Source organism: Variovorax sp. Soil_C_26 (genome assembly GCF_057657075.1).
Map to the genome: position 1 here is coordinate 471,320 of NZ_JBDGJC010000003.1, position 55,184 is coordinate 526,503.

The following is a 55,184-nucleotide window of genomic DNA, read 5'->3' on the forward strand; positions in this document are numbered from 1 at the left end:
GCGAGCCGTAGCCGATGATGGCGACCGTCTTGCCCTTGATGAGGCTGAGGTCGGCGTCCTTGTCGTAGTAAACCTTCATGATGTTCTCCAGATAGATGTGCGGGTTGCAGTGTGTTGTTGTGCCGTTCGTCCTGAGCCTGTCGAAGGGCTCAATGCAGTCCCCGCTCGCGCGGGGGCTTCGACAAGCTCAGCCCGAACGGGCAGCGACCGAGCTCCGTTTTGCCATGGGTCAGACCCGCAGGATGCGCTCGCCGCGCCCGATGCCGCTCGCGCCGGTGCGAACGGTCTCGAGGATAGCGCTGCGGTCGATCGCCTCCAGGAAGGCGTCGTTCTTGCCGTGGTCGCCGGTGAGCTCGATCGTGTAGCTCTTGTCGGTCACGTCGATGATGCGGCCGCGGAAGATCTCGGCCATGCGCATCATCTCCTCGCGCTCCTTGCCGACCGCACGCACCTTCACCATCATGAGCTCGCGCTCGGTGTAGGCGCCTTCGGTCAGGTCGACAACCTTGACCACTTCGATCAGGCGGTTGAGGTGCTTGGTGATCTGCTCGATCACGTCGTCGGAGCCGGCGGTGACGATGGTCATGCGCGACAGGCTCGCATCCTCGGTGGGTGCGACGGTCAGCGATTCGATGTTGTAGCCACGGGCCGAGAACAGGCCCACCACGCGGGAAAGAGCACCGGGCTCGTTTTCCAGCAGCACTGCAATGATGTGTTTCATGTTTGCGTGACTCCTCTTCTCGCCGCCCTCCCCCGCGCACGGTAATGCGCGGGCTCGACGGACAATAGATTCGTCAGTAAAAAGTTAAGCGAATGCGCCGAGGATCAGAGATCTTCGGAGCCCAACAGCATCTCGGTGATGCCCATGCCGGCCTTGACCATCGGGAACACGTTCTCGGTGGGGTCGGTGCGGAAATCCATGAACACCGTGCGGTCCTTGAGCTTGCGCGCCTCGCGCAGCGCCGGCTCCACGTCTTGTGGACGCTCGATCAGCATGCCGACGTGGCCATAGGCCTCGGCGAGCTTCACGAAATTGGGCAGCGCATCCATGTAGCTGTGGCTGTAGCGGCCGGAGTATTCGATCTCCTGCCACTGGCGCACCATGCCCAGGTAGCGGTTGTTGAGCGAGCAGATCTTGATCGGCGTGTTGTACTGCAGGCAGGTGGAAAGCTCCTGGATGCACATCTGCACCGAGCCCTCCCCGGTGATGGTGAACACTTCCGAATCGGGCTTCGCGAGCTTGATGCCCATGGCGTACGGAATGCCCACACCCATCGTGCCCAGGCCGCCCGAATTGATCCAGCGGCGCGGCTCGTCGAAGCGGTAGTACTGTGCGGCCCACATCTGGTGCTGGCCCACGTCGGACGTGATGTAGGTGTCCGCGTCCTTGGTCATGTTCCACAGCGTCTCGACGACGAACTGCGGCTTGATCACGTCCTTGTTGTTGCGGTCGTACTTGAGGCAGTCGCGGTCGCGCCAGGCCTCGATGGTCTTCCACCAGTCGGCCAGCGCGCCGGCATCGGGTTTGGTGGTGCTTTCGCGGATCATCGAGATCAGCTCGGTGAGCACGTCCTTCACGTCGCCGACGATCGGGATGTCGACCTTCACGCGCTTGGAGATGCTCGACGGATCGATGTCGACGTGGATGATCTTGCGCTCGTTCTGCGCGAAGTGCTTCGGGTTGCCGATCACGCGGTCGTCGAAGCGCGCGCCCACGGCGAGCAGCACGTCGCAGTTCTGCATCGCGTTGTTGGCTTCGATGGTGCCGTGCATGCCCAGCATGCCCAGGAACTTGCGGTCGCTCGCGGGATAGGCGCCCAGGCCCATCAGCGTGTTGGTAACCGGGTAGCCGAGCATGTCGACCAGCGTACGAAGCTCGTTGCAGGCGTTGCCCAGCAGCACGCCGCCACCCGTGTAGATATACGGGCGTTTGGCGTTCAAGAGCAGCTGTAGCGCCTTGCGGATCTGGCCGCCGTGGCCCTTGCGCACGGGGTTGTACGAACGCATCTCGACCTTGTCGGGATAGCCGGTGTAGACCACTTTCTTGAAGGAAACGTCCTTCGGCACGTCCACCACCACCGGGCCGGGCCGGCCGCTGCGTGCGATATGGAAGGCCTTCTTCATCGTCAGCGCGAGGTCCTTCGGGTCCTTGACGAGGAAGTTGTGCTTCACGATCGGCCGCGTGATGCCCACGGTGTCGCATTCCTGGAAGGCGTCGAGGCCGATGGCCGCGGTCGGCACCTGCCCCGAGATGATCACCATCGGGATCGAGTCCATGTAGGCGGTGGCGATGCCGGTGACCGCATTGGTCAGGCCCGGGCCCGAGGTGACCAGCGCCACGCCCACGTCGCCCGTGGCGCGCGCATAGCCGTCGGCGGCATGGACGGCGGCCTGCTCGTGGCGCACCAGCACGTGCTGGATCGTGTCCTGCTTGTAGAACGCGTCGTAGATGTAGAGAACGGCGCCGCCGGGGTAACCCCAGACGTACTGAACGCCTTCGGCCTGCAGTGCCTTGACCAGCACTTCAGCGCCCATGAGTTCTTGCGGTGCGTTGCCGGCGCCGGAGGACGCGGCGGCTGCGGAGAGAATTTCCGCCTTGGAGATTTCCATGATGAACCTTTGTCTATTTCGGGAACGAAATACCTTGGGTGCCCCTTGCCAGCCCTTGTGAGGCCGCGCCAGGACTTGAGGCCAAAGCCATGGGCGGACTGATTTTCCGCCGGACCGTGACCCGTTTGCCGTTTGAATTGCAATGCGGATTATGACATCGATGCTGCCGCCCTCGCCGGAGCCGGCGGACGAAAAACATGCGAAGGCATAATTCGCGCAGAAAAAACACAAGCGCTTCCAGACACCCCATTCCCCATGCGGCGCCTGCGGCGTCCCCTCTCGCTTGGCCACTGAACAAGAACTTTCCGACTTCCTGAAGAGCGTCGAACGACGTGCTTTCAAGCGCTCGGTCTATCACGTGCGGGACGAGGAGGCGGCACTCGACATCGTGCAGGACAGCATGATGAAACTGGCGCATCACTACGGCGACAAGCCGCCGCAGGAGCTGCCGATGCTGTTCCAGCGGATTCTTTCCAATTGCACGCTCGACTGGTTCCGCCGGCAGAAGACCCGCCGCGCGCTGTTCTCCAACCTCGGCGACTTCGAGGCCGCCGGCGAGGACGGCGATTTCGACCTGCTGGAGAACTTCGTCTCCCCGACCGACTCCAGAGAGACGGAAAGTGCCGAGGACACGACCCGGCGCGCGCAGATCTTCCGCGAGATCGAGCAGGAGATCGCGGCTTTGCCGGGCCGTCAACGAGAGGCTTTCCTGATGCGTTACTGGGAAGAAATGGACGTGGCGGAAACGGCGGCTGCAATGGGCTGCTCCGAGGGCAGCGTCAAGACCCACTGTTCGCGCGCCGTGCACGCCTTGAGCAAAGCGCTCAAAGCCAAGGGAATTTCGCTATGAACACCAAAGTTCCAAACTCTTCCGTCGCCGCCGAAGACAGCTTCGGCCGGCTTGTGGCTGCACGCCTGTCCGAGGGCAACCACGAACTGCCGCACGACATCGGCGAGCGACTGCGCGTGGCGCGGGCGCAAGCCGTCGCGGCGCGCAAGCAGGCGCCGCAGTTGCGCACCTCTCCCGCAGTCATGCAGTCGGCCCATGTGGCCACGATGGGCGGCGGCTGGTGGACCCGCATCGGCTCGGTGGTGCCTCTGGTCGCGCTCGTCGCGGGCCTGATCGCCATCAGTGCGATGCAGGACGAGGACCGTGCGAGCGAACTCGCGGAGGTCGATTCCGCCCTGCTGACCGACGACCTTCCGCCGGCGGCCTACACGGACCCCGGCTTTGCCCAGTTCCTCAAGTCAGGTGGCGGCTCCGACTGACGACCTCCCCGAAACCCGCATGCGACGTCCCCTTGCCTTCCGCGCCCCTGCGCCCAGCACCCTGCGCCCGCACAAAACGGGCGCGGGCGTTTGGGTGGGCGTGCTCGCCATCGCTGTCTTCGGGCTGACGTCGGCTGGCGCCCAGTCGTTGGACGGATCGTCCAGCCGGGGACGGGACACCACGCAGGCCGCGTCGGTAGCCACCGCAAAAACGGCGCAGACCACCCGCCCCGCCTGGAGCGAGCTCACGGCCGAACAGCAGGAGGCCCTTCAGCCGCTTGCCTCGCATTGGCACGCACTGAATGCCGGGCACAAGCGCAAGTGGCTCGCTTTGTCACGCAATTACGCGAAGATGTCGGCCGATGACCAGACCACGCTGCACAGCCGCATGATCGAATGGACCGCGTTGAGCAACCGGCAGCGCGCCCAGGCGCGACTCAACTTCGCCGAAGTGAAGCGCGTGCCGGCCGACGAGCGCAAGGCCAAGTGGGAGCAGTACCAGGCGCTGAGCGAAGACGAGAAACGCCGGCTCGCCGAACGCGCGCCGGCCAGGCCGCGTGGTGCCGCGATCCCGGTGCGGCCGGTTCCGGCCCAGAAGCTCGTCGTGGTGCCGGCCGTCACGCCCACGGGACAGCACACGCCGCGCATCCTGCTGGCGCCGCCGTCTTCGCCCGCGCCGGTCGCAATGCCGGCGGCGGCCGTCCTGGCCCCACCCTCTTCCGAAGGCCGCAGCGCGGCCTCCCAACCCATCCCGGCCGAGGCGCAAGTGCTCGTGCCTTCATCGTCAACTCCCGCAGGCCCCGCCGTCGAGCAGCCTTCGCCTCCCTGAATCCCAAGGCTTCGATGGCTCCAAATTCTTCCGAAACTTCGGAATCGAATCCCTCCTCATCCTCCGCAGATCCTTCGTCCAGCGCTCCTCTTTCGAAAGTGCCCGGCCTGTGGCGGCGAATGGCATGCTGGCTCTATGAGGGCATGCTGCTGTTCGCTGTGGCGATGATGGCTGGTTGGCTTTTCAGCGCGCTGAGCCAGATGCGCAACGCCATGGATGAGACGCGCCGCCCGCTGCTGCTGGCCTATCTTTTCGTGGTCTTTGGCGTCTATTTCGTCTGGTTCTGGTCCAAGGGGCAGACGCTTGGCATGAAGACGTGGAACATTCGGATCGTCGACAAGCAAGGCCGCTCGGTGACGCAGTTGCGCGCCTTCGTACGCTACCTGCTGAGCTGGATCTGGCTGCTACCGCCACTGACCTTGCATCCGCTCCTGGGCGTCCCTGCGGCCGAGACGATGGTCCTGCTCTTCGGATGGGTCGCCGTCTGGGCCCTGCTGGCGCGCTTCCATCCCGAACGCCAGTTCTGGCACGACGCCTGGGCCGGCACGCGGCTCGTCACTTCCAAGCCCCTCCCCCGCCGATGAGTGCCTTGCCCGAATCCAAGCTTCCCGACCCCGCCGTCAACCCGCAGAAGGCCCGCAAAGGCTTCGAACGCGTGTGGCATGCGACGCTGATCTCGCTGCACGGGCTGCGGGCGGGCTGGAGCGAGCCGGCCTTCCGGCAAGAGGCCATCATGGCGATCGTCATGATTCCCGCCTCTTTCTGGCTCGGCCGCAGCTGGGTCGAGGTGGCGCTGCTCGCGGGCAGCGCCATCCTGGTGATGATCGTCGAGCTGCTCAACACCGCGGTCGAGGCCGCGATCGACCGCATCGGACCCGAATGGCACGACCTCTCCAAGCGCGCCAAGGACATGGGCAGCGCCGCGGTGCTGCTGTCGCTCACGCTCTGCGGGGCGATCTGGCTGGCCGCGCTGTGGCAGCGCTTCGCGTCATGAAAGCGCCCGCTGTCCGAGGCATGATGGTGCGATGACGACCCCTGAATTTTCGATCTGTGTGTATTGCGGCTCGCGCCCCGGCGAGCGGCCCGAGTTCTCGAAAGCGGCGCAAGCCGTCGGCCAATGGATCGGCCGCCACGGCGGCCAACTGGTCTACGGCGGCGGACGAACCGGCCTCATGGGCACCGTGGCCGAAGCCACCCGCGATGCCGGCGGCCGCGTCGTCGGCATCATCCCCAAGGCGCTGGTCGACAGGGAACTGGCCAACACGCTCTGCGACGAACTGCATGTGGTCGACACCATGCATGAGCGCAAGGCGATGATGGGCGAACGCGCCGACGCTTTCATCGCGCTGCCCGGCGGCATCGGCACCTTCGAGGAACTGTTCGAGATCTGGACCTGGCGCCAGCTCGGCTACCACGACAAGCCCACGGGCATTCTCAACACCGCGGGCTACTACGACGGCCTGCTGGGCTTTCTGGCGCACAGCGTGCGCGAAGGCTTCATGGGCGAATGGCAGATGGAACTCATCCGCACCGGCACCGACGCCGCCCAACTGCTGACGGCGCTGCGCGCCGAAGTGCCGCTGCACCCGCGCGACGACCGCCTGGCTGAAAACCTCTGAGCGAGGCGCCGGCCAGCGGGCAGGCGGTCAGACCGCGTTTTCGTTTTCTTCGCCGGTACGGATGCGCACGATGCGCTCCACGTCCGTGACGAAGATCTTGCCGTCGCCGATCTTGCCGGTGCGCGCCGAGCTGACGATGGCTTCGATGCAGCGCTCCACGTCGCCTTCGTTCACGACGACCTCGACCTTCATCTTGGGCAGGAAATCGACCACATACTCCGCACCGCGGTAGAGCTCGGTGTGGCCTTTCTGGCGGCCGAAACCCTTCACCTCGGTCACCGTGAGGCCGGTGACACCGACTTCGGCCAAAGCCTCGCGCACGTCCTCCAGCTTGAAGGGTTTGACGATGGCGGTGATCTGCTTCATGGTTTCTGCGCTCCGGCGGTTTCGTTGAACTGGCTGGTGATAGGGTAACGCGTCATACGCAAGGAAGAAAAAACGCTTGAACGATTATGTCATTCGGGTGCTGGGGACGCCGTCGGACCTGAGCCCGACCGAGTGGAACGCACTGCTCGCCAGCCAGGACGATCCGTCGCCCTTCATGCGCCACGAATACCTCGCAGCCCTCCACGAGAGCGACAGCGCCTCGCCCCAAAGCGGCTGGTCGCCGCGCTTCGTGACCCTCTGGCGCGGCAAGGCGCTGATGGCGGCCTGCCCGGTCTACGTCAAGGCGCATTCCTACGGCGAATACGTGTTCGACTGGGCCTGGGCCAACGCCTACGAGCAGCATGGGCTGGCCTACTATCCCAAGGCGGTGGTGGCGGTACCGTTCACGCCGGTGCCCGGCGCCCGCCTCCTCGCGCGCGATGCGCCGAGCCGTGCCTTGCTGGTGCAGGCGCTCGTCGCATGGTGCAAGCAGGAGGGGCTCTCGTCGCTGCACCTGCTGTTCGGTGCCGCCGCCGACATTGCCGCGTGCACCGAGGCGGGCCTGATGCTGCGCAACACGGTGCAGTTCCACTGGACCAACGCGGCCTATGCGGGCTTCGATGCTTTTCTCGCGAGCCTGTCGCATGACAAGCGCAAGAAGATCCGCCAGGAGCGGCGCAAGGTCGCAGACGCGGGCGTGACCTTCCGCTGGTCACGCGGCGCCGACATCGCGCCGGCCGATTGGGATTTCTTCTACCGCTGCTACGCGCGCACCTACCGCGAGCACGGCAATCCGCCCTACCTGACGCGCGACTTCTTCCAGCGCATGGCCGACACCATGCCCGGCGCCTGGCTGCTGTTCGTGGCCGAACGCGAGGGACGGCCGATCGCGTCGAGCCTGATCGCGCTGGCCACACAGTCGGATGGCGCGGCCACGGTGGCCTACGGCCGTTACTGGGGTGCGCTCGAACGCGTCGACTGTCTGCACTTCGAGGCGTGCTACTACCAGCCGCTGCAGTGGTGCATCGAACACGGCGTGCGCCGTTTCGAGGGCGGTGCCCAGGGCGAGCACAAGATGGCCCGCGCCCTCATGCCCGTGAAGACCACCAGCGCGCACTGGCTCGCCCATCCGTCGTTTGCCGATGCGGTCGAGCGCTTTCTCGAGCGCGAAGGCGAAGGCATCGACAACTACATGGACCACCTGGGCGAGCGCAGTCCGTTCAAGGCCGCCTGAAACGGCGCGGCCTCGCGGGAGCGCCTGCGGCTACTTCTTGTAGCTGGCGATGCCGTCGACGATTTCCTTGCGGGCGGCGTCGATGCCTTCCCATCCGATCACCTTGACCCACTTGCCCACTTCGAGGTCCTTGTAGTGCTCGAAGAAGTGGCTGATGGCCTTCAGGCGCATCGGGTTCACGTCGTCGACCGACTTCCAGTGGCTGTAGATCGGCAGCACCTTGTCGGTCGGCACGGCAAGCACCTTGCCGTCGACGCCGGCCTCGTCCTCCATGAGGAGGATGCCGAGCGGGCGGCACGGCACGACCACGCCGGGCAGTAGCGGGTATGGCGCGATCACCAGCACGTCGACCGGGTCGCCGTCGCCCGACAGCGTCTGCGGCACGTAGCCGTAGTTGGCCGGGTAGTACATGGCGGTCGTCATGAAACGGTCGACGAAGATCGCGCCCGACTCCTTGTCGACCTCGTACTTGATCGGGTCGGCGTTCATGGGGATCTCGATCACGACGTTGAAGTCATCGGGAACATTCTTGCCGGGGGAAACTTTGTCGAAGGCCATGTCGTTGTCGAGTAGTTGGAAAGTATCTGAGGGATGGGGACAAACCCGAAGTTTACTTTCCGCGTCACGGACCGGTCGCACACGTTTGCGCTTTTGCCTGTAAATTGCCGTCGTTGGCCAATCGGCTCCGCACCCAGGTGCAGCGAGCTTCGAGGAAGCAACGCGGCGGAAAACTCAGTCCCGTACGCGTTGCACGCACGCCCGGGCCTGCGCTTTCCGTCTCCACAAGTCACAACGAACGAATGGAGAAGCTAAGCATGATCGGCAACGCCCCCCTCATCCTCGCCATCGTCTGCGGCCTCGTGGCCGTGGGCTACGGTTTCTGGGCCCGAAGTTGGATCCTCGCCAAGGACCCGGGCAATGCCCGAATGCAGGAGATCGCGGCCGCCATCCAGGCCGGCGCCTCGGCCTACCTCGCCAAGCAGTACACCGCCATCTCGGTGGTCGGCGTGGTGCTGGCCATCCTCATCGGCCTGTTCCTCGACGTGACCACGGCCGTTGGCTTCGTGGTCGGCGCCGTGCTCTCGGGCGCCTGCGGCTTCATCGGCATGAACGTCTCGGTGCGCGCCAACGTGCGCACCGCGCAGGCGGCCACCCAGGGCATCGGCCCGGCGCTCGACGTCGCGTTCCGCGGCGGCGCGATCACCGGCATGCTGGTGGTCGGGCTGGGGCTCTTGGGCGTCTCGGTCTTCTACTGGTTCCTGGCCGGCAACGGCAACCTCACGCCCGACCGCAACCTCTCGGTCCTGTTGAACCCGCTGATCGGCTTCGCCTTCGGCTCCTCGCTGATCTCGATCTTCGCGCGGCTCGGCGGCGGCATCTTCACCAAGGGCGCCGACGTCGGCGCCGATCTGGTGGGCAAGGTCGAGGCGGGCATCCCCGAGGACGATCCGCGCAACCCGGCCGTGATCGCCGACAACGTGGGCGACAACGTGGGCGACTGCGCCGGCATGGCGGCCGACCTGTTCGAGACCTATGCGGTCACGCTCATCGCCACCATGGTGCTGGGTTCGCTGATGATCGTCGCCGCGCCGGTCAACGCAGTGCTCTATCCGCTGGCGCTGGGCGGCGTGTCGATCATCGCCTCGATCATCGGCTGCTTCTTCGTCAAGGCCTCGCCGGGCATGACGAACGTGATGCCGGCGCTCTACAAGGGCCTGGCGGTCGCGGGCATCCTGTCGCTGATCGCGTTCTGGTTCGTCACGGCCTGGCTGATTCCCGACAATGCCGTGGCTCCGACCGGCAGCCAACTCAAGCTGTTCGGCGCCTGCTTCGTGGGCCTGGCGCTCACGGCCGCGCTGGTATGGATCACCGAGTACTACACCGGCACCCAGTACAAGCCGGTGCGGCACATCGCGCAGGCCTCCACCACCGGGCACGGCACCAACATCATCGCGGGCCTCGGTGTCTCGATGCGCTCGACCGCGTGGCCGGTGATCTGCGTCTGCGTGGCCATCATGGCCTCGTACTGGCTCGCCGGCCTGTACGGCATCGCAGTGGCCGCGACCGCCATGCTGAGCATGGCCGGCATCGTGGTCGCGCTCGACGCCTACGGCCCGATCACCGACAACGCCGGCGGGATCGCCGAGATGAGCGACCTGCCCGACAGCGTGCGCGCCGTGACCGATCCCCTTGATGCCGTCGGCAACACCACCAAGGCGGTGACCAAGGGCTATGCGATCGGCTCGGCGGGCCTCGCCTCGCTGGTGCTCTTTGCCGACTACACGCACAAGCTCGAGAGCTTCGGGCTCAACATCAGCTTCAACCTGAGCGACCCGATGGTGATCGTCGGCCTCTTCATCGGCGGCCTGATCCCGTACCTGTTCGGCGCCATGGCGATGGAAGCGGTCGGCCGTGCAGCCGGCGCAGTGGTCGAAGAGGTGCGGCGCCAGTTCCGCGACATCCCCGGCATCATGGAAGGCACCGGCAAGCCCGAATACGGCAAGGCCGTGAGCATGCTGACCGGCGCGGCGATCAAGGAGATGATGATCCCCTCGCTGCTGCCGGTGGTGGTGCCGATCCTGGTCGGCCTGCTGCTCGGACCGAAGGCGCTGGGCGGCCTGCTGATGGGCACCATCGTCACGGGCCTCTTCGTCGCGATCTCGATGTGCACGGGCGGCGGCGCATGGGACAACGCCAAGAAGTACATCGAGGACGGCCACCACGGCGGCAAGGGCTCCGAGGCACACAAGGCGGCGGTCACCGGCGACACCGTGGGCGACCCCTACAAGGACACCGCCGGCCCCGCGGTGAACCCGCTGATCAAGATCATCAACATCGTCGCGCTGCTGATCGTGCCGCTGGTGGTCAAGTTCCACAGCTGATGCCTACGCCAGAACGGCTCGAGTCCTTCATCGCCGCTGTGCAGGGCGGCGCCCATGCACAGGCGATAGAGGACTACTACACCGAAGACGCGACCATGCGCGAGAACCAGGCCGAGCCCCGGCGCGGCCGCGGCACGCTCGTCGCCCACGAGCAGGCGGTGCTCGACCGCACCGCGTCGGTGGCCTCGACCTGCGTGCGGCCCGTGTTCGTGAATGGCGACCACGTGGTGATCCGCTGGGTGTTCGAGTTCCACTTCAAGAACGGCAAGACCATGCGCATGGAAGAGCTCGCCTGGCAGCGCTGGGACGGCGAGCGCATCGCCGAGGAGCAGTTCTTCTACGACCCGGCGCAGCGCCAGCCGACCTGAGCCTGCCGCCGCGCCGCGCCGTTCAGCGCGCGCTCTCCGCCGCCACCGCCCGCACCAGGCGCGTGGCCGGCTGCACCAGTCGCTCGAGGTCGCCCACGCGGTCCTCTTCGATCGCCTGGAGCACCAGTTCATTGATGCCGCCGACGACCGTCATGGCCATCTCGCCCGTCAGGTGCGCGGCCGGCCCGCCTTTGGCGCCACCGCTGCCGTTGATCGCGTCCTGGATGAAGCGCGCGATCTCGGCATTGACGCGACGCCTGGCTGCCAGGCCGGGCATGCCGAGGCCCAGGATCTCGACGAACAGCGTGCGCAGCAGCAGTGGGTCCTGCGCGAGGTATTGGAAATACGCCGTGATCGCGCGCTCCACCTGCGCGTGCCAGGGCTGCGCCGGATCGAAGGCTTCGCTGACCGCCCGCAGAGCGAGCTTGCTCGCCGCCTCGTAGAGCGCCACCAGGCATTCGGCCTTGGTCGTGAAGTGCTCGTAGAAGGTGCGCCGGGAAACCGCAGCCTCCCGGACGATGTCGGCGATGGTCGTGTCCGCATAGCCCTTGGCCGCCACTGCGCGCGCCATGCCTTCGAGCAAGCGGCCATAGTGCCCCGACTCACTGTCTGGGACCGCCGGAGACGCTTCTTCAAATGCGATGCTGCTCATGGATTGCACATTTTCCTACGCATTGGTACTTGACGGTACCAGCTATCGCCGGCACCATAGACTATTGGTACGCACATGTACCAACTTATTTTCCAAGGATGGTTTCATGACCGCACTCGTCGTTCGCCGCCTCCTGATCGACCTGCAGACGCCGTTCGGCCGCAACTGGTGCGGCGGCGATGCATTCTCCACCGCCTTCTTCAACGCGCTGTCGATGAGCTTCCCCTTCGGCGAGCAGTTCTTCATCGATGCGGTACGGGACGCTGTCGCAGCACTGCCACCCGATCTGCAGGACAAGCACCGCGAAGAAGTGCGCGGCTTCATCGGGCAGGAGGCCACGCACCGGCGCATCCACGCGCTTTTCAACGGGCACCTGCAGAACCAGGGCCTGGTGGACCGCTGGACCGAGCGTGCCAACCGGCGGCTGGCGCTGATGGAAGGTGCCGATCCCCGCCACGCACTGGCCGTGACCGCCGCGACCGAGCATTTCACGGCCATGTTCGCCGAATGGCTGCTGGTCCATCCCGAGGTGCTGGACGGCGCCGAGCCCCGCCTGCGCACCATGTGGCTGTGGCACAGCGCCGAAGAGCTCGAGCACAAGACGGTCGCCTTCGACATCTACCAGGCCGCGGCCGGCTCCGATGCCTGGCGCACGCGCTGGTTCCGCCGCGTGACGGTGATGTTTCTCGGCGACCTGCTGCGCCAGACGGTCGACAACCTGCGCCATGAGGGGCAACTCTGGAAATGGGCGACCTGGAAGAGCGCGGCGCGCGTGCTGCTCGGCCGGGGCGGGCTGCTGCGCAGCAACTGGCGCGCCTGGCGCAGCTACTTCCGCCCTGATTTCCACCCGGCGCAGCAGGACAGCAGCCTCGCGGCGCGCTGGCTCGAGGACAACCGCGCGCAGTACACGCCAGTCGGCGCTGCCGCCGGCGCGGCGGCTGTAGTTCAGTAGAAGATGGCGCCGCGCGTGGGGGTGTCCGCGCTCTGCTCGGGGCGCAGGCCCAGGTCGTGCAACGTGTCGAAGTCCGAAGGGGCATCCGGCACCCGCATCACAGCTTCGAGTTCGTGCAGCGACGCCACCCAGCCCCCCGCGGCCGATTCGGCCGGCTCGTCGTTCGCGAAGGTTCCGTCGCGGATGTAGAGCGTTTCGCCCTCAGGACGCTCGGCATGCAATTCGATCAAACGCGAAATCGAGAAGTTGTAGGTCACGAGCTTTTCGCGCGTCTGGCGGTCCTTGCCACCGCAATTGAACGCGCCTTCGGACGAAATGACGATGCAGGAGCCCTCGACCCCCTGGTCGATCTCGCGCCCGCTGCGCCACACCGCGTTGGGCAGCCGCACCCGCACCTTGTCGATCACCAGGTCACGCTGCCTGTTGAGGCTGCCCAGCGGCGGAACGAGCGAACGCAATTGCCGCAGGCGCTCGGCGAAGATGTCGTCCATGGCGAATTCGACATGGTGCGTTGCGCTGCCCGACGAACGTCGGACGACCTGCATGACCACATGGCGCGATTTATTCATTGCAGGTCCTTTGCGCGTCGGATGGCGCAATGCGCCCTCGACTCGATTCCAGAATCATGACCGTCGTTGAGTTAGAACTTTTGATGGATGCAATGAAATGCATCAATTGTGTCTAACTGTATATCCAACACGTTCGATTTGGAAGAAGAACCGCAATGCTCGCGCGGGGCATGTCGCGGCAGTGCCGCCGCGGCTGCTAGGAGGCAGTCAACCCAAGGATTCGTCGAGCGCCTTGCATGACGGCGCGCAGACGGTCTGCGACTTGCCGAGCACCTGGCGCGTGCGCAACTGCGAGCGCACGCGATGCTTGCCGCACATGAAGCAGGACATCGTGGCGCCGCTGAACGACGCCGACGCGCGAAACGGCGATCCAGGTGTCTTGGACTTGTAACGCAGGCCGTCTTCGACGACGGCGGTCTTGACCTCAGCTTTGGCCATTGGCTTCGTCTTTCCTGGGTTCGATGGCGAGACGCTTGGCGCGCTCGATGGCCTTGCTGGCGATGACTTCGGCGGCGAGCGCCGCGTCGAGGCCCGAGCGGCAGAGGCCGGCATGCTGGTAGTTGAGGTTCTCGTACACCTCGGCGGCGGCCGGATAAGCGTCGAGCAGGCGGCCGAGTTCGGCGCCGGGCTCGATGTCGCTGAATTCCTGCACCAGGTGCTCGACGACCGAGCGGTACTGCTCGGCGCCAACGGGAACGGCGCTGTGCTCGAGTCGCTCCAGCAGTTGAGCCAGCACGTGGGTCACTGCCAGATCGGTCTTGGGAGACGGATTTTGGGTCGTGTTCATGGTTTGCATCTGGGGGCAGCATACGCCTATGCAAGTGCCTGCCCCGCCGGTGGGGCTGCTGGCTACAGCAGCATTTCGGGCACCAGGGGCGCGATGAGCATGTTGTAGAACCGCTGCAAAAAGCCCGATTCCGGCTCAGCGGTCAGGACGATTTCCTTCTCGCCGTCGGTCGTGAGCCATTGCAGCGTACCGGTGTCCTTGGCAAGACGCAGACGGTAGGCGCTCTGCAGCTTGCTGATGTTGATGACCCGGAGCATCTCGCCTGCAAGCTGCGGGCTGTCGACCACCACCCCCATCTCGGTGTTCTGGCTCGCCGAGCGCGGATCGAGGTTCATCGAGCCGACGAAGATGCGCGTCCCGTCGATCGCGGCGGTCTTCGAATGCAGCCGCCCGAGCGACTTGCCGAACATGCCGGAGCGATCGCCCGCCAGCCTGCGCTGCGGGCTCAGCTCGTACAGGTCGGCGCCGCTTCGGAGCAGCCGCTCACGGTAGCGCACGTAACCCGTGTGAACCAGGGGCTCGTCGTTGGCGGCCAGCGAATTGGTGAGGAGCGTGAGCTTGACCTTGCGCCGCGCAAGGTCCTCGAAGGCCGCCATGCCGCCTTCGCCGGGCACCAGGTAAGGCGAGGTAAGGTCGACCTGGACCTTGGCATTCATCAGCAGCGTCCACACCTGCATCGTCACGCTGGTGGCAATGGCTTCCTTGGCCGTCATGGTCGTCGGCTTGGTCGGCGGATCGGCGATCGCGCGTGCCTCGCCCCACAACAGCCCCATGCGCCCGACGTCCAGCTCTGTGGAGATCGGTCCATAGCCCAGCACGTCGGCCGACGGCAACACGATCCGAGGCGGCGGCGCCGCCATGCCGATCGCGGCGTCGAAGTCGGCGCCGGTCGGCGTGCGGCCGCCCTCCCCGCGCACGATCTCCGCCACGGGCCAGACCTGCTGGCTGTTCCAGTAGGCGTCGAAGATCGATTCGAGTTGCGCAACCACCTTGCCGACCGCGAGCGCGTCCATGTCGATGAAGTTCTGTGCCTCGCTGAGCATGAAATAGGCGTCGGCGATGTTGCGCCCGCCCACCACCGCCATTGCACCGTCGGCGATGAACAGCTTGTTGTGCATGCGATGGTTGAGCCGCACGATCTCGTGCGGCGACGCCGCGAAGCGCGACAGCAGCCCGCCGCGGCCGCAGCAGAACGGATTGAAAAGCCGCACCTCCACGTTGGGCGCGTCCGACAGCGCCAGCAGTAATTGCTGGCTCTTGGCGGTGTAGAGATCGTCGACCAGCAGGCGCACCTTGACCCCGCGCGCGCCGGCCTCGCGCAGGGCGCGCATCAGCAGGCGTCCCGTGGCGTCGTTCTCCAGCTGGTAGTACTGCACCACCAGCGAGCGCTGGGCGCGCTGCGCCAGCTGCACACGCGCATCGAGCGAATACACGCCGAGCGGCATCAGCCGGAAGCCCGAGTGCCCGCCCGGCGGCGTCGAGGCCGCGGCGATCCTTGCCAGCACGGTGCCCGGGTCGGGCGCAGTCGCATGTTCCGCCGGCCGCTCGCGAACCGGCGGAAGCGAGCCGCAGGCGGCCAGCAGCGCGGGCAGCAGCCCCGCGAGCGCCGCGCGCCAAAGTCGATTCCAGCCTGTCGTCATGAAGATCCCGCTCGTTCTGTTTTGTATGTGCGTCGTTGTACAGGTACGCACGCGAGGCCGCGCCGGTTTCATGCTGTCGCGCGAGATGACGCCCGCGCCCGGCGGCGCCGCGCCGCTTCGCGCAAAATCCCGCCCCATGCAACTCAACTTCATCGCCAACGCCAACGTTCCGTCCGCTTCGGGCCGCACCCTGCCGGTGCTCGATCCTTCCGACGGCCAGCCTTTTGACGAAATCCAGCGCAGCAACGCAGACGACATCGACACCGCGGTCCGCGCTGCCCGCGCCTGTTTCGAGGGGGTCTGGCACAAGGTAAGCGCCGCCGACCGCGGCCGGCTGCTCCACAAGCTCTCGCAGAAGATCGCCGAGCATGTCGACGAGCTTGCCTATATCGAGCAGCGCGACTGCGGCAAGCCCGTGAAGCAGGCGCGCGCCGACGCGGTGGCGCTGGTGCGCTATTTCGAGTTCTATGCGGGCGCCTGCGACAAACTGCACGGCGAAACCATTCCCTACCAAGAGGGCTACAGCGTGTTCACCTGGCGCGAGCCGCACGGCGTGACCGGTCACGTAATTCCCTGGAACTACCCGATGCAGATCTTCGGGCGCAGCGTGGGCGGCGCGCTGGCGGCGGGCAACGTCTGCGTGGTCAAGCCCGCCGAAGACGCTTGCTTGTCGCTGATCCGCGTGGCCCAACTCGCGGCCGAGGTCGGGTTTCCGGCGGGCGCGATCAACATCGTCACCGGCTACGGCCACGAAGTGGGCGATGCGCTCGCGCGACACGCCGGCATCGACCACATCAGCTTCACCGGCAGCCCGAAGATCGGCACGCTGATCCAGCAGGTGGCGGCCGAGCGGCACTGCCCCGTCACGCTCGAACTCGGCGGCAAGAGCCCGCAGATCGTCTTTGCCGATGCCGACCTCGACGCGGCCATTCCGGTGCTCATCAATGCCATCGTGCAGAACGCAGGCCAGACCTGCTCGGCCGGTTCGCGCGTGCTGATCGAGCGCGGCATCTACGAGCCGCTGCTCGAGCGCCTCGGCCATGCCTTCGAGGCGCTGCGCGTCGGCCCCGCCGCCATGGACCTCGACGTCGGCCCGCTGATCCGCCAGACCCAGCAGCAGCGCGTGTGGGACTTCCTGAGCGACGCCCAGGTGGCCGGCATTCCGATGGTGGCGCAGGGCGTCGTGGTCGACGAGGCGCCTGAAACCGGCTTCTACCAGGCCCCCACCCTGCTGCGCGACGTGCCGGTGAACCACCGGCTGGCGCAGGAAGAGGTGTTCGGCCCGGTGCTCGCCGCGATGCAGTTCGCCGACGAGGACGAAGCGGTCGCACTGGCCAATGCCACCCAGTTCGGGCTGGTGGCGGGCGTGTGGACCGCCGACGGCGCGCGCCAGTTCCGCATGGCCAAGCGCGTGCGCAGCGGCCAGGTGTTCATCAACAACTACGGCGCAGGCGGCGGCGTCGAGCTGCCCTTCGGCGGCGTGAAGTCGTCGGGCTACGGCCGCGAAAAAGGCTTCGAGGCGCTCTACGGCTTCACTACGCTCAAGACGGTGGCCATCAAGCACGGCTGAAGCCAGCCGCTGCCGGACACTCAGCCCAGCGCCGTGTCCAGCAGCATCATCAGCACGAAGCCGAGCATCAGCCCGCTGGTCGCGAAGCTTTCGTGCCCCTTGCGGTGCGATTCGGGAATGATCTCGTGGCTGATGACGAACAGCATCGCACCGGCCGCGAAGCCCAGGCCCCAGGGCAGCAGCGCGGCCGAATGGCCGACGGCGGCGGCGCCGAGCACCGCACCCACGGGTTCGACCAGCCCCGAAGCCATGCCGATGGCCACCGCAAAGCCGCGCCGGTAGCCGGCCGTGAGCAGCGCCACGGCGACAACCAGCCCCTCGGGCACGTCCTGGATCGCGATGCCGGTGGCCAGCGCGTCCGCCTGCACGCCGTTGCCGGCCGCGTAACCCACGCCGATAGCCAGGCCCTCGGGCAGGTTGTGCAGCGCGATCGCGAACACGAACAGCCAGGTGCGCCGCAGCCGGTGCGCGCCCTGCCCTTCGAGGCCCTTGATGAAGTGCTCGTGCGGCAGCACGCGGTCGAGCAGCATCAGCGCCGCGCCGCCGAGCAGGATCGCCGCGCCGATCACGCCGCCCGCGGCCCACGCGCCGCCGCCGAAGACCTGCGCCGCCTTCGCCGCCTCCAGCCCCGGGATGATCAGCGAGAACGCGCAGGCCGCGAGCATCACGCCCGCGCCGAAGCCGAACAGCGTGTCCTGCAGGCGGTCGGGGAGCTTCTGCGAGAACAGCACCGGCAGCGTGCCGAGCGCGGTGGCCAGTGCGGCGACCAGGCCGCCCGCGAGCGCGCTCGATGCGATGGGATCGCCCGCGACGAACTGCCAGAAGCGCACGGTCAGCGCGAGCACACCCGCGGCAACGATCGCCAGGCCGATCCGTTGGCGCAACGAGAGATCGCCAAGCGGCAACATGGGGAAAAACACGGTTCGCAAGCCCTTCTGCCTTGAAAAGAGCCCTTTGCGTCGATGCGGATTGCTGCGTAGTCAGGCAGGAGAATGATAGTAATTCTCATCAAGCTCGTCCAGCCGCTGCGCCGATACACTGCCCCGCGGCAAAGAACATCCAGGAGACAACGACGATGAAGTTCCTCTTCGCATGCGGCCTGCGCACGGCCCTCGTGGGCCTGAGCCTCGCGGCCGGCCAGCTGACCTCGGCGCAGTCGCTGCCCACCGCGCGGCCCGAGCAGGTCGGCCTTTCCACTGAGCGCCTGCAGATGGCCACCGACCGGCTCAAGGCCGATGTGGCCGCCGGAAAGATCCCGGGCGCCGTGCTGCTGGTGGCGCGCCAGGGCAAGGTGGCGTGGTTCGAGCCGGTCGGCGCGCTCGATCCGGCGGCTGGCACGCCGATGCCGCGCGACGGCATCTTCCGCATCTATTCGATGAGCAAGCCCATCACCACGGTGGCGGCAATGATGCTGGTCGAAGACGGGCGCCTGAAGCTCGACGATCCGATCTCGATGTACCTGCCCGAGTTCGCCCGCATGACCGTCGGCGTGGAAAAGCCCGGTGCCGACGGCAAACCCGTGCTCGAGACCGTGCCCGCCCGCCGGCCGATCACGGTGCAGGACCTGATGCGCCACACCTCGGGCCTGACCTACGGCTTCTTCGGTCCGGGCCTCGTCAAGCGCGCCTACAACGAGGCCGGCCTCGGCGCGGGCGATCCCGACAATGCCGAGTTCTCCCAGCGGCTCGCGAAGCTGCCGCTGGCCTACCAGCCCGGCACAACCTGGGACTACAGCTATTCGACCGACATCCTCGGCCGGCTCGTCGAGGTGGTCTCGGGCCAGTCGCTCTACCAGTTCGAGAAGGCGCGCCTGTTCGACCCGCTCGGCATGAAGGACACGAGCTACTACGTGCCCGAAGCGGCACGCCAGCCCCGCATCGCCGAGCCGCTGCCGACCGACCGCAGCTTCGGCGTAGGAGCCGAACTCAACGACCCGCGCATGGTGCGCAGGTTCGAATCGGGCGGTGGCGGGCTGGTGTCGACCGCGAGCGACTACGCGCGCTTCCTGCAGATGCTGCTGAACGGCGGCACGCTGGATGGCAAGCGCTACCTCGGCCCCCGCACGCTGGCGCTGATGACCGCCGACCACTCGAACGCGGGCGCCGGCATCGTCCCCGGCCCGCTCTACCTGCCGGGCCCGGGCTACGGTTTCGGCCTGGGCTTCGCGGTGCGCCGCAGCGACGGCGAGGCGCCCTACCCGTCGGCGGCCGGCGAATACAACTGGGGCGGCGCGGGCGGCACCTACATGTGGGTCGACCCGAAGAACGAACTCTTCGTGGTGCTGATGCTGCAGTCACCAAAACACCGCCAGCACTACCGCAGCCTGCTGCGCAACATGGTTTACGCCGCGGTACTCAAGTAGCCCTTGCCGGCCCTGCCCCTGCCCCGATCGGGTAAATTGGCTCCAGCCCCATGAACACCCGAAGCACCACCGTCATTCCGCTTTCCGAAGTCGGCCGCGCGCGACCCGCCGTCTCGGTGCCGGAGATCGCCGTGCCCGCCACGGGCAGCCTGCTCGACCAGCTGGGCCGGCCGCTGACCGACCTGCGCATCAGCGTGACCGACCGGTGCAACTTCCGCTGCAGCTACTGCATGCCGAAGGACGTGTTCGACAAGGACTACCAGTACCTGCCGCACAGCGCACTGCTGAGCTTCGAGGAAATGACCCGGCTCGCGCGCCTGTTCGCAGCGCATGGCGTGCGCAAGATCCGCCTCACCGGCGGCGAGCCGCTGCTGCGCAAGAACATCGAGGTGCTGATCGGGCAACTCGCCGAACTCCGCACGCCCGACGGCGAACCGCTCGAACTCACGCTCACCACCAATGGCTCGCTGCTGCGGCGCAAGGCCCGGGCGCTGGCGGATGCCGGCCTGAAGCGCGTGACCGTGAGCCTCGACAGCCTCGACGACGCGGTGTTCCGCCGCATGAACGACGTCGACTTCCCGGTTGCCGACGTGCTGGCCGGCATCGAGGCTGCCCAGGAGGCCGGGCTCGGGCCGCTGAAGGTGAACATGGTCGTCAAGCGCGGCACCAACGAGCAGGAGATCTTGCCGATGGCGCGCTACTTCCGCGACCATCACGGCGGCAAGGTGGTGCTGCGCTTCATCGAATACATGGACGTGGGCGCCACCAACGGCTGGCGCATGGACGAGGTGCTGCCCTCGGCCGACGTCATCGCCCGGATCGCGGCCGAGTTCCCGCTCGTGCCGCTCGACCCCAGCGTCGCCGGCGAAACGGCGCAGCGCTGGGCATATGCCGACGGCGGCGGCGAGGTCGGCGTGATCAGCAGCGTGACGCAGGCCTTCTGCCGCGACTGCAGCCGCGCGCGCCTGTCCACCGAAGGCAAGCTCTACCTGTGCCTCTTCGCGAGCGCGGGCCACGACCTGCGCCCCTTGCTGCGCGGCACGGCCAGCGACGAGGAGATCGGCTCGGCCATCGGCCACATCTGGCAGGGCCGCGCCGACCGTTATTCCGAACTGCGCGCGCTACGCGGCCCCGACAGCGGCGAACACGACGCCGGCGACCGGGCGCCGCGGCGCGTCGAAATGAGCTACATCGGCGGATGAACCCCACACCTGACAACACCAACATTCCCCCCGGCGAAATCACCGGACTGCTGCTCGCCGGCGGCCGCGGCTCGCGCATGGGCGGCATCGACAAGGGCCTGCAGAACTTCAACGGCTCGCCGCTCGCGATGCATGCGGTGCTGCGGCTGGGCATGCAGGTCGGCGAGGTCATGATCAACGCCAACCGCAACCTCGCGGCCTACGAATCCTTCGGCGTGCCGGTCTGGCCCGACAGCCTGGCCGACTACGCGGGTCCGCTCGCGGGCTTCCTGACCGGGCTCGAGCGCTGCGAGACGCCCTACCTGCTCACCGTGCCGTGCGACACGCCGCTCTTTCCGCTCGACCTGGCCAGCCGCTTGTCCGAGGTCATGGCGGCCGACGACGCCGAGATCGCGATGGTCAGCGCGCCCGAAGCTGCGCCCGAGCCCGGCGCAGCGCCAGTGCTGCGGCCACAGCCGGTGTTCTGCCTGCTGCGCACCACGCTGCTCGAGAGCCTCGTGAAGTTCACGCACGCGGGCGGGCGCAAGATCGACGCCTGGACCGCGCAGCACCGCACTGTGCTCGTGCCCTTCGACCGGCCGGGCGATGCGCCCGACGCTTTTTTCAACGCCAACACGCTGGCCGAATTGCACGCCCTCGAGAACCGATGAGCCGCATCGCCGACATTGCCTCCGCCCTCGCGGGCTACGACCCCCAGGCCCTGAGCGTCGAAGGCGTCCAGTCCTTCCTCACGCAACTGGTCGCGCCCGCCGTCGTCAAGGAAACCGAACCGGTGCCGCTGCGCGAGGCGCTCGGCCGGGTGCTGGCCGAAGACATCGTCTCGCCGGTCAGCGTGCCGCCGCACGACAACTCCGCAATGGACGGCTTTGCATTCGACGGCGCCGCGCTGCCGACCGACGCGCCGATCGACGCCTCGGTCGAATTTCGCGTGGTGGGCACTGCACTCGCGGGTGCAGCCTGGCGTGGCACGGTCGCAGCCGGCGAGGCCGTCCGCATCATGACCGGCGCGGTCATGCCCGCAGGGCTCGACACCGTGGTGCCGCAGGAGTTCTGCAAGATCGACGGCGAGCGCGTGAGCTTTCCGGCCCGGGTGCTGCGCCGCGGTGACAACCGCCGCTTCGCGGGCGAGGACCTGATGCAGGGCCAGCCCGCGCTGCGCCGCGGCGAACGGCTGTCACCCGCCGCGCTCGGCATGGTCGCAAGCCTCGGCATCGCATCGGTGCCCGCGCTGCGGCGGCTGCGGGTGGCGTACTTCTCCACCGGCGACGAGATCCTGAGCCTTGGCGAGCCGCCGCGCGAAGGCGCGGTCTACGACAGCAACCGCTACACGGTGTTCGGCCTGCTCACGCGGCTCGGTTGCGAAGTGATCGATCTCGGCCTCGTCGGCGACGACCCGGCCGCACTGGCCGACACGCTGCAGCGGGCCGCCGACCAGGCCGACGCCATCATCACCAGCGGCGGCGTCAGCGTCGGCGCGGCCGACCACACGCGCGCCGTGATGCAGCAGCTCGGCGACATGGCGTTCTGGCGCATCGCCATGCGGCCCGGCAGGCCGATGGCGGTCGGCCTCATCCCACGCCAGCAGTCTGTGGCAGGACGCGGCGCCGCCGCGCTCTTCGGCCTGCCGGGCAACCCGGTGGCGGTGATGGTCACCTTCCTTGCTTTCGTGCGGCCGGCCCTGCTGCGCATGATGGGCTGCCACGACACCGCCGCCGCGCCGCCACCCATGTTGCGCGCGCGCGCCGCGAGCGCCATCCGCAAGAAGCCCGGCCGCACCGAATACCAGCGCGGCTTCGTTCAGGCCGTCGCCGGCGCGCTGCCCGAGGTCCGCATTGCCGGCAACCAGGGCTCGGGCGTGCTGAGTTCGATGGTCGAGGCCAACGGACTCGTGGTGCTGCACCATGCCCAGGGCGATGTGGCCGCGGGGGACGAAGTCGACGTGATGATGTTCGAAGGGGTGATTTAGTCCACCCCGAAGCCGAGACAGCCTCAGGCTCTTCGGCCCAGCGCCTTGTCGACGCCCCTGTTCGCGAGCATGTCCGCGCGCTCGTTGCCGGGGTCGCCCGAATGCCCCTTGACCCAGCGCCACTCGATCACGTGGCCGCCCTCGGCCACGAGCTTGTCGAGCTTCTGCCAGAGTTCGACGTTCTTCACCGGCTGCTTGGTCGAGGTGAGCCAGCCCTTGGCCTTCCAGCCGCGGATCCATTCGGTGATGCCCATGCGCACGTACTGGCTGTCGAGGTAGAGGATGACCTTGCAGGGCCGCTTGAGCGCGGCCAGGCCCTCGATCACCGCGGTGAGTTCCATGCGGTTGTTGGTGGTGTTGAGTTCGCCGCCGAACAGCTCCTTCTCGGTGGGGCCCGACTTGAGCCACGCGCCCCAGCCGCCGGGGCCGGGGTTGCCTTTGCATGCACCATCGGTGTAGATCACAACTTCGTTCAAGACTCTTCTTTCCTTCTCTCTGTTCTTCGGTATTCGACCGGCTGACCGGTGGTGCTGTGCATCTTGCCTGCGATGGGAACCGGTGCGGTGGCGCGCGCCGCGGCGCGGCGCCAGTCGGCGCTCAGCAGGCGCATGCCGCGCACCCGCTTGACCGCCACCAGAAAGTACGCCGCGCCGAAGATGGGCCACCAGCGCTCGCCCGCGGTGTCCATCCAGTGGCAGCGCTCGAGCCATGCTTCGCTGCGCACCGCCGGCCGGTAGATGCCGAAACGGCCCGACTCCACTTCGAAGCTCAGCAGCCGCAACCAGTCGCGCATGCGCCAGTAGCCGATGGACTCGCCGCCCTCGGGCAGAAACAATTCGCCGAAACCTAGCTTGCGGTAGAGGTGCGCGCGGCGTTGGCGCATGCCCCAGAGGCTGGTCGGGTTCAGGCCGCAGATCACCACACGGCCTTCGGGCACCAGCACGCGCTCGACTTCGCGCAGCGTCGCATGCGGGTCCTGGCTCAGCTCGAGTGCATGCGGCAGCACCACGAGGTCGAGGCTGTTGGCCGCGAACGGCAGCGCGGCGAAGTCGGTGATGAGCGCTGCCTTGTGCTCTGCGTGCGGCTCGGCCAGCGCGAGCCAGCGGTGCGGCATGCGGTTGGTGCTCAGGGCATCGACCTCGGCAGCGCCGAGCTGCAGCGCGTGATAGCCGAAGATGTCCGCCACGGCTTCGTCGAACTGAGCCTGTTCCCACGCCAGAAGATAGCGGCCAGGGGGGGTCGCGAACCAATCCTGCAAACCTATAATTTGACCGCTCATGACCCTTGTTCCGCTGCCCGCCTTCGCCGACAACTACATCTGGATGCTGCAGGACGGGCCCCACGCAATCGTGGTGGACCCGGGCGACGCTCAACCGGTGTTCGACGCGTTGGCGCGCGACAAGCTGCAGCTCGCCGCGATTCTAGTCACGCACCATCACGCCGATCACACCGGCGGCGTGGCCGCGCTGCACGCTGCGACCGGCGCACCGGTGTTCGGTCCCGCGCGCGAGCGCATTCCCGACCCCTTTCAGCCGCTGCACGATGGCGACAGCGCCGAAGTGCTCGGGCTGCGTTTCGCGGTCATCGACGTGCCGGGCCACACGGCCGGGCACATTGCCTACTTTCTTCCGGCCGGCGAAGGCCGCACGCCGCTGCTCTTTTGCGGCGACACGCTGTTCTCCGGCGGTTGCGGACGCCTGTTCGAGGGCACGCCCGCACAGATGCTCGCATCGCTCGACAGCCTCGCGGCGCTGCCGGGCGACACCCGCGTCTGCTGCGCCCACGAATACACACTTTCTAACCTGCGTTTCGCGCAGGCGGTGGAACCCGCCAACACCGATCTGACTCAGTACATCGCGCAATGCGAAAGCCTGCGCGCGCAAGGGCAGCCCACGCTGCCAGCGCAACTCGACACCGAACGCCGGATCAACCCATTTCTTCGCAGCCGCGAAGCCACTGTGCTCCAAGCGGTGCGCGAACATGCCGAGCTTTCCGCCGATGCGGCCGAAGCCGAGGTGTTCGCAGCGCTGCGCCAATGGAAAAACGATTTCCGATGAAATTTATCGCTGCCGTCTGCCTAGCAGGCTCCCTGTTGCTCGCGGGGTGCGCGGGCACCACCGGCTCTTCTTCCTCCACGGCCGCCAACCAGAATGCCACTGCCGGAGGTGCCGGCGCCGCAGCGTCGCGCAGCGCGGCACCGGTCTTCCCCGGCGGCCCGCTCACGCCGATCACCAGCAGCGAAGCCCATTCGCAGAGCGTCGTCACGCTGGCGCCGCCTGCGGACATGTGGGATCGCATTCGCCGCGGCTTCAAGATGCCGAACCTCGAGAGCGACATCGTGCGCGACCGCGAACAGTGGTATGCCACCCGGCCCGACTACATCCAGCGCATGGCCGAGCGCTCGAACAAGTACATCTTCCACATCGTCGAAGAGCTCGAGCGGCGCAACATGCCGACCGAGCTCGCACTGCTGCCCTACATCGAAAGCGCCTTCAACCCGCAAGCCGTCTCGAGCGCACGTGCGGCGGGCATGTGGCAGTTCATGCCGGCCACCGGCAACGACTACGACCTGAAGCAGAACCTCTTCCGCGACGACCGGCGCGACGTGGTTGCCTCGACCCGCGCGGCACTCGACTATCTGCAGAAGCTCTACGGCATGTTCGGCGACTGGCAGCTGGCGCTCGCTGCCTACAACTGGGGCGAAGGCAGCGTGAGCCGCGCCATCGCGAAGAACCAGCGCCTCGGCCTGCCGACCACCTACAGCGATCTCTCGATGCCGAACGAGACGCGCTACTACGTGCCCAAGTTGCAGGCGGTGAAGAACATCGTCGCGAATCCGCAGGCCTTCGCCACCGAACTGCCGCTGATTCCCAACCACCCGTATTTCCAGACCGTCACGCTGACGCGCGACCTCGACGTGGAACTCGCGGCCAAGCTGGCCGACGTGCGCATCGAAGACTTCCGTGCGCTCAATCCTGCCGCCCACAAGCCGGTGCTGATCGCCGCGCTCACGCCGCAGATCCTGCTGCCCTGGGACAACGCAGCGGTGTTCCAGCGCAACTTCGACGCCTACACGCAGGGCCAGTATGCGAGCTGGACCGCCTGGGTCGTGCCCGGCACGATGACGGTGGCCGACGCGGCGCAGCGTGCGGGCATGAGCGAGGCCGACCTGCGCGCGCTCAACAACATTCCGCCGCGCATGCTGATTCGGGCCGGCTCGACGCTCATCGTGCCGCGCGGCGCCCGCGTCAAGGAAGACGTGACCGCCGTGGTGGCCCAGACCGGCCAACTGAGCTTCCAGCCCGAGATCATCACCCGCCGCACCACCGTCAAGGCCGGCCGCAGGGACAGTGTCGCGAGCATCGCGCGCCGCTACAGGCTGCAGTCCGCCAGCGTGGCCGACTGGAACGACGTCAAGGTCAACCATGCGTTCAAGCGCGGCGAAAGCGTGGTGGTGTACCTGCCCGTGCGTGCCGCACGCGGCGCCCATGTCGGCTCGGGCGCCAAGCGCGCGGTGGGCGGCCGGGTCGCTAAACGCGGCAACAGCGCGGTAAAGCCCGTGGCAGCACGCGGCAACATGATCAAGTCACGGCCGGCGAGCAAGCGACCGGTCGCACCGCGCAGTGGCGCGTCGGCGAAGAAGAAGCGCTAGGAGCTCGCAGCCCGCGCGTCACGCAGGAGCTCGACGCCCAGTTCGTGCACGCCGTCCCACACGATCTCCACGCCCAGGCACAGCAGGATGAAGGCCGACAGGCGCAGGAAGATCACAGCGCCCGCCTCGCCCAAAGGCCGCAGCAGGCGCTGCGCATAGCGGAAGGCCAGGTACATCAGCACCGCGACCGCCACCAGCGCCAGCACCGCACCACCTGTGCGCGCGAGCGTGAACGACAGCCGCGGCCCGGCCAGCGACACGCCGATCGTGATCGCGGCCGCGATCGAGCCTGGGCCGCAGCTGATCGGGAACGTCAGCGGATAGAAGGCCTGCCGGCTCGCCATCTCGGGCGTGTAGGCCTCGGCCAGCGCGCTCTGGCTGGTACTGGCGGGCTGTGAGGCGGAGAGCATGCGCCAGGCATTGGCCGCCACGATCAGGCCGCCGCCCACGCGCACGATGGGCAGCGAGATGCCGAAGAACTCCAGCACGTAGACCCCGACCAGCATTGCGCCCAGCACCAGCCAGAACGCGTTGCGTGCGATGCGCCGGGCCAGCAGCGCGCGCGTCGGTGCCGAAGCCCCTTCGGTGAGGCCGAGGAAGATGGGCGCCGTCGCCGCGGGATTCAGGATCGGCAGCAGCGTTGCAAAAGCGAACAGGAATCCCTTGCCAAATGCGCCAAACAATTCGAGTGTCACGGTACGGCTCCTTTGGTCAGCGCAGACCGGGCTGATGCTCGACGATATCGCGCATGCGCTGGCGCAGCGCGCGTTCTCGCAGGCGCTCGGCCTCGTAATCTTCGCTCAGGCCGCGCCACAACGAAATCGCCATCAGCACGATCACGCCGGTGAACGGCAGCGCAAACACGATGGTCGCCGTCTGCACCGACTTCAACCCGCCGGCCAGCAGCAGGCTGGCGGCAATGCCGGCGACCAGCAGGCCCCAGGTGATCTTCACGCGGGCGCTCGGGTTCGGGTCGCCGCCACTGGTCATCATGCCCAGCACCAGCACCGCCGAATCGCCCGAGGTGACGAAGAACACCACCACCAGCACCGTCGCCAGGCCCGACATCAGCGTGCCCAGCGGCAGTTGGTCGAACATCGCGAACAGCGCGGTCGAGACGTCGGCCTTGACGGCGTCGGCGATCGGCAGGTGCTGGATGATCTCCATGTTGAGTGCTGCGCCGCCGAACACCGAGAACCACAGGAAGGCCGCTGCGGCAGGCGCGGCCACGGTACCGAGGATGAACTGGCGCACCGTGCGCCCGCGCGACACGCGGGCGATGAACAGGCCCACGAACGGCGCCCATGAAACCCACCACGCCCAGTAGAAGATGGTCCACCCCCCGACCCAGCCGCTGTCGCGGAACGGCGTCATGCGCAGGCTCATGCGCACGAATTCGCTCGCATAGGTGCCCAGCGTGGTCGTGAGCGTGTCGATGATGGCCACCGTCGGCCCGAGTATGAACACGGCCATGGCCAGCAACGCAGCCAGGACGAGATTGAAGGTCGACAGCCACTTGATGCCGCGGCCCACGCCGCTGACGGCCGAAACCAGGAACAGCACCGTGGTGACGGCGATGATTCCGAGCTGCGAGCCCTGCCCCACCGGCAACCCCAACACCGCGTTGAGGCCGCTGTTGATCTGCAGCGCGCCCATGCCGAGAGAGGCCGCCACGCCGAATGCCGTCGCGATCACGGCCAGCACGTTGACGACCGGCCCCAGGTGCTTCATCGGCGCCCAGGGCAGCGCCTCGACGGCCGTGCTGACCAGCGCCGAGCCGCCGCGGCGGAACTGGAAGAACGCGATCGCCAGCGCGACCACGCTGTACACCGCCCAGGGGTGCACGCCCCAATGGAAGAAGCTGTAGCGCATGGCCGCATGCGCGGCCTCGGGCGTGTGCGCCGCGATGCCCGGCGGCGGTGCGCCGTAGTGCGAGACAGGCTCGGCCACGCCCCAGAACACCAGGCCGATGCCCATGCCCGCGGCGAACAGCATCGCGAACCAGGCGCCGACGGAGAACTCGGGCTCTTCGTCTTCGGCACCGAGCTTCAAATCGCCGAAGCGGCTGAATGCCAATACCAGTGCGAGCACGACCAGGCCCAGCACCACCCACAGGTAGAACCAGCCGAAGTTGTGCGTGATGAGGGCCAGTGCGCCGTCGAACACGGCGCCCAGGTGGGCGGGCGCGACGATGCCCCACAGGACGATGGCCAGGATCAATCCGGCCGAGACGATGAGTTGCATGTTTTTTTCCCTTGGTGACCGGCCTCGCCGTCCAGGGACATCCTGGAGCGGCGGCGGGAAGCACGGGCTTCCGGCGCGATATGGCGGTCGAATGGAACGGCAGCGAGGAGGCCCGATGTGGCAGCACGCCTGTCGTGTGCGCGTCCGGGGACGCGGCGACGGGGCCGTCAGCAAGGGCGTCGGACTCGTGGACGGCGATGGCTGCACGCGGTGGCGCAGCCTCGACGTCCGTTGCCGAACCCATGAAGTCTAAAGGGCTACATGAATTCAGCAGCGTGAAGAAGTAGACAGATCCGGTAGTTGACTTGCATTGGCAGCGGTCAATCCGGCCTCTGTTCCCCGCTTACAGCTTCTCTGTCTCGCCGCTGCGCGGCTGCCATTTCATGAGGCGCCTCTCGATCCAGCCAACCAGCCCGTCGAGCAACAGCGCAAAGGCCGTGAGCACCACGATGCCAGCGAACACCGTGTTCACGTCGAAGGTGCCTTCGGCCTGCAGGATCAGGTACCCCACCCCGCGCGCCGAGCCCAGGTACTCGCCGACCACCGCCCCTACGAACGCCAGCCCCACCGAGGTGTGCAGGCTCGAGAACACCCAGCTCGTGGCGCTCGGCAGGTACACGGTGCGCAGCAGTTGCCGCTGGTTGGCGCCGAGCATCTTCGCGTTGGCCAGCACCACCGGGCTCACCTCGCGCACGCCCTGGTAGACGTTGAAGAAGACGATGAAGAACACCAGCGTCACCGCCAACGCCACCTTGCTCCAGATGCCAAGGCCGAACCACAGCGCGAAGATCGGCGCCAGGATCACGCGCGGCATCGAGTTGGCCGCCTTGATGTACGGATCGAGGATGAGGCTCGCAGTGGGCGCCAGCGCGAGCCAGAGTCCGCAGGCCAGCCCGAGCAGCGTGCCGATGCCGAAGGCCAGCACGGTTTCGAGCAGCGTGGTGCCCAGGTGGCGGTAGATGTCGGCGTTGCCCTTCAGGCCGTCGGGGAACAGCGGGTTCGGCGGCACACCGAACGGCAGGAACCAGCTCCAGATGCGCCCCGCCACCTGCACCGGCTCGCCGAGGAAGAAGGCGATCTGCTGGTTGCGCGACGCGAGATGCCATGTCGCGAGAAGCACCACCAGCAGCATCAACTGCCAGAAGCGCGCATTGCGTTCGTTCAGGCCGAAGCGAGACATCATGCGGCCTTTCTCAGTTGCTGCGCATAGCCCTTCAGCACCTCGTCGCGCAGCACCTCCCAGATCCGCGTGTGCAGCTCGACGAAGCGCGGGTGCGTGCGCACCTCGGCCACGTTGCGTGGCCGCGCGAGGTCGATCTCGAATTCGCCGATCGGGTGCGTGGCCGGGCCCGCCGAGAGCACCACGACGCGGTCGCTCATCGCGATCGCCTCGTCGAGATCGTGCGTGATGAACAGCACCGCCCTCTTGCGGAGATTCCAGAGATCGAGCACTTCGTTCTCCATCAGCTGACGCGTCTGAATGTCGAGCGCGCTGAAGGGTTCGTCCATGAGCAGGATGTCCGGGTCGAGCACCAGCGTCTGCGCGAGCGCCACGCGCTTGCGCATGCCGCCCGAGAGCTGGTGCGGATAGCGATCGCCGAAGCCCGAGAGCCCCACGCGCGAAAGCCATGCCTCGGCCTGCTCACGTGCATCGGCATCGGGCACGCCGCGGTACTGCAGCCCCACCATCACGTTGTCGATGGCATTGCGCCACGGCATCAGCGCCTCGGTCTGGAACATGTAGCCCGCGCGCGCGTTGATGCCGGCGAGCGTCTGGCCAAACACCTTCACCGTGCCCGACGAAGGCGCGAGCAGCCCCGCGGCCACGTTGAGCAGCGTCGACTTGCCGCAGCCCGTCGGTCCCACCACCGAGACGAACTCGCCGGCGCGCACGCGCAGCGTGGTGTCGGCCACCGCGGTGTAGCGCTGGCCGGGATCCTCGCGCGAATGGAAGATGCAGTGAATCGAAAGAAGCTCGAGTGCGTGGTCGGACATGTCGGGCAAATTTCTGGTGCCGGGCACCGAAAGAAAAAACCCGGCCGGAGCCGGGTCGCGAAGGCGTTCGAAATCAGGCTTTGAACCTGTCCTTCGCGCGCTTTGCAAAATCGTTGGTGTAGGTCTTCGCCAGGTCGATACGGTCGGCCTTCACAGCGGTGTCGAAGCTCGCGATCGCCGCCAGTGCGGTCTTGGGGCCCTCTTCGGGCACCAGGCCGTCGGTGGCGATCGACTCGCGCACCTTGTCGAACGAGGCGAGATACAGCGCACGGTCGCCGAGCAGGTAGGTCTCGGGCACCGTCTTGATGATGTCGCCGGGCCCCGCCGTCTGCAGCCACTTGAGGCCGTGGACGATCGCGTTGGCCAGCGCCTGGCAGGTGTTGGGATTCTTCCGCACGAAGTCCATCGGCGCATAGAGGCACGCCGCGGGCATCGGGCCGCCGAATACCTGCTGCGTGCCTTTCAGCGTGCGCGTGTCGCTGATGATCTTCACGTCGCCCTTCTGCTCGAGCATGGTCATGACGGGGTCGGTGTTGCTGATCGCGTCGATCTGCCCCGAGCGCAGCGCCGTGAGCGCCCCTGCCGCGACGCCCACGCCGATGTAGCTCACGTCGCTGGCCTTGAGGCCGCCGCGCGACAGCACGAGGTTGGCCACCATGTTGGTCGACGAGCCCGGTGCCGAGACGCCGATCTTCTTGCCCTTGAGATCCGCGATGCCCGTGTAGCCCGCCATGTTCTTGGTCGACACGCCCACGGCGATCTGCGGTGCGCGGCCCTGCAGCACGAAGGCCTGAAAGAACTGGTTCTTCGCCTGCAGGTTGATGGTGTGCTCGTAGGCACCGGAACACACGTCGGCCGAGCCGCCGACCACCGCCTGCAGCGCACGCGCGCCGCCGGCAAAGTCAGAGATCTCGATCTCGAGCCCTTCGGCCTTGAAGTAGCCGAGCTGTTCGGAAATGGTGAGCGGCAGGTAGTAGAACGCCGCCTTGCCACCGACTGCAATGGAGATCTTCGTCTTCTCGAGCTTGGCCTGCGCAAAGACCCGCGGCAGTGCGACCGAGGCGGCAGCGACTGCGGATGCGGTGATGAGGGTTCTGCGATGAAGCATGGCGCGGTCCTGCGGGGCTCTTGGATTCTTGAATTGAATCGAGCTTAGGGGCGCGTGCCTGCGCTCGGCATCGGGGTCATCCCGTGCGGGTTTCCACGTAAGCATGAAGGCCTCTACGAGGCCTCTGCAGAGCGGGCCGAGGCCCTCTTACGGCGCGATAAAAAGAATCGCGATGTTGACCAGGAAGCCCAGCGCCCACACCGCGCTGCGCGCACCGCCGAGGCCCTTGATGTAGAGCGCGATGTAGGCGAGCCTCAGCACCACGTAGGCCGCCGCGAACATGTCGAGCCGTGCCTGCGCGGCACCGAGCTGATGCGCGATGATCACCGCGCCGATGAAGAACGGCAGGCCCTCGAAGCTGTTGGCCTGGGCGCTGTTGGCACGCGCGCGCCAGCCGCTCTGCTTGCTGGCCCAGTCGCGCGGATGCATGTTGTCGTGCGGACCGAAGCTGCCGGCCTTCGCGGTCCATGCGGCGAGGTACGGCAGGCCGCAGGCGATGAAGACACACCAGTAGGCGATGGTGAGAGACGAGAAGGTCATGGGGTTGTCTTCATTGCGCAGCGGCGGCTGCTTGCTATCGACGATCGACCAGCGCGTGCGCGATGGTGCCGAGGTCCACGTATTCGAGTTCGCTGCCGGCGGGCACGCCGCGCGCGAGCCGCGTGACGTTGAGGCCGCGCTGCTTCAGCGTTTCGCCGATCACGTGCGCGGTGGCCTCGCCTTCGGCCGTGAAGTTGGTCGCCAGGATGACCTCGCTGACCGTGCCGTCGAGCGCCCGCTCGAACAGCTTCTGCAGGCCGATGTCCTTCGGCCCGATGCCGTCGAGCGGGCTGAGCTTCCCCATCAGCACGAAGTAGTAGCCGCGAAACGCATTGGTGCGCTCAAGCGCGGCCTGGTCGGCCGGCGTCTCGACCACGCAGAGCTTGGTCGCGTCGCGCCGCGGGTCGAGGCACACATGGCACACCGGCGCTTCGGTAAAAGTGTTGCAGCGCTCGCAGTGGCGCACGCTGCCGGCCGCCTGCTGCAAGGCGCGCGACAGCAGCTGCGCGCCCTCGCGGTCGTGCTGCAGCAGGTGGAACGCCATGCGCGAGGCCGACTTGACCCCCACACCCGGCAGGCGGCGCAATGCATCGACCAGCGCGTCGAGCGAACTGGCGTCGGCCATCCGTGGCTCAGAACGGCAGCTTCATGCCGGGCGGCAGGCCCGGCATGCCGGCCGTCAGCTTGCCCATCTTCTGCTCGCTCGTCTCCTCGGCCTTGCGCACCGCGGCATTGAAGGCGGCGGCCACCAGGTCTTCGAGCATGTCCTTGTCGTCGGCCAGCAGGCTCGGGTCGATGGTGATGCGCTTGACGTCGTGCTTGCAGGTCATCACGACCTTGACCAGGCCCGCGCCCGACTCGCCTTCGACCTCGATGGTGGCCAGTTCTTCCTGGGCCTTCTTGAGGTTGTCCTGCATTGCCTGCGCCTGCTTCATGAGGCCGGCCAGTTGTCCTTTGTTGAACATCGTTGGTCCTGAATGGTTGGGATGAATGAATGAAGAAAGGATAAGTGAGTGAGCGCCCGGTGCGTCGTGCGCCGATGCGGCCGGGTCAGGCCGGCTTGAGCGTTCCGGGCACGATCTTCGCATCGAATTCGCGCATCAGCATCTGCACCTCGGGGTCGTTGCGGATGGCCTCTTCGGCGACCCGCTGCCGCTCGTCGGCGGCCTGCTTGTTGCGGCGTGCGGGGCTGTCGACCACGGCGCCGATCTCGATCGCGAGCTTCACGCCGTGCCCGAGCGCGGCCAGCGCATCGGTGAGCTTCTCGCGCGCCGACGGCTGGTTGAGCAGTTCGCGTTCGACGCGCAGTATCCACTGGTCCACGTCGCGCGCCACGAGCTGCGACTGCAGCGCGAGTTCGCGTGCGAGCGCGCTGATGCTTTCGGCCGCCACCATCTGCGTGACCGTGGCATGCCAGAAGTCGCCGTCCTCGCTCGGCGGGATCGGCGCCGCGGGGCCGCGCTGCGCCTCGGGCCGCGGCACATCGCGCTGGCCCGGCGGCGGCTGCACGCGCATCGGCACTGCGACCACCTTGGCCTCGCCCTCCACCGGCACCGCCCCTGCGGGCACCGGCGGCCGGGGTTCGTGGCGCCGGACCGGCTCGCTGACCACCGTCAGGCGCTGCACCGCCGGGGTGCCAGCGGGCGGCGGCACGGGCGCCGGGGCATCGGCGATCTGGCGCAGCGGCGGTGCAGCCACGGGGGCCGCAGCCGCGCGCGGGGCGTCATTCAGAGTTTTTTTTTCCGCGGAGGCCGAAGGGCCCGGGGTGGCGGCAGCGCCCGCTGACGGCTTGAACGCCAGCAAGCGCAGCAACACCATCGTGAGGGCGGCGTACTCGTCGGGCGCCAGGCCAAGCTCGCCGCGGCCGTGCAGGCAGAGGCTGTAGAGCAGCTGCGTTTCGTCGGCCGGCATCAGGGCCGCAAGGCGCGCGGTGTCGACCGCGTCGGGATCGGTGGCATCGGTGGCCGCTTCGGCGCGCGAGGGCACCGCCTGCAGCACCGCCATGGCCTGCAGCACCGCCGTCATTTCCTCGAGCGTCGAAGCCGCCGACATGCCGTCGACGCGCAACGCCTCCGAGGTGTCGACCACCGTCCGGCCGTCGCCCAGCGCCAGCGCCTCGATCAGCTTGAACACATGGCCTCGGTCCACGCTGCCGAGCATCTGGCGCACGCCGGCTTCGACCAGCTCGCCATTGCCGAAGGCGATCGCCTGGTCGGTCAGCGAGAGCGCATCGCGCATCGATCCGCGCGCGGCGCGCGCCAGCAGGCGCAGCGCCTGCGGTTCGGCCGGCACCTGCTCGGTCTGCAGCACGCTCGTGAGGTGTTCGAGCACCGTCTCGGGCGCCATCGGTCGCAGGTTGAACTGCAGGCAGCGCGACAGCACCGTGACCGGCACCTTCTGCGGATCGGTGGTCGCGAGCACGAACTTGAGGTATTCGGGCGGCTCCTCGAGCGTCTTCAGCATCGCGTTGAACGCGGTGTTGGTGAGCATGTGCACTTCGTCGATCATGAAGACCTTGAAGCGCCCCTGCACCGGCTTGTAGACCGCCTGCTCGAGCAGCGACTGCACCTCGTCCACGCCGCGGTTCGAGGCCGCGTCGAGTTCGGTGTAATCGACGAAGCGACCCGAGTCGATGTCCTTGCAGGCCTGGCACACGCCGCAGGGCGTGGCCGTGATCCCGCCCTGCCCGTCCGGCCCCTGGCAGTTGAGCGACTTGGCCAGGATGCGCGACACCGTGGTCTTGCCCACGCCGCGCGTGCCGGTGAAGAGATAGGCGTGGTGCAGGCGCTGCGTGGTCAGCGCGTTCTCGAGCGCCTGCACCACGTGCCCCTGGCCGACCATCTCACCGAAGGTTTTGGGACGGAACTTGCGAGCGAGCACGAGATAGGACATTGGGGGCATTCTAAAAGCCGCGGACCGGCGACTTCACGCTTGTTACCGCACGGTGCCACCGAAATCGCATTCACGCCCTCGCGGCGGGGGCAAGTTCACGCGGTTAGAATCGACCCTGACGGGCCTCCCTGCATGGTGAAGTGGCCAACCGGGTCAGGTGGGGAACCAAGCAGCCCTAACTGCGTAGTCAGTGCCAGGGGTAAGGCTCGTCAACTAATTTCCAAAGAGCCCCGAACTCTCGGGTCTTCTGCGCCGCCGAGGGCTGCTCTGGCTTTCCTTGCAACCCGTCCGATCTCGGGTTGCCCGTGAAAAAATTCGCTCTCCAGCCAGTTTCCTCGGCACGGTTCGCGCACATCTTTCCCGCTCCGCAATAGGCTGCTCGATGATTCAATGTTGAATCTGACAGGAGCGCCGAGGCTCGTGCCGACGTGCTCCGCAACCCTGGAGCAATTCGAAATGGCAACTGGTTGGTTTGAACTGAACAAGAGCGACAACGGTCGGTATTTCTTCGCGCTCAAGGCGGGCAATAGCGAGAGCATCCTGCGCAGCGAACAGTATGAATCCAGGAGTTCTGCCGAAGGCGGCATCGCCTCGGTGCAGGCCAACTGCGAGATAGACGAGCGCTACGACCGGAAATCCGCAGGCAACGGCACGCCCTACTTCAACCTGAAGGCGGCAAATCACCAAGTGATCGGCACGAGCCAGATGTACGCTTCGGAGGCCGCGCGCGAGACCGGCATCGCGTCGGTCAAGACCAACGGCACCACGACGACCGTCAAAGACAACACCTGAAGAGCGGAGCGGCGCCGGTTCCCTTCAGGCAATGCCGTCCGCGTCGAGGCTCAGCATCTCCATCGCGCCGCGCGCCGCGGCCGCCCCGCTCGCCATCGACGCGGTCAGCAAATAGCCGCCGGTCGGCGCCTCCCAGTCGAGCATTTCCCCTGCCGCGAACACACCGGGCAATGCCGTTGCCATCAGCGCCGGATCAAGCGCATCGAAGCGCACCCCGCCCGCCGTGCTGATCGCCTCGTCGACCGGCCGCGTCGCGACCAGCTTCAGCGGCACCGCCTTGATGGTGGCTGCGAGCTGCACCGGGTCCTGCATCGCTTCCTTGCTCAGCACTTCATGCAACACGCCCGACTTGATGCCTTCGATGCCGAGGCGGCTCTTGAGGTGGCTGCTCAGCGAACGCGCGCCCCGCGGATGCTTCACCGCAGCGAGCACCTGCTCGGCGCTGCGGTCGGGCAGCAAGTCGAGCAGCAACGTCGCACTGCCGTTCGCGGCGATCTCGTCGCGCAGAAGCGCCGACGCCGCATAGACCAGGCTGCCTTCGATGCCCGTGGCCGTGGCGACGAACTCGCCCCTGCGGGCGAAGTGGCGCCCCTGACTGTCGGAGAAAGCGATCGCGACCGACTTGAAGGGCTGCCCCGCGAAGCGGCTCGAAAAATGTTCGCTCCAGCCTGCGCCGTCGAAGCCGCAGTTGGCGGGCAGCAGCGGCGCCACCGCCACGCCCTGTGCCTGCAGCCGCGGTGCCCACGCGCCGTCGGAACCCAGGCGGGCCCAGCTCGCGCCGCCCAGCGCCAGCACCACGGCATCCGCCTTGGCCATGATCTCGCCAGCGGGCGTGGCAAAGCGCAACGCGTTCGCATCGAAGGCCCCCTCGCCCCCCCAGCGATGCCGCATGTGGAACTGCACCCCCGCCGCGCGCAAGCGGTGCAGCCACGCGCGCAGCAGCGGCGCCGCCTTCATGTCGCTCGGGAACACCCGGCCCGAGGTACCGACGAAGGTGTCGATGCCAAGCCCGGCCGCCCATTCGCGCACCTGCTGCGGACCGAAGGCCGCGAGCATCGGTTCGAGATGCGCGCGCCGTTCGCCGAAGCGCGTCACGAACACCTCGAAGGGCTCCGAGTGCGTGAGGTTCAGCCCGCCGCGGCCGGCCAGCAGGAACTTGCGGCCCACCGAGGGCATGGCGTCGTACAGGTGCACCTGTGCGCCGGAAGCGCTCAGGACTTCGGCCGCCATGAGGCCGGCGGGTCCGCCGCCAATGACGGCGACGGTGGGAGAAACAGTCATTCGAGATTCACCAGTTCGCCCTGCCCGGTGAGGAACGCGACGCGCACCGTGGCACCAGGATAGGCATGTTGCACTGCCGCGCGGTAGCGCTGCATCTGTGCGATCAGCAGCGCATCCCGCTCGGGACGCGCGGCCGACTTGTAGTCGAGGATCCACCAGGCGCCGCTGTCGCGCTCGCGCACCAGTCGGTCGATGCGCAGGGTTTCGCCTTCGTGCACGAGCGTGACCTCGTTGCCGTGCCAGTCGATCCTCCGATCGTCCCACACCCAGGCGCCGGCTCCCGCGCGGATGCGTTCGGCCAGCACGGCCGCGCCGCGTGCCTGTTGCGGCTCGAGCATGAATTCGCGCGCCACGGCACGCACATGCGCAGCCGGCAGCGCCTCGCCCTGCACGGCCCATTCGAGCAGGCGGTGCATGGCCTGACCGAATGCCGCGGCGCGCGCATCGGCCGTGGCGGCCGCTGCCTTCCTGGCGGCTGCCGGCGCGGAAAGCCCGGCTGGCAGCAGCGGCAGTTGCTTCAGCACGAAGCTGCCCGTCGGCGTCTCGAGCGGCAGCGCGGCGACCGGCTCGTCGGCCTCGACGTGCGTGCAGGCCGGCGCGAGCCGCGTCCACCAGCTGCCCTCGTTGGCGCGCGCCGGGCGCACCGACGACAGCACCAGCCGCTCCCGCGCGCGCGTGGTGGCCACGTAGAGGCCGTTGAGCTCCTCGCGGTGGCGCGCCTGCTGTTCCTCGTCGAGCAGCGTGGCGGCGCAGCCCGGCGGCGTCTTTTCGCTCGCGAGGAACACGAAGCGCGTCGGCGCACTGTCGCTGCCCTTCCATTCGACGAGCACGCCCATGGTCTGTGCGCGCGACGGCGGCGCGTCGCAGTCGAGCATGAGCACGGTGTCGGCTTCGAGTCCCTTGGCGCCATGCACCGTGAGCAGCTGCACGGCATCGGGCGCGGCCACCGCGGGCGCCCTGACGCCGCCTGCGCGCAGCGCACGCACCAGCGCATACGGCGTGGTGAAGCGTGCGCCATCGATCTCGAGCGAAGCCGCGAGCAGGCCGCGCAGGTTGGCGAGCGCGCCCTGCCGCATGGCCGGCGGCATGGCGGCGCCGAAGCGCGCCAGCACGTCGCCGTCGTGGAAGATCGCATCGAGCGCATCGTGCGGCGGCAGGTTCACGAGCCAGCGCTGCCAGCGCTTGAGCCGGATGCCGGCCTCGACCAGCGCCGGCGGCAGGTTCTCGCCCTTCTGCAGCAACCCGAACCAGCTCACCGACGGCAACTCGCGCTGCCGCAGCGCCAGCTGCACGAGCGCGTCGTCACCGATGCCGAAAAGCGGCGACTTGAGCGCGCGCGCCAGCGAGAGGTCGTGCGCGGGCGAGACCAGCGCGTCGATCAGCGCCACCACGTCCTGCACCTCGGGCGCGTCGTGCAGTTCGTTCTTCTCGGGCTGCTGCACGGGGATGTGAAGGCTGCGCAGCGCGTCCTGCATGGCCGCGAGCCGGCTGCGCCGGCGCGCGAGCACCATGATCTGCCGCGGCGCGGTGCCGTCGGCAATGCACTGCGCGATCCAGCGCGCGGCCTGCTCGCATTCCTTCTGCAGCAATTGCTCCTCGGGCAGCACGCGCGGCGTGACGAGGCTGTCGCGCCAATGCAGCATGCCTTCGTCGGGCGGTGGCCCGGCTTCGGCCATGGCTGATTCGAGCGCATCGCGTTCGATGGGCGGTAGCTTGAGCAGCTCGCCTTCGTCCTGCCGTTCGGTGGTGTGCGCGCGGTAGCCATCGAACTCGCCTGCATCCTGCGCGACGAGCATGGCCTGATTGACCAACCCGACGATCTTGCGCGCGTTGCGGTGCGTGTGGTCGCAGTTGAGCAGCTCGCCGCCCAGGCCCTCGCGCACGAACTTCTTCGCGGCGATGAACACCTGTGGCTCGGCACGGCGGAAGCGGTAGATGCTCTGCTTCGGGTCGCCGACGATGAAGACGCGCGGCGCGCTGCCGCCGGCGCCGGTGTAGGCGCTGAGCCAGCCGTAGAGCGCCTGCCACTGCAGCGGGTTGGTGTCCTGGAATTCGTCGATGAGCAGGTGCGCCACGTGCGCATCGAGCCGCTCCTGCACCCAGCCCGAGAGCGCCGACTGGCCCAGCAGCAGTTGCGCGGCCTGCTCGACGTCGTTCATGTCGACCCAGCCGTGGGCGCGCTTGACGTCGGCGAAGGCCGCCACCAGCAGCCGCGTGAGCCGCGTCATGCGCTGCTGGTAGAGCCAGGCCGCATGCTGCGCCTGCGCGGCGCAGAGCGTCTGCAGTTCGGCTTCGGCCTCCTGCGCGGCGGGGAATTTCTGCAGGTTCTTGTTGAGGCGGTCTTCGGTCGCGACGAAGAAGTTCTTGCGCAGGTGCGACAGCGCGGCCGCGAGCGAATCGCGCGCCGGCTCGCCGGTGCCGAACACGTCGATGATCGCCTCGGCCGCCTTCTGCGGCGTCTTGTTGGCCTCGCGGCCGAGCGCGGCGGCGCGGTCGAGCCAGCGCCGCCGGGCCGACTCGCCGCGCAGCGCGTCGGTCGGCTCGTCGAGTCCCGCGAGCGATGAAAATCGCACGCCGAAAGGCTCCACCGCCGCGGCGGGGTCGGCCAGCGAGAACTCGACGCGTCGCGTGAGGGCCTCGCCGAGCGCCTTGGCGGTCTGCGAGCGGCCATAGGTCGCGACCACGGCGTAATAGTCGGCCAATGCCTGCCGGTCGGCCGTCACGGCTTCGAAGAACGGACGCCAGGTGCGTGCACGCGCCTCGGCATCGTCCTCGAGCAGTTCGTAGTTCGCGGGCAGCCCGAGTTCGCGCAGCACCGCGAGCGGCGCGTTGCGCAGCAGGCCCGCAAACCAGGCATGGAAGGTTCGGAACTGCACCGGCCGGCCGCCTTCGAGCAGGCGCCGGTAGAGGCCCTGCAGGCGCGGCACGGCGGCCAGCGCGGCATCGGGCGCTACACCGCGGACCACGAGTTCGCGCATCAGCTCCTCGGGGTTGCGCTCGGCGAACTGTTCGAGCCACTGGTCGAGCCGCTCGCGCATTTCCCCGGCCGCCTTCTTGGTGAAGGTGATCGCGAGGATCTCGTGCGGCTCGCAGGCCGACTCGCCCTCTTCGAGCAGCGCGCGCAGGATGCGCGAGACCAGCATCCAGGTCTTGCCCGCACCGGCGCAGGCCTCGACCGCGACGGAGCGCCGCGGATCACAGGCGACGGTGTAGAACGCCTCGCGCGTGACGTGGCGGCCGTTGTGTTCGTAGGCGGCATCGTTCATACACGGCCTCCTGCAACGATGGGTGCCGCATCGGCCCAGAAATCCTTGCGGCACAGGCCGCGCGCCGCGCAGTACTCGCACACGGCGCCCTCCCCCAGCGGCGGCAGCGGCGCGCCCCCGGCGATGCGCGTGAAGTCGTCGAGGATGCCGGCCACGAGCACGTCGCGCGCCGGCCCGACGAGCGGCTGCTCGACCGTCTGCGTGCCCGACGATTTCTCGCCGACATTGACGTAGGCCGCGCGCAGCGTGTCGTCGGCCAGCAGTGCCGCATAGAACGCGAGCTGCGTGTCCTCGGCGGGGTCCTTCACGCGTTCCTTGGTGACCGCGGCCGACTCGGTCTTGTAGTCGATCACGAAGGCCTGGCCGTCGGGCATCCGATCGATGCGGTCGAGCCGGCCGACGAGTTGCAGGTTGCCGAGCGGCAGTTCCTTCCAGGGCTCGGATTCGTCGAACACCGCGCCGCTCGCCTCGTGGCCTGCCAGCCATTGCAGATAGCCGTCGCGCACCGCCGGCCAGGCCGCGGCGAACGGCAGGAACTCGGCATCCGAGAGCGCGAACTCGCGCGTGGCGCGCTCCGACGCAGCGGTGATCAGCGCCAAGCGTTCCGGCAGCTCGCTGGTGGGCGCGGCCTTGAGCGCGTCATGGAAATGGCCCAGCACCGCATGCAGCCAGTTGCCGAAGTCGCGCTTGTCGATCTCGGCGTCGAGCTCGTCGGCACTGCGCAGTCCCAGCTGGCGCAAGGCGAAGAAGCGGTACGGACAGCGGCGCAGGTCTTCGTAGACGCTGGTCGAGATGTTCTTGAGCGGCAACAGTGCGCCCGAGGGTGTCGGGTACGGGGTCGGGTCGAGCGCGACGTCGCGCGGCAGGCGCGGATCGTCGCCAGGCTGCAGCGCGTGGTCGAGCTGCAGGGCCTGCACCAGCGGACTCGGCCGGACCGGTTCGCCGCTGGCGTCCGACTGGCGCCAGAGCACTTCGCACCAGGGATTGCACAGCGCCGCGGCCCAGGCCGAGCGCTGCGCAGCCTCGAGCGTCTCGCGCGCGGCGAGCCCCAGTTCGGCGCGTTGGGCGGCGCTCCAGTTGCCGGGAGGTTCGGGCGATGCGGGCAGGCGCCGGTCGTCGCAGCCCGGGATCACCACGGCGGCGAAGGTGCGGCCCAGCAGCTGGTGCAGCGGCAGCACCACGACCTGCGGCAGCTCGCTGCCCGCAGGCGGCACGAAGCTCGCGTCTTCCAGCACGTCGCGGACCCAGGCCGTGAATTCAGCAAGCGTGTGGCGTCCGCCCGGAAAGTCGCCCTCCTCGCCGTGCGCCTCGGCATCGAGCCAGAGCGCGGCGATCACCTTGGCGCCGGCCATGTCGGCCGCGAGCGGCGCCCACTGGCCACCAACATCGAGCAGTTCGCGCAGCGCGCGCAGCCAGTCGGCCAGCGGCCGCGCCCGGGCCATGGCCATGCGGCGGCTTTCGATGCCTTCGGTGAACGCGAGCAAGGCCACGTCCTGCGGCTTCTCGCTGCGCGCCACCTGCGCGCACCAGGCCGACCATTCGCGCACGCCTTCGCGCCGCAGCCGCGTCTCGAGTGCCTGCACGGCCATCGCATCGCCATCGGCGCCGCTCTTGAGCCATTCGAGCACGGCGTCGCTGCCGGCGTCGTGCGCGCAGGCGCGCAGCGCGCTCATCAGGGCAGCGGCGGCGCGCGTGGTCGACAGCTTCCATCCGGTTTCGTCGTGCGCCACCACGCCCCGGGCCTGCAACTGCGCGCCGATGCGGCGCGTGAGCGCGCGGTCGGTCGCGATCAGCGCGACGGGCGCGCGGCCCTCGGCCAGATGCCGCAGCACGCAAGCGGCCGCGAGTTGAGCCTCGTCTTCGGCATCGACAGCCACATGCGCGCCCACCGCCGTGGCCGCAGACGCTGCGGGCACCAGCGACAGATGGACCGCGCAGTCGCCCCAGAGCGCGCACAGCGTCTGCGTCAGCGGATCGGTTTGGAAGCCCTCGAGCGCGATCAGCGCATCGACCCGCGTGCGCACGCCGTCGCGCAGCAGCACGTCGGTGGCGTAGCCCGAACTGGCCGCCCAGGCCACGGCCACGCGGACCAGCGCGCTCTCGAGGCGGAACCACTCCGACTCGCTGCCCGCTTCGGCCACGCGCGCCGCGCGCTGCGCCCATTCGCCGCCGCGCGCCTCGGGCGATGCCGCGGCCGCGAGCGGTGCGAGCTGGTAGGCCAGCTCGACCACGCGCCCCGCCAGCGCGAAACGCTCGGCGGCAAAGCCGGCCTGTGACAGCAGCGCCTGGGCGGTGACGAGATCGCGCGCCATGTCGAAGGCGATGTCGTAGCCGGTGGGCAGGAAGCCCTCGAGGCTGCGCGCCCAGTTGCGCGTGGTCTCGAAGCGGGGCGCGAAGCCGGCATGGCCGCAGCGCGACCACATCGCGTGCGCCACGCCCATGAGCTGCGCATAAGGCACCAGCACCACCGTGCGCGCCGCATGCAGCCCGCGCTCGGCGACGACGCGCGCAACGCGCGCGATCACGCCGTCGGCGGGGTCGCACCACAGGGCCTGGACGGGGTGTCCTTCGTTCATGTTCTCTCGGGGGGTTTGAAGCGTGGGGAAAGCGTGGGAAGAGCGTCGCACCAAGGGCTTTTGCTATCGGCGCGATAGCGTTCCGCCAGCCACGCCGCCCCTTGGTTTCTGTCACAATGACCAGCACTTTAGCTGCACCGAAACCTCTCCGCGCACAAGGACACATCCATGGCCAGCGACCTGATCAAACACATCTCCGATTCCTCGTTCGAAGCCGACGTGCTCAAGTCCAGCCAGCCCGTGCTGGTCGACTACTGGGCCGAATGGTGCGGCCCGTGCAAGATGATCGCCCCGATCCTCGACGAAGTCTCGACCGCCTATGAAGGCAAGCTGCAGATCGCGAAGATGAACGTCGACGAGAACCGCGACATCCCGGCCAAATTCGGCATCCGCGGCATCCCCACGCTGATGCTGTTCAAGGACGGCCAGCTGGCCGCCACCAAGGTCGGCGCCATGAGCAAGGCACAGCTCACCGCGTTCATCGACCAGCAACTCGCCTGATGCATTTCAGGCGGCCAGCGCGCAACGCGCTGGCCCTTGCGCTTTTTTTCCTGTCATAATCTCCCGCAGATCACCGGATCATTCAGGTCCGGTCGAATTCCCCGGTTTGTGCGGCAACTCTCGCCGCACATCAAACCTCCCCCCGTTTGTTCGATCGATTACCCCGCGAGGGGTCATTCCATGCACTTAAACGAACTCAAGGCACTCCACGTGTCTGAAGTCCTCAAGCAAGCCGAGGCTCTTGAAATCGAAAACGTCGGCCGCATGCGCAAGCAGGAGCTGATGTTCGCGATCATCAAGAAACGCGCCAAGGCCGGCGAGCAGGTCTTCGCCGACGGTGTGCTCGAAATCCTGCCCGACGGCTTCGGCTTTCTGCGCAGCCCCGACACCAGCTTCACCGCCAGCACCGACGACATCTACATCTCGCCGAGCCAGGTGCGCCGCTTCAACCTGCACACCGGCGACATGATCGAAGGCGAGGTGCGCACGCCCAAGGACGGCGAGCGCTACTTCGCGCTGACCAAGCTCGACAAGGTCAACGACGGTCCGCCCGAGCAGAACAAGCACAAGGTGATGTTCGAGAACCTGACGCCGCTGTTCCCCAAGGTGCAGATGAAGCTCGAGCGCGACGGCATCAAGAGCGAAGAGAACATCACCGGCCGCGTCATCGACATCATCGCCCCCATCGGCAAGGGCCAGCGCGCCCTGCTCGTGGCGCCGCCCAAGAGCGGCAAGACGGTGATGATGCAGCACATCGCCCACGCGATCAGCGCCAACTATCCCGAAGTGCACATGATGGTGCTGCTGGTGGACGAGCGGCCCGAAGAAGTGACCGAGATGCAGCGCACCGTCAAGGGCGAAGTCATCGCGTCGACCTTCGACGAACCCGCGGCGCGCCACGTGCACGTGGCCGAAATGGTCATCGAGCGCGCCAAGCGCCTGGTCGAGCTCAAGAAGGACGTCGTGATCCTGCTCGACTCGATCACCCGCCTTGCCCGTGCCTACAACAACGTCGTGCCCTCGTCGGGCAAGGTGCTCACCGGCGGTGTCGACTCCAACGCGCTGCAGCGCCCCAAGCGCTTCCTGGGCGCGGCGCGCAACGTGGAAGAAGGCGGCTCGCTGACCATCATCGGCACCGCGCTGATCGACACCGGCAGCCGCATGGACGAAGTGATCTTCGAGGAGTTCAAGGGCACCGGCAACTCCGAAATCCACCTCGACCGCCGCCTCTACGAAAAGCGCGTGTTCCCCTCGATCCAGCTCAACCGCAGCGGCACGCGCCGCGAAGAGCTGCTGCTGGCTCCCGAGATCCTGCAGAAGACCCGCATCCTGCGCCAGCTCATGTACAACATGGACGAGATCGAGTCGATGGAGCTGATGCTCAAGAACATGAAGGCGACGAAGACCAATGTCGAGTTCTTCGACATGATGCGTCGCGGCGGCTAGCTGCTCGCTGCCCCGGAAGAATGCCCGCTGCTCGCGGGCATTCTTCTTTCAGGTGCGCAGCGCCCGGCCCTCGGCGGCACTGCGCGTGCCGAGCGCCAGCAGCTCCATGAGCGCGACGGCTTCTTCGGGCGGAACGGGGTTGGGGCCGTGGCCGAGGATCGCGTCGCGCACCGCAGCATAGTAGTCGGCATAGTTGCCGGGCCGTGTCGGCACCCTGCGCATGCGCGCGATGCCATCGGCACCGGGCACCGTGAGTTCGCCGTCGAGCGGGTCGGCGCCCCAATCCTCACCCGGCGGACGCCGGCCGGCGCGCAGCGCGTCTTCCTGCGTGTCCACGCCATGCTTGACGAAGCTCCCACGCGTGCCGTGCACGATGTAGCGCGGCGCGGCATGGGCCGCGAGCGTGGTGGCGTGCAGCACCACGCGCAACGGTGCATGCGGCCCCGCCTCGTAGCGCAGCACCGCATGGAAGTAATCCTCGACCACGGCGCCGTCCCGCAGCGCGGCCGTGTCGAGCTGGAGCGTGTCCGGGCGGCCGAACAGCTGCACCGCCTGGTCGAATAGGTGCGCACCCAGGTCGACCCAGAGGCCGGCGCCGGGCACCGCCTGTTCACGCCAGCGCGCCCTGACCTCGGGACGGAAACGATCGAAGTGCGATTCGAAGTAGACCGGTCGGCCGAGTTCGCCGGCGGCGAGCAGGTCCTTGAGCGTGAGGAAGTCGGCGTCGAAGCGCCGGTTCTGGTAGACCGACAGGACCAGGTTGTTGCGCTCCGCCAACGATGCGAGGTCGCGCGCTTCGGCCACATCGAGCGTGAAGGGTTTGTCCACCACGACGTGCTTGCCGGCCTCGAGCGCCGTCCGGGCGACGGGATGGTGCTGGGCATTCGGCGTGGCCACCACCACCAGGTCGATGTCCGCGCGCGCGGCGAGCGCCGCCACGTCGGGCACCACGGCCACGCCGGGCCAGTCGGCCTGGACCTTGTGCGGCTGCGAACTCGCCACCGCCACCAGTTCGAGCCCCGGCACGGCCGAGAGCACGGGCGCATGAAAGGTCTGGCCGGCGAAACCGTAGCCGACGAGGCCGGCGCGCAGCATTCTGGAGGTCATCTGGGGCGTCTTCCGCTGAAAGCGCCCAGTATGCGATAATCGCTGGCTCCGCGAAAAGTGCAGCCGGGCGGCTTGCCCTGCGATTCCGTCAAGCTCGACGGAACGGTCGTCGACCCGGCGTGTGCCGGCCCAGGCGTCTTGTGGCTCTCGCATCGACCCCAAAGGAAATACCATGGCAAAAGAAGGCATTCACCCGAACTACCGCGAAATCCTGTTCGTCGACATGTCGAACGGCTTCAAGTTCGTGACCCGTTCGTGCGCGAACACCAAGGAAATGGCCAAGGCCGACGACGGCCGCGAACTGCCGCTGTTCAAGCTCGACACCACGAGCGAATCGCACCCCTTCTACACCGGCACGCAGAAGTCGGTCGACAACATGGGCGGTCGCGTCGAGAAGTTCCGCAACCGCTTCGGCAAGACCACTGGCGCTGCTTCCAAGTAAGGCACGCGCTTTCGCATCGAGGGCAGCCCGGTTTACCGCGCTGCCCTTTTTCTTGTCGACGACTGCCGCCCTACTTCGTACGTGAACCAGCCCACTCCTGCGATCGTTGCCCAGAGCGCCGTGCGCCGGTTGCCGCGCGTGGCGCTGCTGCTGCTGTGCGCCGCCTACCTGCTGCCGGGCCTCGTCGGGCGCGGCCCCTGGAAGAGCGCGGACATCTCGGCCTTCGGCTACATGGCCGAACTCGCCGCCAGCACCGAAGGCATCGCGCGCTGGTTCGATCCCATGCTGCTCGGCCTGCGGCCCGAGACGCCGGCGCTGATCCCCTACTGGATCGGCGCCTGGGCCATCAAGATCGCGCCCGCGTGGGTGCACCCCGACTTCGCGGTGCGCTTCGTCTTCGCGCTGATGCTCTGGGGCACCTTCACCGCCACCTGGTACGCCGTCTACTACCTGGCCCGCACGTCGCGCGCCCAGCCTGTGGCCTTCGCCTTCGGCGGCGAAGCACGGCCGACCGACTACGCACGCGCCATTGCCGACGGCGGCCTGCTCGCGCTGATCGCCTGCCTGGGCCTGGCGCAGCTCGGCCACGAAACCACGCCGGCCCTGGCGCAGCTGTATTTCGCATCGCACCTGTTCTACGGCGTCGCCGCGCTGCCGTACCGCCGGGTTGGGCCGACGATCGCGCTCGTCGTCGGCACCGTCGGCATGACATTGAGCGGCGGCCCCACGATCGGCCTGGCGCTGGCGGCGGGCAGCGCGCTGTTCATGGCCTACGAACGGCGCACCGCGCGCAAGACCGCGCCGACCTACGCCGACGATGACGAAAGCCCCGGCTACACGCGTGGCGCGCTCGCGGCGACAGCCGGCGTCTCGCTTGCGGCGGCGGCGCTGGCCGTGGGGCTGGGGCTGCTGCAATGGAAGATCGAGTTGCCGGGCGATCATTCCAACAGCGCATCGGTGCTCGGCGACCTGCGCAGCCATGCCAAGCTGCTGGTCTGGTTCACCTGGCCGGTCTGGCCGCTGGCCCTCTGGACGCTCTGGCGCTGGCGCCGCCAACTCACCGCGCGCCACGTGGCGCTGCCCTTCTGGTTCGCGCTGGTGCCATTGGCCGCCACCCTGACCACGAGCTACTCCGACCGCTCGCTGCTGCTGGCGCTGCCGGCTTTCGCCACGCTCGCGGCCTTTGCGCTACCGACCTTCAGGCGCAGCGCTGCCGCGCTGATCGACTGGTTCAACGTGCTGTTCTTCAGCGGCCTCGCCGTGCTCGGCTGGATCTACTGGATCGCCATGCAGACCGGCGTGCCGCCCAAGCCCGCGGCGAGCGTGTCGCGGCTGGTGCCCGGCTTCGTGCCCGAGTTCGCGCTCGTTCCGTTCGTGCTGGCGCTGGCTGCCACCATCGCGTGGTGCTGGCTGGTGCGCTGGCGCACCGGGCGCCACCGCGCGGCACTCTGGAAGACGCTGGTGCTGCCGGCCGGCGGCACCGCCCTGTGCTGGATGCTGCTGATGACGCTGTGGCTGCCTTCGATCGACTACGCGCGCAGCTATGTGCCGCAGGTGCGCGCGGTGACCGAGCGCGTCGGTCAGCCGGTCTGCGTGGCCGAGCTGGCGCTCAGCCGCGCGCACATCGCGGCGCTCAGGCATCACGGTCATTTCAACCTGCGCCCGCTGCTGCTCGGCACCGACTGCCCCTGGCTGCTCGTGAGCCCCGACGTCATCACCCGGCTGCACACCATCGTGCCGCTGGAGCAGTGGCGGTTCAGCGGCACCCTGCGGCGCCCCAGCAGCGCGAGCGACGACCTGCTGCTCTACCAGAAGATCGCGCCGGCCCAGTGATCGGCGAACGCGGCCTGATCGCACGGCACGCCGGCACGGTGCTGGTCGGCCAGTTGGCGGTGATGGCGTTCGGCGTGTTCCGACACCATCGTCGCCGGCCGCTATGCCGAAGGCGCGCTCGCCGCGCTGTCGGTGGGCTCGGCGATCTTCATCAGCGTGTTCGTGTCGCTCATGGGCGTGCTGCAGGCCCTGCTGCCGGTGTGGGCCGAACTCCACGGCGCTGGCCGTCCCAGCGAGGTCGGCCGCTCGGTGCGGCAGTCGCTCTACCTGGCGGCCATCGCCATCGCCGTGGGCATGGCGGTGCTGCTCTTTCCCGGTGCGGTGCTGCAATGGACCCAGGTGCCGCCCGCGATGCGCGCCGTGGTGGAAGCGTACCTGGCGGTGCTCGCGTTCGCGCTGCCGCCGGCGCTGCTGTTCCGCCTGTTCAGCACGCTCAGCCAGAGCCTCGGCAAGCCGCAGGTCGTGACCTGGCTGCAGATCGGCTCACTGGCCGTGAAGCTGCCGCTCTCGGTCTGGTTCACTTTCGGCGGCGCCGGTCTGCCCGCGATGGGCCTGGTGGGCTGCGCCTGGGCCACGCTGTTCGTGAACTGGGCGATGCTCGGATGCGCAGCGTGGCTGTTGCGCAGCAGCAGCTTCTACCGCGGCTACCAGCTCTGGGAGCGCATCGAGCGGCCCGACTGGCAGCAGATCCGCCAGTTCGCGCGCCTGGGCATTCCCGGCGGCCTCGCGGTGCTGGTGGAAGTGACCTCGTTCACGCTGATGGCGCTGTTCATTGCACGGCTGGGCACCGCGGCGGCAGCGGCACACCAGATCGCGTCGAACCTGCTGGCCGTAGCCTACATGGTGCCGCTCTCGCTGGCCATCGCGACCAGCGCGCGGGTGAGCTTCTGGCTCGGCGCCGGGCAGGCGCACCGGGCGCGCCGCGCCTGCCGCCTCGGCTTCGAACTCACCGCCCTGTGCGCGCTGTTCTTCGCGGGCGCGATGGTGGCGCTGCGCTTCAAACTGGCGCAGGTGTATTCCGACAACCCCGCCGTGGCCGCGCTGGCCGCGTCGCTGCTGCTGGTGGTGGCGGCCTACCATTTCGCCGATGCGCTGCAGACACTGTGCGTGTTCGTGCTGCGAAGCTACCGCGTCACCTTCATGCCGCTCGCCATCTACTGCACGCTGCTCTGGGGTGTCGGGCTCGGCGGCAGCTACCTGCTGGCCTACCGGGGCCTCGGTCCGTGGCCCGCCATGCAGTCGCCGCTGGCGTTCTGGCTCATGAGCGCGGGTGCGCTCGCGGTCACGGCGTTGTTGTTCGGCGCGCTGCTGCGCTGGACGATGCGGCGCTCGATGGGCCCGATGGGCTCGTAGGCGATTTCGCCAGCAGCCGCGCCTCGCGCACCCGGCTGGCGGGAAACACCAGCGCAAAACGCGAGCCCTTGCCCACGGTGCTTTCGATGCGCAGTTCGGCCCCGTGCCGCTGTGCGATGTGCTTGACGATCGCAAGGCCCAGGCCGGTGCCGCCGGTCTCGCGCGAGCGGCTGCGGTCGATGCGGTAGAAGCGCTCGGTCAGGCGCGGGAGGTGCTCGGCCGCGATGCCGGGCCCGGTATCGCGCACCGCGTATTCGCCGCGCCCGTCGGGCAGCAGCCGCCAGCTCACCGCCACTTCGCCGCCGCCGGGCGTGTAGCGGATGGCATTGGTCAGCAGGTTCGACATCGCGCTCTGCAGCTCCGTCGGCGCACCCGAGATCTCGGATTCCGCACCGAGCTCGAACGAGAGCCGGTGCCCGAGCGGCGCGAGCCGGCCCGACAAACCGCGCCCTTCGTCCTCGCACTGCGCGAACAAGGCGCGCATGCGGACCCATTGGCTGCCCGAAGGCGGCGCGCTGCCTTCGAGGCGCGACAGCGTCAGCAGGTCATTCACCAGCGTTTCCATGCGGTGAGATTGCTGGCTCATGAGTGCGAGGTACCTCGCGCGCTCCTCGGCGTCGAGCGGCAGGTTCTGCAGCGTCTCGACGAAGCCCGCGAGCACCGTGAGTGGCGTGCGGATCTCGTGCGAGACGTTGGCCACGAAATCGCGCCGCATCGCCTCGGCCTGTTCGAGCGCGGTGATGTCGCGCGTGAGCAGCATGCGGCGGTTGCCCGCATAGGGATGCACCTGCACCGACAGCCGGATCGAGTGGCTGCGCTGCTGCGCGGGCCCGGCCCCCGAGGCATCGATCACCACGTCGCGGCTGTAGTTCCACGAGGCCAGGTAGGCGACGAAAGCCGGGTCGCGCACCAGGTTCGCCAGGTGTTGCAGCAGGTCGCGCTCGGCGTTGATGCCGAACTGGCCGGCGGCCGTCTGGTTGCACCACTCGATGCGGCCCTGCTCGTCGAGCAGGATCACGCCATTGGGCGAAGCCTGGATCGCCGCAAGGAACTCCTGTAGCCGTTCTTCCGCCTGCCGGGTCTGCTGCTCGCGCTCGCGCAGCAGCTTGCGGATGCGCTCCGCCAATTCGCCCCAGACCCCCGGGCCGCGCGTGGGCAGGCCGGCGGCATCGTTGCGCAGCACCCGCAGCAGTCGTTCTGCGCGCCAGGCGTCGAGCCCGAGCCACAGCACCGCGCCCAGCCAGGCGCCGAGCCACCAGTACTTCCAGCCGAGAACCGCGCCGACACCCGCCCCGACCAGGAGGGACGCGAGCAGAAACGTGGCAATGCGAAACGGCATGGCGCGCGATTATCCGCGCCCGTGGCCGGAGCGAACGGCGCGCCGGCTCAAACCGTGACCTGGGCGGTCAGACGATAGCCGGCGCCGCGCACCGTCTCGACCATCGGCGAAGCCGCACCGAGCGATTCGCGCAGGCGCTTGACGTGCACGTCGACCGTGCGCTCCTCGATGTAGACGTGGTCGCCCCATACCTTGTCGAGCAGCTGCGCGCGGCTGTGCACGCGCTCGGCATGCTGCATCAGATAGGCGAGCAGCTTGAATTCGGTCGGGCCCACCTTGAGTGCATTGCCCTGCCAGGTGACCCGGTGCGTCGCGGTGTCGAGCACCAGTTCGCCGATCTCGACGCGCTCGGTCACGACCTCGGGCGCGCGGCGGCGCAGCACGGCCCGGATCCGGGCGAGCATTTCCTGCGTGGAGAACGGCTTGGTGATGTAGTCGTCGGCACCCGCGTCGAGGCCCGCGACCTTGTCGGGCTCGTCGCCGCGCGCGGTCAGCATCAGGATCGGGATGCCCTTGGTGCGCGCATCCTTGCGCCACTGGCGTGCGAGCTGCAGGCCGCTCTGGCCCGGCAGCATCCAGTCGAGCAGGATCAGGTCGGGCAGAAAGGCGTCGATCTCGCGCTGGGCTGCGGCGCCGTCCTCCGACCAGATCGGCTCGAAGCCGTTGTGGCGCAGGTTGACCGCGATCAGCTCGGCGATCGAGGATTCGTCTTCAACGATCAGGACTCGTGGCTTCTTCATGAGAGAGATTGAAATGCTGCGCAAGCCCCCGCGCCCAATGGCCTAGGCGGGGAACACCGCGGAACCGGCTTTGCCGGGCCGCTGGTGTTGCCCCCTTGAGGGGGGAGTCGGCTACACGAAGTGAGCAAGGAACGGGGGTGGGTCATTGAAGCGCCGACTCGATTTCCTGCATCGAAGTGTGCCGCACATCGGCGCCCTTGACGATGTAGATGATGAATTCGGCAATGTTCTTGGCGTGGTCGCCGATGCGCTCGATGGCCTTGGCCAGGAACAGCAGGTCGAGGCTGGCCGAGATGGTGCGCGGATCTTCCATCATGTAGGTGACCAGCTTGCGCACGAAGCCGTCGAACTCCTTGTCGATCAGGTCGTCGTCCTTGAGGATCGACAGCGCCGCGGCCGTGTCCAGGCGCGCAAACGCGTCGAGCGCGGTGCGCAGCAGGCCCGAGGCCAGGTCGGCGGCGATGCGCAGCTCGTTCGAGGGCAGCGCACGGGCCGAGCCGCTCTCGATGATCGACTTGACCATGCGCGCGATCTTGTGGGCCTCGTCGCCCACGCGCTCGAGGTTGGCGGTGGTCTTGGAGATGGCGATCAAGAGGCGCAGGTCGCGCGCCGTGGGCTGGCGCCGCGCGATGATCGACGACAGCTCGCGGTCGATCTCGATCTCCATCGCGTTCACGCGCACTTCGGTCTCCATCACGCGATCGGCCGCCTCGGGGTCGAACTGAAGCAGCGCGTACACGGCCTGGTGAATCTGCGATTCGACCATGCCGCCGAGCTCCATCACGCGCGACGAGACGCCGTTGAGTTCGCTGTCGAACTGGCTGGAAAGGTGTTTCTCGGTCATGTTGTCTCCTTTGACTTAACCGAAGCGGCCGGTGATGTAGTCCTCGGTCTCCTTGCGCTGCGGCTTGAAGAACATCTGCTCGGTGGCACCGAACTCGATGAGGTCGCCCAGATACATGTAGGCGGTGTAGTCGCTGCAGCGTGCGGCCTGCTGCATGTTGTGCGTGACGATGACCACGGTGTACTCGCTCTTGAGTTCGGCGATCAGTTCTTCAATCTTCGCGGTCGAGATCGGGTCGAGCGCCGAGCACGGTTCGTCGAGCAGCAGCACCTCGGGCTTGATGGCGATGCCCCGCGCAATGCACAGGCGCTGCTGCTGGCCGCCCGAAAGGCCCGAGCCGCTCTGCTGCAGCTTGTCGCGCACTTCGGTCCAGAGCGCGGCCTTCTTCAGGGCCCACTCCACGCGGTCGTCCATGTCGCTGGCCGAGAGATTCTCGAACAGCTTCACGCCGAAGGCGATGTTGTCGTAGATCGACATCGGGAACGGCGTGGGCTTCTGGAACACCATGCCGATCTTGGCGCGGATCAGCGCGACGTCCTGCTTGGAGGTGAGCAGGTTCTCGCCGTCGAGCGCGATGGTGCCTTCCGCGCGCTGTTCGGGATAGAGCTCGAACATGCGGTTGAAGGTGCGCAGCAGGGTCGACTTGCCGCAGCCCGACGGGCCGATGAAGGCCGTGACCTTGTTCTCGGGAATCTCGAGGTTGATGCCCTTGAGCGCGTGGAACTTGCCGTAGTAGAAGTTCAGGTCCTTGACCGAGAGCTTCGAGCGCGACGGTTGTGCGGCGGTGTTTGGCATGGTGGCTACTTGTTGGATCAGAATTTGTTGCGCGTCAGTACTCGCGCCAGGATGTTGAGGGCGAGCACGGCCACGGTAATCAGGAATACGCCGGCCCAGGCCAGCTGTTGCCAGTTCTCGTACGGGCTCATCGCGAACTTGAAGATCGTCACCGGCAGGCTGGCCATCGGCTGGCTCACGTCGGCGGTCCAGAACTGGTTGTTCAACGCGGTGAAGAGCAGCGGTGCCGTTTCGCCGGCGATGCGTGCCACGGCCAGCAGCACACCCGTCACCACACCGGCGCGCGCGGCGCGCAGCGTGATGCTCAGGATGACCTTCCACTTCGGCGTGCCGAGCGCATAGGCCGCTTCGCGCAGGCCCGGGGGCACCAGCTGCAGCATGTTCTCGGTGGTGCGGATCACCACCGGAATCACGATCAGCGCCAGCGACAGCGCACCGGCCAGGCCCGAGAAGGTCTTGAAGTACGCGACCACGACGGCATACACGAACAGGCCGATCACGATCGACGGTGCCGACAGCAGGATGTCGTTGACGAAGCGCGTCACCGACGAGAGCCAGCCCTTCGGGTTGTACTCGGCCAGGTAGATGCCGGCCATGATGCCGATGGGCGTGCCCACGAAGGTCGCCATCATCACCATCACGAACGAACCGAAGATCGCGTTGGCAATGCCGCCCGCCTCGTTCGGCGGCGGCGTCATCTCGGTGAAGGTGGCGAGCGCCAGGCCGCCGATGCCCAGGCGCAGCGTTTCCCAGAGAATCCAGACCAGCCAGAAGACGCCGAACGCCATCGCCGCGAGCGACAGCGTCAGCGCGACCTTGTTCACGCGGTTGCGCGAGGCGAATCTGGCCTGGCGCGTTTCCGCCAACGCCTTGGCGTTGAGGAGGTTCTGTGCGGTGCTGCTCACGACTTGGTTCCTTCGCTCTTCTTCATCTGGGCCAGCAGCACTTTCGACAGCGTCAGCACGACGAAGGTGATGAAGAACAGCACCAGGCCGAGGTACATCAGCGCAGCCTGGTGCAGGCCGGCGCCGGCTTCGGCGAACTCGTTGGCGAGTGCCGATGTGATGCTGTTGGCCGCCTCGAACACCGACAGCGAGTTGAGCTGGTTCATGTTGCCGATCACGAAGGTGACGGCCATCGTTTCACCGAGCGCCCGGCCGAGGCCGAGCATGATGCCGCCGATGACGCCGGCCTTGGTATAGGGCAGCACCACCTTGGAAACCACTTCCCAGGTGGTGGAGCCGAGGCCGTAGGCCGACTCCTTGAGCAGCGGCGGCGTCACCTCGAACACGTCGCGCATCACCGAGGCGATGAACGGAATGATCATGATCGCGAGGATGATGCCGGCCGACAGGATGCCGATGCCCACGGGCGGGCCGGACACCAGGGCGCCCAGGTATGGCACGCCCTCGAACAGCTTCTGCAGCGGCTGCTGCACATAAGTGGAAAGAATGGGGCCGAACACGAGCAGGCCCCACATGCCGTAGACGATCGACGGCACGGCGGCGAGCAATTCGATGGCTGTGCCCAGCGGGCGCTTGAGCCAGTTGGGCGAAAGTTC

At 67.6% G+C, this 55,184-nt stretch carries 54 protein-coding genes, 1 other RNA gene and 1 pseudogene (2 of these 56 running past the window's edge); 24 read left to right on the forward strand and 32 right to left on the reverse strand.

What is annotated here, in order from left to right:
* The 3 genes from ilvC to AC3A6G_RS11670 all read right to left on the reverse strand — a co-directional run.
* Positions 1-79, reverse strand: partial view of a ketol-acid reductoisomerase gene (ilvC, locus tag AC3A6G_RS11660; RefSeq protein WP_487858918.1) — the 5' end (the start) only. 938 nt of this gene lie to the left of the window's left edge; the window shows 79 of its 1,017 coding nt (coding positions 1-79); it begins with the start codon at positions 77-79; its stop codon lies off the left edge, out of view.
* A gap of 150 nt (positions 80-229) precedes the next feature.
* Positions 230-721 (reverse strand): acetolactate synthase small subunit, encoded by a 492-nt coding sequence (gene ilvN / locus AC3A6G_RS11665; RefSeq protein ID WP_012747479.1) that lies wholly within the window; start codon positions 719-721, stop codon positions 230-232.
* 104 nt (positions 722-825) lie between these two features.
* Entirely contained in the window at positions 826-2,610 is a 1,785-nt protein-coding gene (locus AC3A6G_RS11670; RefSeq protein WP_487863773.1) for an acetolactate synthase 3 catalytic subunit, read from the reverse strand.
* A gap of 283 nt (positions 2,611-2,893) precedes the next feature.
* Between AC3A6G_RS11670 and AC3A6G_RS11675 the strand changes: the two genes are divergently transcribed.
* The 6 genes from AC3A6G_RS11675 to AC3A6G_RS11700 are packed head-to-tail and all read left to right on the forward strand — an operon-like array spanning position 2,894 to position 6,327.
* Entirely contained in the window at positions 2,894-3,460 is a 567-nt protein-coding gene (locus tag AC3A6G_RS11675; RefSeq protein WP_487858916.1) for an RNA polymerase sigma factor, read from the forward strand.
* On the forward strand, positions 3,457-3,879 hold the full coding sequence (locus tag AC3A6G_RS11680; RefSeq protein ID WP_487873678.1) for a DUF3619 family protein: 423 nt from the start codon (positions 3,457-3,459) through the stop codon (positions 3,877-3,879). The genes AC3A6G_RS11675 and AC3A6G_RS11680 overlap by 4 nt, the downstream gene beginning before the upstream one ends.
* Before the next feature lie 19 nt (positions 3,880-3,898).
* Positions 3,899-4,708 (forward strand): DUF3106 domain-containing protein, encoded by an 810-nt coding sequence (locus AC3A6G_RS11685; RefSeq protein WP_487873679.1) that lies wholly within the window; start codon positions 3,899-3,901, stop codon positions 4,706-4,708.
* Between the two features lie 14 nt (positions 4,709-4,722).
* Positions 4,723-5,292, forward strand: a complete 570-nt coding sequence (locus tag AC3A6G_RS11690; RefSeq protein WP_487858913.1) for an RDD family protein — start codon at positions 4,723-4,725, stop codon at positions 5,290-5,292.
* A complete protein-coding gene (locus AC3A6G_RS11695; protein WP_487858912.1) occupies positions 5,289-5,702 on the forward strand; it encodes a diacylglycerol kinase in 414 nt (137 codons plus the stop codon). Before AC3A6G_RS11690 ends, AC3A6G_RS11695 begins: the two co-directional genes overlap by 4 nt.
* A 31-nt stretch (positions 5,703-5,733) precedes the next feature.
* Positions 5,734-6,327 (forward strand): LOG family protein, encoded by a 594-nt coding sequence (locus tag AC3A6G_RS11700; RefSeq protein WP_487858911.1) that lies wholly within the window; start codon positions 5,734-5,736, stop codon positions 6,325-6,327.
* A gap of 27 nt (positions 6,328-6,354) precedes the next feature.
* On the opposite strand, the gene AC3A6G_RS11705 is transcribed toward AC3A6G_RS11700, so the two are convergent.
* Positions 6,355-6,693 (reverse strand): P-II family nitrogen regulator, encoded by a 339-nt coding sequence (locus tag AC3A6G_RS11705; protein ID WP_487858910.1) that lies wholly within the window; start codon positions 6,691-6,693, stop codon positions 6,355-6,357.
* A 76-nt stretch (positions 6,694-6,769) separates the two neighbouring features.
* On the opposite strand from AC3A6G_RS11705, the gene AC3A6G_RS11710 reads away from it, so the two are divergent.
* Positions 6,770-7,927, forward strand: a complete 1,158-nt coding sequence (locus AC3A6G_RS11710; protein WP_487858909.1) for a GNAT family N-acetyltransferase — start codon at positions 6,770-6,772, stop codon at positions 7,925-7,927.
* Positions 7,928-7,957: 30 nt separating this feature from the next.
* On the opposite strand, the gene ppa is transcribed toward AC3A6G_RS11710, so the two are convergent.
* Positions 7,958-8,485, reverse strand: coding sequence for an inorganic diphosphatase (ppa, locus tag AC3A6G_RS11715; RefSeq protein WP_487858908.1), 528 nt, complete (start codon positions 8,483-8,485; stop codon positions 7,958-7,960).
* A gap of 257 nt (positions 8,486-8,742) precedes the next feature.
* On the opposite strand from ppa, the gene AC3A6G_RS11720 reads away from it, so the two are divergent.
* Entirely contained in the window at positions 8,743-10,809 is a 2,067-nt protein-coding gene (locus AC3A6G_RS11720; RefSeq protein ID WP_487858907.1) for a sodium-translocating pyrophosphatase, read from the forward strand.
* Positions 10,809-11,177 carry a nuclear transport factor 2 family protein gene (locus AC3A6G_RS11725; protein ID WP_487858906.1) on the forward strand — a complete coding sequence of 123 codons (369 nt, stop codon included), beginning with the start codon at positions 10,809-10,811 and terminating at the stop codon, positions 11,175-11,177. The genes AC3A6G_RS11720 and AC3A6G_RS11725 overlap by 1 nt, the downstream gene beginning before the upstream one ends.
* A 22-nt stretch (positions 11,178-11,199) precedes the next feature.
* Here AC3A6G_RS11725 and AC3A6G_RS11730 read toward each other — a convergent pair whose 3' ends face one another.
* On the reverse strand, positions 11,200-11,829 hold the full coding sequence (locus tag AC3A6G_RS11730) for a TetR/AcrR family transcriptional regulator (RefSeq protein ID WP_487858905.1): 630 nt from the start codon (positions 11,827-11,829) through the stop codon (positions 11,200-11,202).
* A gap of 106 nt (positions 11,830-11,935) precedes the next feature.
* On the opposite strand from AC3A6G_RS11730, the gene AC3A6G_RS11735 reads away from it, so the two are divergent.
* Positions 11,936-12,781, forward strand: coding sequence for a metal-dependent hydrolase (locus AC3A6G_RS11735; protein WP_487858904.1), 846 nt, complete (start codon positions 11,936-11,938; stop codon positions 12,779-12,781).
* On the opposite strand, the gene AC3A6G_RS11740 is transcribed toward AC3A6G_RS11735, so the two are convergent.
* The 4 genes from AC3A6G_RS11740 to AC3A6G_RS11755 form a co-directional block, all read right to left on the reverse strand.
* Positions 12,775-13,350 (reverse strand): hypothetical protein, encoded by a 576-nt coding sequence (locus AC3A6G_RS11740; RefSeq protein WP_487858903.1) that lies wholly within the window; start codon positions 13,348-13,350, stop codon positions 12,775-12,777. The genes AC3A6G_RS11735 and AC3A6G_RS11740 overlap by 7 nt on opposite strands.
* A gap of 207 nt (positions 13,351-13,557) precedes the next feature.
* Positions 13,558-13,788: a hypothetical protein gene (locus AC3A6G_RS11745; protein WP_487858902.1), complete on the reverse strand. Its 231-nt coding sequence runs from the start codon at positions 13,786-13,788 to the stop codon at positions 13,558-13,560.
* Positions 13,775-14,146, reverse strand: a complete 372-nt coding sequence (locus AC3A6G_RS11750) for a hypothetical protein (protein WP_487858901.1) — start codon at positions 14,144-14,146, stop codon at positions 13,775-13,777. The genes AC3A6G_RS11745 and AC3A6G_RS11750 overlap by 14 nt, the downstream gene beginning before the upstream one ends.
* A gap of 53 nt (positions 14,147-14,199) precedes the next feature.
* Complete coding sequence (locus AC3A6G_RS11755; protein ID WP_487858900.1) at positions 14,200-15,777, reverse strand: phospholipase D-like domain-containing protein; 1,578 nt, start codon at positions 15,775-15,777, stop codon at positions 14,200-14,202.
* Between the two features lie 136 nt (positions 15,778-15,913).
* Here AC3A6G_RS11755 and AC3A6G_RS11760 point away from each other — a divergent pair, with 136 nt between their 5' ends.
* On the forward strand, positions 15,914-17,347 hold the full coding sequence (locus AC3A6G_RS11760) for an aldehyde dehydrogenase family protein (protein ID WP_487858899.1): 1,434 nt from the start codon (positions 15,914-15,916) through the stop codon (positions 17,345-17,347).
* Between the two features lie 20 nt (positions 17,348-17,367).
* Here the strand turns inward: AC3A6G_RS11760 and AC3A6G_RS11765 are convergent, their stop codons facing one another.
* Entirely contained in the window at positions 17,368-18,255 is an 888-nt protein-coding gene (locus AC3A6G_RS11765; protein ID WP_487858898.1) for a ZIP family metal transporter, read from the reverse strand.
* Positions 18,256-18,422: 167 nt separating this feature from the next.
* On the opposite strand from AC3A6G_RS11765, the gene AC3A6G_RS11770 reads away from it, so the two are divergent.
* Genes AC3A6G_RS11770 through moeA form a run of 4 tightly spaced genes read left to right on the forward strand, consistent with a single transcriptional unit; the run spans position 18,423 to position 22,877 of the window.
* On the forward strand, positions 18,423-19,709 hold the full coding sequence (locus AC3A6G_RS11770; protein ID WP_487858897.1) for a serine hydrolase domain-containing protein: 1,287 nt from the start codon (positions 18,423-18,425) through the stop codon (positions 19,707-19,709).
* A gap of 50 nt (positions 19,710-19,759) precedes the next feature.
* A complete protein-coding gene (moaA, locus tag AC3A6G_RS11775; RefSeq protein ID WP_487858896.1) occupies positions 19,760-20,911 on the forward strand; it encodes a GTP 3',8-cyclase MoaA in 1,152 nt (383 codons plus the stop codon).
* The gene (gene mobA / locus AC3A6G_RS11780) at positions 20,908-21,561 is read left to right on the forward strand and encodes a molybdenum cofactor guanylyltransferase MobA (RefSeq protein ID WP_487873680.1); all 654 of its coding nucleotides are present in this window, start codon (positions 20,908-20,910) and stop codon (positions 21,559-21,561) included. The genes moaA and mobA overlap by 4 nt, the downstream gene beginning before the upstream one ends.
* Positions 21,558-22,877 (forward strand): molybdopterin molybdotransferase MoeA, encoded by a 1,320-nt coding sequence (gene moeA, locus AC3A6G_RS11785; RefSeq protein ID WP_487858894.1) that lies wholly within the window; start codon positions 21,558-21,560, stop codon positions 22,875-22,877. Before mobA ends, moeA begins: the two co-directional genes overlap by 4 nt.
* Positions 22,878-22,900: 23 nt before the next feature.
* Here the strand turns inward: moeA and rnhA are convergent, their stop codons facing one another.
* Positions 22,901-23,353: a ribonuclease HI gene (gene rnhA / locus AC3A6G_RS11790; protein WP_487858893.1), complete on the reverse strand. Its 453-nt coding sequence runs from the start codon at positions 23,351-23,353 to the stop codon at positions 22,901-22,903.
* Entirely contained in the window at positions 23,350-24,156 is an 807-nt protein-coding gene (locus tag AC3A6G_RS11795; protein ID WP_487858892.1) for a class I SAM-dependent methyltransferase, read from the reverse strand. The genes rnhA and AC3A6G_RS11795 overlap by 4 nt, the downstream gene beginning before the upstream one ends.
* On the opposite strand from AC3A6G_RS11795, the gene gloB reads away from it, so the two are divergent.
* Together gloB and AC3A6G_RS11805 are read left to right on the forward strand one after the other, a co-directional pair.
* Positions 24,155-24,934 (forward strand): hydroxyacylglutathione hydrolase, encoded by a 780-nt coding sequence (gene gloB / locus AC3A6G_RS11800; RefSeq protein ID WP_487873681.1) that lies wholly within the window; start codon positions 24,155-24,157, stop codon positions 24,932-24,934. The genes AC3A6G_RS11795 and gloB overlap by 2 nt on opposite strands.
* Positions 24,931-26,529, forward strand: a complete 1,599-nt coding sequence (locus tag AC3A6G_RS11805) for a transglycosylase SLT domain-containing protein (RefSeq protein ID WP_487858890.1) — start codon at positions 24,931-24,933, stop codon at positions 26,527-26,529. Before gloB ends, AC3A6G_RS11805 begins: the two co-directional genes overlap by 4 nt.
* Here AC3A6G_RS11805 and AC3A6G_RS11810 read toward each other — a convergent pair.
* The 9 genes from AC3A6G_RS11810 to dnaX form a co-directional block, all read right to left on the reverse strand.
* Positions 26,526-27,224 (reverse strand): MarC family protein, encoded by a 699-nt coding sequence (locus tag AC3A6G_RS11810; RefSeq protein ID WP_487858889.1) that lies wholly within the window; start codon positions 27,222-27,224, stop codon positions 26,526-26,528. The two genes, AC3A6G_RS11805 and AC3A6G_RS11810, sit on opposite strands and share 4 nt — an antisense overlap.
* Before the next feature lie 16 nt (positions 27,225-27,240).
* On the reverse strand, positions 27,241-28,773 hold the full coding sequence (locus tag AC3A6G_RS11815) for a BCCT family transporter (protein WP_487858888.1): 1,533 nt from the start codon (positions 28,771-28,773) through the stop codon (positions 27,241-27,243).
* A gap of 343 nt (positions 28,774-29,116) precedes the next feature.
* Positions 29,117-29,956 (reverse strand): ABC transporter permease, encoded by an 840-nt coding sequence (locus AC3A6G_RS11820; protein WP_487873682.1) that lies wholly within the window; start codon positions 29,954-29,956, stop codon positions 29,117-29,119.
* Positions 29,953-30,768: an ABC transporter ATP-binding protein gene (locus AC3A6G_RS11825; RefSeq protein ID WP_487873683.1), complete on the reverse strand. Its 816-nt coding sequence runs from the start codon at positions 30,766-30,768 to the stop codon at positions 29,953-29,955. The genes AC3A6G_RS11820 and AC3A6G_RS11825 overlap by 4 nt, the downstream gene beginning before the upstream one ends.
* Positions 30,769-30,841: 73 nt before the next feature.
* Complete coding sequence (locus AC3A6G_RS11830; RefSeq protein ID WP_487858885.1) at positions 30,842-31,876, reverse strand: ABC transporter substrate-binding protein; 1,035 nt, start codon at positions 31,874-31,876, stop codon at positions 30,842-30,844.
* 147 nt (positions 31,877-32,023) lie between these two features.
* Entirely contained in the window at positions 32,024-32,416 is a 393-nt protein-coding gene (locus AC3A6G_RS11835; RefSeq protein WP_487858884.1) for an MAPEG family protein, read from the reverse strand.
* A 34-nt stretch (positions 32,417-32,450) separates the two neighbouring features.
* Positions 32,451-33,041, reverse strand: coding sequence for a recombination mediator RecR (gene recR, locus AC3A6G_RS11840; RefSeq protein WP_487858883.1), 591 nt, complete (start codon positions 33,039-33,041; stop codon positions 32,451-32,453).
* Positions 33,042-33,048: 7 nt separating this feature from the next.
* Positions 33,049-33,381 carry a YbaB/EbfC family nucleoid-associated protein gene (locus AC3A6G_RS11845; RefSeq protein WP_012747441.1) on the reverse strand — a complete coding sequence of 111 codons (333 nt, stop codon included), beginning with the start codon at positions 33,379-33,381 and terminating at the stop codon, positions 33,049-33,051.
* A gap of 85 nt (positions 33,382-33,466) precedes the next feature.
* Positions 33,467-35,308 (reverse strand): DNA polymerase III subunit gamma/tau, encoded by a 1,842-nt coding sequence (gene dnaX / locus AC3A6G_RS11850; protein WP_487858882.1) that lies wholly within the window; start codon positions 35,306-35,308, stop codon positions 33,467-33,469.
* A gap of 117 nt (positions 35,309-35,425) precedes the next feature.
* Here dnaX and ffs point away from each other — a divergent pair.
* Positions 35,426-35,522: signal recognition particle sRNA small type (ffs, locus tag AC3A6G_RS11855), an RNA gene on the forward strand.
* Positions 35,523-35,764: 242 nt separating this feature from the next.
* Complete coding sequence (locus AC3A6G_RS11860) at positions 35,765-36,100, forward strand: YegP family protein (RefSeq protein ID WP_487873769.1); 336 nt, start codon at positions 35,765-35,767, stop codon at positions 36,098-36,100.
* Between the two features lie 24 nt (positions 36,101-36,124).
* Here AC3A6G_RS11860 and AC3A6G_RS11865 read toward each other — a convergent pair whose 3' ends face one another.
* The 3 genes from AC3A6G_RS11865 to AC3A6G_RS11875 are packed head-to-tail and all read right to left on the reverse strand — an operon-like array spanning position 36,125 to position 43,223.
* Positions 36,125-37,381 (reverse strand): TIGR03862 family flavoprotein, encoded by a 1,257-nt coding sequence (locus tag AC3A6G_RS11865; protein ID WP_487873684.1) that lies wholly within the window; start codon positions 37,379-37,381, stop codon positions 36,125-36,127.
* Positions 37,378-40,647 (reverse strand): UvrD-helicase domain-containing protein, encoded by a 3,270-nt coding sequence (locus AC3A6G_RS11870; RefSeq protein ID WP_487873685.1) that lies wholly within the window; start codon positions 40,645-40,647, stop codon positions 37,378-37,380. Before AC3A6G_RS11870 ends, AC3A6G_RS11865 begins: the two co-directional genes overlap by 4 nt.
* Positions 40,644-43,223, reverse strand: a complete 2,580-nt coding sequence (locus AC3A6G_RS11875) for a PD-(D/E)XK nuclease family protein (protein ID WP_487873686.1) — start codon at positions 43,221-43,223, stop codon at positions 40,644-40,646. The genes AC3A6G_RS11870 and AC3A6G_RS11875 overlap by 4 nt, the downstream gene beginning before the upstream one ends.
* A 168-nt stretch (positions 43,224-43,391) precedes the next feature.
* On the opposite strand from AC3A6G_RS11875, the gene trxA reads away from it, so the two are divergent.
* Both trxA and rho read left to right on the forward strand, forming a co-directional pair.
* Complete coding sequence (gene trxA, locus AC3A6G_RS11880) at positions 43,392-43,724, forward strand: thioredoxin TrxA (protein WP_280816965.1); 333 nt, start codon at positions 43,392-43,394, stop codon at positions 43,722-43,724.
* 180 nt (positions 43,725-43,904) lie between these two features.
* The gene (gene rho, locus AC3A6G_RS11885) at positions 43,905-45,170 is read left to right on the forward strand and encodes a transcription termination factor Rho (protein WP_487858878.1); all 1,266 of its coding nucleotides are present in this window, start codon (positions 43,905-43,907) and stop codon (positions 45,168-45,170) included.
* 48 nt (positions 45,171-45,218) lie between these two features.
* Here the strand turns inward: rho and AC3A6G_RS11890 are convergent, their stop codons facing one another.
* Entirely contained in the window at positions 45,219-46,277 is a 1,059-nt protein-coding gene (locus AC3A6G_RS11890; protein WP_487873687.1) for an oxidoreductase, read from the reverse strand.
* Between the two features lie 172 nt (positions 46,278-46,449).
* On the opposite strand from AC3A6G_RS11890, the gene AC3A6G_RS11895 reads away from it, so the two are divergent.
* From AC3A6G_RS11895 to AC3A6G_RS11905, 3 genes and pseudogenes are all read left to right on the forward strand, one after another.
* On the forward strand, positions 46,450-46,719 hold the full coding sequence (locus tag AC3A6G_RS11895; protein WP_487858876.1) for a type B 50S ribosomal protein L31: 270 nt from the start codon (positions 46,450-46,452) through the stop codon (positions 46,717-46,719).
* Between the two features lie 81 nt (positions 46,720-46,800).
* A complete protein-coding gene (locus tag AC3A6G_RS11900; protein ID WP_487858875.1) occupies positions 46,801-48,552 on the forward strand; it encodes a hypothetical protein in 1,752 nt (583 codons plus the stop codon).
* Positions 48,549-49,905: pseudogene (locus AC3A6G_RS11905) on the forward strand (MATE family efflux transporter). Before AC3A6G_RS11900 ends, AC3A6G_RS11905 begins: the two are co-directional and overlap by 4 nt.
* On the opposite strand, the gene phoR reads toward AC3A6G_RS11905, so the two are convergent.
* The 6 genes from phoR to pstC form a co-directional block, all read right to left on the reverse strand.
* Positions 49,835-51,244, reverse strand: coding sequence for a phosphate regulon sensor histidine kinase PhoR (gene phoR / locus AC3A6G_RS11910; RefSeq protein WP_487873688.1), 1,410 nt, complete (start codon positions 51,242-51,244; stop codon positions 49,835-49,837). The pseudogene AC3A6G_RS11905 and the gene phoR sit on opposite strands and share 71 nt — an antisense overlap.
* A 47-nt stretch (positions 51,245-51,291) precedes the next feature.
* A complete protein-coding gene (gene phoB, locus AC3A6G_RS11915; RefSeq protein ID WP_487858872.1) occupies positions 51,292-51,984 on the reverse strand; it encodes a phosphate regulon transcriptional regulator PhoB in 693 nt (230 codons plus the stop codon).
* Positions 51,985-52,126: 142 nt separating this feature from the next.
* Positions 52,127-52,828 carry a phosphate signaling complex protein PhoU gene (gene phoU / locus AC3A6G_RS11920; protein ID WP_487858871.1) on the reverse strand — a complete coding sequence of 234 codons (702 nt, stop codon included), beginning with the start codon at positions 52,826-52,828 and terminating at the stop codon, positions 52,127-52,129.
* A gap of 15 nt (positions 52,829-52,843) precedes the next feature.
* Positions 52,844-53,623, reverse strand: coding sequence for a phosphate ABC transporter ATP-binding protein PstB (pstB, locus tag AC3A6G_RS11925; protein ID WP_487858870.1), 780 nt, complete (start codon positions 53,621-53,623; stop codon positions 52,844-52,846).
* 17 nt (positions 53,624-53,640) lie between these two features.
* The gene (pstA, locus tag AC3A6G_RS11930; RefSeq protein ID WP_487858869.1) at positions 53,641-54,528 is read right to left on the reverse strand and encodes a phosphate ABC transporter permease PstA; all 888 of its coding nucleotides are present in this window, start codon (positions 54,526-54,528) and stop codon (positions 53,641-53,643) included.
* Positions 54,525-55,184, reverse strand: the 3' portion of a protein-coding gene (pstC, locus tag AC3A6G_RS11935; RefSeq protein WP_487858868.1) for a phosphate ABC transporter permease subunit PstC. The gene runs 363 nt beyond the window's last position; only the last 660 of its 1,023 coding nucleotides appear in the window; the start codon falls outside the window, past its right edge; the stop codon is at positions 54,525-54,527. The genes pstA and pstC overlap by 4 nt, the downstream gene beginning before the upstream one ends.

Bases quoted from the DNA above. Each gene is read 5' to 3' on its own strand.
- ilvN (WP_012747479.1), bottom strand. From the start codon at position 721: ATGAAACACATCATTGCAGTGCTGCTGGAAAACGAGCCCGGTGCTCTT.
- AC3A6G_RS11670 (WP_487863773.1), bottom strand. From the start codon at position 2,610: ATGGAAATCTCCAAGGCGGAAATTCTCTCCGCAGCCGCCGCGTCCTCC.
- AC3A6G_RS11680 (WP_487873678.1), top strand. From the start codon at position 3,457: ATGAACACCAAAGTTCCAAACTCTTCCGTCGCCGCCGAAGACAGCTTC.
- AC3A6G_RS11685 (WP_487873679.1), top strand. From the start codon at position 3,899: ATGCGACGTCCCCTTGCCTTCCGCGCCCCTGCGCCCAGCACCCTGCGC.
- AC3A6G_RS11690 (WP_487858913.1), top strand. From the start codon at position 4,723: ATGGCTCCAAATTCTTCCGAAACTTCGGAATCGAATCCCTCCTCATCC.
- AC3A6G_RS11695 (WP_487858912.1), top strand. From the start codon at position 5,289: ATGAGTGCCTTGCCCGAATCCAAGCTTCCCGACCCCGCCGTCAACCCG.
- AC3A6G_RS11700 (WP_487858911.1), top strand. From the start codon at position 5,734: ATGACGACCCCTGAATTTTCGATCTGTGTGTATTGCGGCTCGCGCCCC.
- AC3A6G_RS11705 (WP_487858910.1), bottom strand. From the start codon at position 6,693: ATGAAGCAGATCACCGCCATCGTCAAACCCTTCAAGCTGGAGGACGTG.
- ppa (WP_487858908.1), bottom strand. From the start codon at position 8,485: ATGGCCTTCGACAAAGTTTCCCCCGGCAAGAATGTTCCCGATGACTTC.
- AC3A6G_RS11720 (WP_487858907.1), top strand. From the start codon at position 8,743: ATGATCGGCAACGCCCCCCTCATCCTCGCCATCGTCTGCGGCCTCGTG.
- AC3A6G_RS11725 (WP_487858906.1), top strand. From the start codon at position 10,809: ATGCCTACGCCAGAACGGCTCGAGTCCTTCATCGCCGCTGTGCAGGGC.
- AC3A6G_RS11730 (WP_487858905.1), bottom strand. From the start codon at position 11,829: ATGAGCAGCATCGCATTTGAAGAAGCGTCTCCGGCGGTCCCAGACAGT.
- AC3A6G_RS11735 (WP_487858904.1), top strand. From the start codon at position 11,936: ATGACCGCACTCGTCGTTCGCCGCCTCCTGATCGACCTGCAGACGCCG.
- AC3A6G_RS11740 (WP_487858903.1), bottom strand. From the start codon at position 13,350: ATGAATAAATCGCGCCATGTGGTCATGCAGGTCGTCCGACGTTCGTCG.
- AC3A6G_RS11745 (WP_487858902.1), bottom strand. From the start codon at position 13,788: ATGGCCAAAGCTGAGGTCAAGACCGCCGTCGTCGAAGACGGCCTGCGT.
- AC3A6G_RS11750 (WP_487858901.1), bottom strand. From the start codon at position 14,146: ATGCAAACCATGAACACGACCCAAAATCCGTCTCCCAAGACCGATCTG.
- AC3A6G_RS11755 (WP_487858900.1), bottom strand. From the start codon at position 15,777: ATGACGACAGGCTGGAATCGACTTTGGCGCGCGGCGCTCGCGGGGCTG.
- AC3A6G_RS11760 (WP_487858899.1), top strand. From the start codon at position 15,914: ATGCAACTCAACTTCATCGCCAACGCCAACGTTCCGTCCGCTTCGGGC.
- AC3A6G_RS11765 (WP_487858898.1), bottom strand. From the start codon at position 18,255: ATGTTGCCGCTTGGCGATCTCTCGTTGCGCCAACGGATCGGCCTGGCG.
- AC3A6G_RS11770 (WP_487858897.1), top strand. From the start codon at position 18,423: ATGAAGTTCCTCTTCGCATGCGGCCTGCGCACGGCCCTCGTGGGCCTG.
- moaA (WP_487858896.1), top strand. From the start codon at position 19,760: ATGAACACCCGAAGCACCACCGTCATTCCGCTTTCCGAAGTCGGCCGC.
- mobA (WP_487873680.1), top strand. From the start codon at position 20,908: ATGAACCCCACACCTGACAACACCAACATTCCCCCCGGCGAAATCACC.
- moeA (WP_487858894.1), top strand. From the start codon at position 21,558: ATGAGCCGCATCGCCGACATTGCCTCCGCCCTCGCGGGCTACGACCCC.
- gloB (WP_487873681.1), top strand. From the start codon at position 24,155: ATGACCCTTGTTCCGCTGCCCGCCTTCGCCGACAACTACATCTGGATG.
- AC3A6G_RS11795 (WP_487858892.1), bottom strand. From the start codon at position 24,156: ATGAGCGGTCAAATTATAGGTTTGCAGGATTGGTTCGCGACCCCCCCT.
- AC3A6G_RS11805 (WP_487858890.1), top strand. From the start codon at position 24,931: ATGAAATTTATCGCTGCCGTCTGCCTAGCAGGCTCCCTGTTGCTCGCG.
- AC3A6G_RS11815 (WP_487858888.1), bottom strand. From the start codon at position 28,773: ATGCAACTCATCGTCTCGGCCGGATTGATCCTGGCCATCGTCCTGTGG.
- AC3A6G_RS11820 (WP_487873682.1), bottom strand. From the start codon at position 29,956: ATGATGTCTCGCTTCGGCCTGAACGAACGCAATGCGCGCTTCTGGCAG.
- AC3A6G_RS11825 (WP_487873683.1), bottom strand. From the start codon at position 30,768: ATGTCCGACCACGCACTCGAGCTTCTTTCGATTCACTGCATCTTCCAT.
- AC3A6G_RS11830 (WP_487858885.1), bottom strand. From the start codon at position 31,876: ATGCTTCATCGCAGAACCCTCATCACCGCATCCGCAGTCGCTGCCGCC.
- AC3A6G_RS11835 (WP_487858884.1), bottom strand. From the start codon at position 32,416: ATGACCTTCTCGTCTCTCACCATCGCCTACTGGTGTGTCTTCATCGCC.
- recR (WP_487858883.1), bottom strand. From the start codon at position 33,041: ATGGCCGACGCCAGTTCGCTCGACGCGCTGGTCGATGCATTGCGCCGC.
- AC3A6G_RS11845 (WP_012747441.1), bottom strand. From the start codon at position 33,381: ATGTTCAACAAAGGACAACTGGCCGGCCTCATGAAGCAGGCGCAGGCA.
- dnaX (WP_487858882.1), bottom strand. From the start codon at position 35,308: ATGTCCTATCTCGTGCTCGCTCGCAAGTTCCGTCCCAAAACCTTCGGT.
- AC3A6G_RS11860 (WP_487873769.1), top strand. From the start codon at position 35,765: ATGGCAACTGGTTGGTTTGAACTGAACAAGAGCGACAACGGTCGGTAT.
- AC3A6G_RS11865 (WP_487873684.1), bottom strand. From the start codon at position 37,381: ATGACTGTTTCTCCCACCGTCGCCGTCATTGGCGGCGGACCCGCCGGC.
- AC3A6G_RS11870 (WP_487873685.1), bottom strand. From the start codon at position 40,647: ATGAACGATGCCGCCTACGAACACAACGGCCGCCACGTCACGCGCGAG.
- AC3A6G_RS11875 (WP_487873686.1), bottom strand. From the start codon at position 43,223: ATGAACGAAGGACACCCCGTCCAGGCCCTGTGGTGCGACCCCGCCGAC.
- trxA (WP_280816965.1), top strand. From the start codon at position 43,392: ATGGCCAGCGACCTGATCAAACACATCTCCGATTCCTCGTTCGAAGCC.
- rho (WP_487858878.1), top strand. From the start codon at position 43,905: ATGCACTTAAACGAACTCAAGGCACTCCACGTGTCTGAAGTCCTCAAG.
- AC3A6G_RS11890 (WP_487873687.1), bottom strand. From the start codon at position 46,277: ATGACCTCCAGAATGCTGCGCGCCGGCCTCGTCGGCTACGGTTTCGCC.
- AC3A6G_RS11895 (WP_487858876.1), top strand. From the start codon at position 46,450: ATGGCAAAAGAAGGCATTCACCCGAACTACCGCGAAATCCTGTTCGTC.
- phoR (WP_487873688.1), bottom strand. From the start codon at position 51,244: ATGCCGTTTCGCATTGCCACGTTTCTGCTCGCGTCCCTCCTGGTCGGG.
- phoB (WP_487858872.1), bottom strand. From the start codon at position 51,984: ATGAAGAAGCCACGAGTCCTGATCGTTGAAGACGAATCCTCGATCGCC.
- phoU (WP_487858871.1), bottom strand. From the start codon at position 52,828: ATGACCGAGAAACACCTTTCCAGCCAGTTCGACAGCGAACTCAACGGC.
- pstB (WP_487858870.1), bottom strand. From the start codon at position 53,623: ATGCCAAACACCGCCGCACAACCGTCGCGCTCGAAGCTCTCGGTCAAG.